59 protein-coding genes (1 of these 59 only partly in view) are annotated in these 57,252 nt (G+C 36.8%); 25 read left to right on the top strand and 34 right to left on the bottom strand.

What is annotated here, in order from left to right:
- The 7 genes from trpD to CYP51_RS06530 all read left to right on the top strand — a co-directional run.
- A protein-coding gene (trpD, locus tag CYP51_RS06560) for an anthranilate phosphoribosyltransferase (RefSeq protein WP_103624842.1) crosses the window boundary here: on the top strand, nucleotides 1-919 show its 3' portion. It extends 698 nt beyond the left edge of the window; the window shows 919 of its 1,617 coding nt (coding positions 699-1,617); its start codon lies beyond the left edge, outside the window; the stop codon is at nucleotides 917-919.
- Nucleotides 906-1,517: a phosphoribosylanthranilate isomerase gene (locus CYP51_RS06555; RefSeq protein ID WP_103624841.1), complete on the top strand. Its 612-nt coding sequence runs from the start codon at nucleotides 906-908 to the stop codon at nucleotides 1,515-1,517. Before trpD ends, CYP51_RS06555 begins: the two co-directional genes overlap by 14 nt.
- Entirely contained in the window at nucleotides 1,510-2,691 is a 1,182-nt protein-coding gene (gene trpB / locus CYP51_RS06550) for a tryptophan synthase subunit beta (protein WP_103624840.1), read from the top strand. Before CYP51_RS06555 ends, trpB begins: the two co-directional genes overlap by 8 nt.
- Nucleotides 2,684-3,433 (top strand): tryptophan synthase subunit alpha, encoded by a 750-nt coding sequence (gene trpA, locus CYP51_RS06545; protein ID WP_103624839.1) that lies wholly within the window; start codon nucleotides 2,684-2,686, stop codon nucleotides 3,431-3,433. The genes trpB and trpA overlap by 8 nt, the downstream gene beginning before the upstream one ends.
- A 78-nt stretch (nucleotides 3,434-3,511) precedes the next feature.
- Nucleotides 3,512-3,931 (top strand): chemotaxis protein CheX, encoded by a 420-nt coding sequence (locus CYP51_RS06540; protein WP_103624838.1) that lies wholly within the window; start codon nucleotides 3,512-3,514, stop codon nucleotides 3,929-3,931.
- Entirely contained in the window at nucleotides 3,928-4,245 is a 318-nt protein-coding gene (fliN, locus tag CYP51_RS06535) for a flagellar motor switch protein FliN (RefSeq protein WP_021091807.1), read from the top strand. The genes CYP51_RS06540 and fliN overlap by 4 nt, the downstream gene beginning before the upstream one ends.
- Nucleotides 4,242-5,120: an excinuclease ABC subunit A gene (locus tag CYP51_RS06530; protein ID WP_103624837.1), complete on the top strand. Its 879-nt coding sequence runs from the start codon at nucleotides 4,242-4,244 to the stop codon at nucleotides 5,118-5,120. Before fliN ends, CYP51_RS06530 begins: the two co-directional genes overlap by 4 nt.
- 60 nt (nucleotides 5,121-5,180) lie before the next feature.
- Here the strand turns inward: CYP51_RS06530 and CYP51_RS06525 are convergent, their stop codons facing one another.
- From CYP51_RS06525 to CYP51_RS06460, 14 genes are all read right to left on the bottom strand, one after another.
- Complete coding sequence (locus tag CYP51_RS06525; RefSeq protein WP_103624836.1) at nucleotides 5,181-6,629, bottom strand: Ppx/GppA phosphatase family protein; 1,449 nt, start codon at nucleotides 6,627-6,629, stop codon at nucleotides 5,181-5,183.
- Between the two features lie 2 nt (nucleotides 6,630-6,631).
- Nucleotides 6,632-7,849: a sensor histidine kinase gene (locus tag CYP51_RS06520; protein WP_180997744.1), complete on the bottom strand. Its 1,218-nt coding sequence runs from the start codon at nucleotides 7,847-7,849 to the stop codon at nucleotides 6,632-6,634.
- A gap of 38 nt (nucleotides 7,850-7,887) precedes the next feature.
- Complete coding sequence (gene hsrA, locus CYP51_RS06515) at nucleotides 7,888-8,559, bottom strand: homeostatic response regulator transcription factor HsrA (RefSeq protein WP_021091657.1); 672 nt, start codon at nucleotides 8,557-8,559, stop codon at nucleotides 7,888-7,890.
- A 76-nt stretch (nucleotides 8,560-8,635) separates the two neighbouring features.
- Nucleotides 8,636-8,962: a dihydroneopterin aldolase gene (locus CYP51_RS06510; protein WP_103624835.1), complete on the bottom strand. Its 327-nt coding sequence runs from the start codon at nucleotides 8,960-8,962 to the stop codon at nucleotides 8,636-8,638.
- Nucleotides 8,959-9,570, bottom strand: a complete 612-nt coding sequence (gene plsY / locus CYP51_RS06505) for a glycerol-3-phosphate 1-O-acyltransferase PlsY (protein ID WP_103624834.1) — start codon at nucleotides 9,568-9,570, stop codon at nucleotides 8,959-8,961. Before plsY ends, CYP51_RS06510 begins: the two co-directional genes overlap by 4 nt.
- Nucleotides 9,571-9,629: 59 nt before the next feature.
- Entirely contained in the window at nucleotides 9,630-11,918 is a 2,289-nt protein-coding gene (locus CYP51_RS06500; protein WP_103624833.1) for a helicase HerA domain-containing protein, read from the bottom strand.
- A gap of 8 nt (nucleotides 11,919-11,926) precedes the next feature.
- A complete protein-coding gene (locus tag CYP51_RS06495; protein ID WP_103624832.1) occupies nucleotides 11,927-13,009 on the bottom strand; it encodes a PilZ domain-containing protein in 1,083 nt (360 codons plus the stop codon).
- Nucleotides 13,010-13,132: 123 nt separating this feature from the next.
- Nucleotides 13,133-13,732, bottom strand: a complete 600-nt coding sequence (locus tag CYP51_RS06490) for a peroxiredoxin (protein WP_021091673.1) — start codon at nucleotides 13,730-13,732, stop codon at nucleotides 13,133-13,135.
- A gap of 235 nt (nucleotides 13,733-13,967) precedes the next feature.
- Nucleotides 13,968-14,975 (bottom strand): beta-ketoacyl-ACP synthase III, encoded by a 1,008-nt coding sequence (locus CYP51_RS06485; RefSeq protein WP_103624831.1) that lies wholly within the window; start codon nucleotides 14,973-14,975, stop codon nucleotides 13,968-13,970.
- 3 nt (nucleotides 14,976-14,978) lie between these two features.
- Nucleotides 14,979-15,968 (bottom strand): phosphate acyltransferase PlsX, encoded by a 990-nt coding sequence (gene plsX / locus CYP51_RS06480; protein ID WP_103583523.1) that lies wholly within the window; start codon nucleotides 15,966-15,968, stop codon nucleotides 14,979-14,981.
- Between the two features lie 3 nt (nucleotides 15,969-15,971).
- Complete coding sequence (gene rpmF / locus CYP51_RS06475; RefSeq protein WP_103624830.1) at nucleotides 15,972-16,118, bottom strand: 50S ribosomal protein L32; 147 nt, start codon at nucleotides 16,116-16,118, stop codon at nucleotides 15,972-15,974.
- 11 nt (nucleotides 16,119-16,129) lie between these two features.
- A complete protein-coding gene (locus tag CYP51_RS06470) occupies nucleotides 16,130-16,489 on the bottom strand; it encodes a hypothetical protein (protein WP_103624855.1) in 360 nt (119 codons plus the stop codon).
- A gap of 16 nt (nucleotides 16,490-16,505) precedes the next feature.
- Nucleotides 16,506-16,919 (bottom strand): nucleoside-diphosphate kinase, encoded by a 414-nt coding sequence (ndk, locus tag CYP51_RS06465; protein WP_103624829.1) that lies wholly within the window; start codon nucleotides 16,917-16,919, stop codon nucleotides 16,506-16,508.
- A gap of 109 nt (nucleotides 16,920-17,028) precedes the next feature.
- Nucleotides 17,029-17,313: an NADH-quinone oxidoreductase subunit I gene (locus CYP51_RS06460; RefSeq protein ID WP_103624828.1), complete on the bottom strand. Its 285-nt coding sequence runs from the start codon at nucleotides 17,311-17,313 to the stop codon at nucleotides 17,029-17,031.
- A 174-nt stretch (nucleotides 17,314-17,487) separates the two neighbouring features.
- On the opposite strand from CYP51_RS06460, the gene uvrA reads away from it, so the two are divergent.
- Nucleotides 17,488-20,316 carry an excinuclease ABC subunit UvrA gene (gene uvrA, locus CYP51_RS06455; protein ID WP_103624827.1) on the top strand — a complete coding sequence of 943 codons (2,829 nt, stop codon included), beginning with the start codon at nucleotides 17,488-17,490 and terminating at the stop codon, nucleotides 20,314-20,316.
- Nucleotides 20,317-20,374: 58 nt separating this feature from the next.
- On the opposite strand, the gene CYP51_RS06450 is transcribed toward uvrA, so the two are convergent.
- Nucleotides 20,375-21,547, bottom strand: a complete 1,173-nt coding sequence (locus tag CYP51_RS06450; protein WP_103624826.1) for an O-antigen ligase family protein — start codon at nucleotides 21,545-21,547, stop codon at nucleotides 20,375-20,377.
- An 86-nt stretch (nucleotides 21,548-21,633) separates the two neighbouring features.
- Here CYP51_RS06450 and CYP51_RS06445 point away from each other — a divergent pair, with 86 nt between their 5' ends.
- Genes CYP51_RS06445 through CYP51_RS06435 form a run of 3 tightly spaced genes read left to right on the top strand, consistent with a single transcriptional unit; the run spans nucleotide 21,634 to nucleotide 24,470 of the window.
- Nucleotides 21,634-22,662, top strand: coding sequence for a glycosyltransferase family 2 protein (locus CYP51_RS06445; protein WP_180997743.1), 1,029 nt, complete (start codon nucleotides 21,634-21,636; stop codon nucleotides 22,660-22,662).
- A gap of 3 nt (nucleotides 22,663-22,665) precedes the next feature.
- Entirely contained in the window at nucleotides 22,666-23,715 is a 1,050-nt protein-coding gene (locus CYP51_RS06440) for a glycosyltransferase family 4 protein (protein ID WP_103624824.1), read from the top strand.
- The gene (locus tag CYP51_RS06435) at nucleotides 23,712-24,470 is read left to right on the top strand and encodes a polysaccharide deacetylase family protein (protein ID WP_103624823.1); all 759 of its coding nucleotides are present in this window, start codon (nucleotides 23,712-23,714) and stop codon (nucleotides 24,468-24,470) included. The genes CYP51_RS06440 and CYP51_RS06435 overlap by 4 nt, the downstream gene beginning before the upstream one ends.
- Before the next feature lie 8 nt (nucleotides 24,471-24,478).
- On the opposite strand, the gene CYP51_RS06430 is transcribed toward CYP51_RS06435, so the two are convergent.
- From CYP51_RS06430 to waaC, 8 genes are read right to left on the bottom strand one after another with little or no spacing between them, the layout of a single operon-like run.
- Complete coding sequence (locus CYP51_RS06430; protein WP_103624822.1) at nucleotides 24,479-25,264, bottom strand: glycosyltransferase family 25 protein; 786 nt, start codon at nucleotides 25,262-25,264, stop codon at nucleotides 24,479-24,481.
- On the bottom strand, nucleotides 25,257-25,763 hold the full coding sequence (locus CYP51_RS06425; RefSeq protein WP_103624821.1) for a hypothetical protein: 507 nt from the start codon (nucleotides 25,761-25,763) through the stop codon (nucleotides 25,257-25,259). The genes CYP51_RS06430 and CYP51_RS06425 overlap by 8 nt, the downstream gene beginning before the upstream one ends.
- Nucleotides 25,763-26,560 (bottom strand): polysaccharide deacetylase family protein, encoded by a 798-nt coding sequence (locus CYP51_RS06420; protein WP_103624820.1) that lies wholly within the window; start codon nucleotides 26,558-26,560, stop codon nucleotides 25,763-25,765. The genes CYP51_RS06425 and CYP51_RS06420 overlap by 1 nt, the downstream gene beginning before the upstream one ends.
- Nucleotides 26,557-27,630, bottom strand: coding sequence for a glycosyltransferase family 4 protein (locus tag CYP51_RS06415; RefSeq protein WP_103624819.1), 1,074 nt, complete (start codon nucleotides 27,628-27,630; stop codon nucleotides 26,557-26,559). Before CYP51_RS06415 ends, CYP51_RS06420 begins: the two co-directional genes overlap by 4 nt.
- A gap of 4 nt (nucleotides 27,631-27,634) precedes the next feature.
- Nucleotides 27,635-28,696 (bottom strand): putative lipopolysaccharide heptosyltransferase III, encoded by a 1,062-nt coding sequence (rfaQ, locus tag CYP51_RS06410; RefSeq protein WP_103624818.1) that lies wholly within the window; start codon nucleotides 28,694-28,696, stop codon nucleotides 27,635-27,637.
- Complete coding sequence (locus CYP51_RS06405) at nucleotides 28,693-29,397, bottom strand: glycosyltransferase family 2 protein (RefSeq protein ID WP_103624817.1); 705 nt, start codon at nucleotides 29,395-29,397, stop codon at nucleotides 28,693-28,695. The genes rfaQ and CYP51_RS06405 overlap by 4 nt, the downstream gene beginning before the upstream one ends.
- Entirely contained in the window at nucleotides 29,391-30,284 is an 894-nt protein-coding gene (locus CYP51_RS06400; protein ID WP_103624816.1) for a lipid A biosynthesis lauroyl acyltransferase, read from the bottom strand. The genes CYP51_RS06405 and CYP51_RS06400 overlap by 7 nt, the downstream gene beginning before the upstream one ends.
- A complete protein-coding gene (gene waaC / locus CYP51_RS06395) occupies nucleotides 30,277-31,251 on the bottom strand; it encodes a lipopolysaccharide heptosyltransferase I (protein WP_103624815.1) in 975 nt (324 codons plus the stop codon). Before waaC ends, CYP51_RS06400 begins: the two co-directional genes overlap by 8 nt.
- A gap of 63 nt (nucleotides 31,252-31,314) precedes the next feature.
- On the opposite strand from waaC, the gene CYP51_RS06390 reads away from it, so the two are divergent.
- Entirely contained in the window at nucleotides 31,315-32,346 is a 1,032-nt protein-coding gene (locus CYP51_RS06390) for a 3'-5' exonuclease (protein ID WP_103624814.1), read from the top strand.
- Between the two features lie 71 nt (nucleotides 32,347-32,417).
- Here CYP51_RS06390 and CYP51_RS09915 read toward each other — a convergent pair whose 3' ends face one another.
- The 9 genes from CYP51_RS09915 to mraY all read right to left on the bottom strand — a co-directional run bounded on the left by CYP51_RS09915 (nucleotide 32,418) and on the right by mraY (nucleotide 42,749).
- A complete protein-coding gene (locus tag CYP51_RS09915; RefSeq protein WP_219809037.1) occupies nucleotides 32,418-32,960 on the bottom strand; it encodes a hypothetical protein in 543 nt (180 codons plus the stop codon).
- A 1-nt stretch (nucleotide 32,961) separates the two neighbouring features.
- Complete coding sequence (locus CYP51_RS06380) at nucleotides 32,962-33,531, bottom strand: hypothetical protein (RefSeq protein WP_103624813.1); 570 nt, start codon at nucleotides 33,529-33,531, stop codon at nucleotides 32,962-32,964.
- A gap of 1,076 nt (nucleotides 33,532-34,607) precedes the next feature.
- Complete coding sequence (locus tag CYP51_RS06375; protein ID WP_103624812.1) at nucleotides 34,608-34,967, bottom strand: hypothetical protein; 360 nt, start codon at nucleotides 34,965-34,967, stop codon at nucleotides 34,608-34,610.
- Between the two features lie 92 nt (nucleotides 34,968-35,059).
- Nucleotides 35,060-35,473: a hypothetical protein gene (locus tag CYP51_RS06370; RefSeq protein ID WP_103624811.1), complete on the bottom strand. Its 414-nt coding sequence runs from the start codon at nucleotides 35,471-35,473 to the stop codon at nucleotides 35,060-35,062.
- 2 nt (nucleotides 35,474-35,475) lie between these two features.
- Complete coding sequence (locus CYP51_RS06365) at nucleotides 35,476-35,952, bottom strand: hypothetical protein (RefSeq protein WP_103624810.1); 477 nt, start codon at nucleotides 35,950-35,952, stop codon at nucleotides 35,476-35,478.
- On the bottom strand, nucleotides 35,939-36,748 hold the full coding sequence (locus CYP51_RS06360; RefSeq protein WP_103624809.1) for a hypothetical protein: 810 nt from the start codon (nucleotides 36,746-36,748) through the stop codon (nucleotides 35,939-35,941). The genes CYP51_RS06365 and CYP51_RS06360 overlap by 14 nt, the downstream gene beginning before the upstream one ends.
- An 11-nt stretch (nucleotides 36,749-36,759) precedes the next feature.
- On the bottom strand, nucleotides 36,760-40,314 hold the full coding sequence (locus CYP51_RS06355; RefSeq protein ID WP_103624808.1) for a glycoside hydrolase family 19 protein: 3,555 nt from the start codon (nucleotides 40,312-40,314) through the stop codon (nucleotides 36,760-36,762).
- Nucleotides 40,315-40,458: 144 nt separating this feature from the next.
- Nucleotides 40,459-41,676, bottom strand: a complete 1,218-nt coding sequence (gene murD / locus CYP51_RS06350; RefSeq protein WP_103624807.1) for a UDP-N-acetylmuramoyl-L-alanine--D-glutamate ligase — start codon at nucleotides 41,674-41,676, stop codon at nucleotides 40,459-40,461.
- 8 nt (nucleotides 41,677-41,684) lie between these two features.
- Nucleotides 41,685-42,749, bottom strand: a complete 1,065-nt coding sequence (gene mraY / locus CYP51_RS06345; RefSeq protein WP_103624853.1) for a phospho-N-acetylmuramoyl-pentapeptide-transferase — start codon at nucleotides 42,747-42,749, stop codon at nucleotides 41,685-41,687.
- Nucleotides 42,750-42,828: 79 nt separating this feature from the next.
- On the opposite strand from mraY, the gene gpmI reads away from it, so the two are divergent.
- Genes gpmI through argS form a run of 6 tightly spaced genes read left to right on the top strand, consistent with a single transcriptional unit; the run spans nucleotide 42,829 to nucleotide 49,035 of the window.
- Entirely contained in the window at nucleotides 42,829-44,292 is a 1,464-nt protein-coding gene (gene gpmI, locus CYP51_RS06340; protein ID WP_103624806.1) for a 2,3-bisphosphoglycerate-independent phosphoglycerate mutase, read from the top strand.
- A gap of 4 nt (nucleotides 44,293-44,296) precedes the next feature.
- Nucleotides 44,297-45,058 carry a flagellar biosynthetic protein FliR gene (gene fliR / locus CYP51_RS06335; RefSeq protein ID WP_103624805.1) on the top strand — a complete coding sequence of 254 codons (762 nt, stop codon included), beginning with the start codon at nucleotides 44,297-44,299 and terminating at the stop codon, nucleotides 45,056-45,058.
- A gap of 57 nt (nucleotides 45,059-45,115) precedes the next feature.
- Nucleotides 45,116-46,558, top strand: coding sequence for a Highly acidic protein (locus CYP51_RS06330; RefSeq protein WP_103624804.1), 1,443 nt, complete (start codon nucleotides 45,116-45,118; stop codon nucleotides 46,556-46,558).
- Nucleotides 46,559-47,170, top strand: a complete 612-nt coding sequence (gene gmk / locus CYP51_RS06325) for a guanylate kinase (protein ID WP_103624803.1) — start codon at nucleotides 46,559-46,561, stop codon at nucleotides 47,168-47,170.
- Nucleotides 47,171-47,220: 50 nt separating this feature from the next.
- Nucleotides 47,221-47,442 carry a twin-arginine translocase TatA/TatE family subunit gene (gene tatA / locus CYP51_RS06320; RefSeq protein ID WP_103624802.1) on the top strand — a complete coding sequence of 74 codons (222 nt, stop codon included), beginning with the start codon at nucleotides 47,221-47,223 and terminating at the stop codon, nucleotides 47,440-47,442.
- 9 nt (nucleotides 47,443-47,451) lie between these two features.
- Nucleotides 47,452-49,035: an arginine--tRNA ligase gene (gene argS / locus CYP51_RS06315; RefSeq protein WP_103624801.1), complete on the top strand. Its 1,584-nt coding sequence runs from the start codon at nucleotides 47,452-47,454 to the stop codon at nucleotides 49,033-49,035.
- 91 nt (nucleotides 49,036-49,126) lie between these two features.
- Here the strand turns inward: argS and CYP51_RS06310 are convergent, their stop codons facing one another.
- Nucleotides 49,127-50,062 (bottom strand): sugar transferase, encoded by a 936-nt coding sequence (locus tag CYP51_RS06310; RefSeq protein WP_103624800.1) that lies wholly within the window; start codon nucleotides 50,060-50,062, stop codon nucleotides 49,127-49,129.
- A gap of 103 nt (nucleotides 50,063-50,165) precedes the next feature.
- Here CYP51_RS06310 and CYP51_RS06305 point away from each other — a divergent pair, with 103 nt between their 5' ends.
- Nucleotides 50,166-51,149, top strand: a complete 984-nt coding sequence (locus CYP51_RS06305) for a YeiH family protein (RefSeq protein WP_103579351.1) — start codon at nucleotides 50,166-50,168, stop codon at nucleotides 51,147-51,149.
- On the opposite strand, the gene nadD is transcribed toward CYP51_RS06305, so the two are convergent.
- The gene (nadD, locus tag CYP51_RS06300) at nucleotides 51,133-52,014 is read right to left on the bottom strand and encodes a nicotinate (nicotinamide) nucleotide adenylyltransferase (RefSeq protein WP_103579350.1); all 882 of its coding nucleotides are present in this window, start codon (nucleotides 52,012-52,014) and stop codon (nucleotides 51,133-51,135) included. The two genes, CYP51_RS06305 and nadD, sit on opposite strands and share 17 nt — an antisense overlap.
- 79 nt (nucleotides 52,015-52,093) lie before the next feature.
- On the opposite strand from nadD, the gene gap reads away from it, so the two are divergent.
- The 6 genes from gap (at nucleotide 52,094) to CYP51_RS10060 (ending at nucleotide 56,706) form a co-directional block, all read left to right on the top strand.
- Entirely contained in the window at nucleotides 52,094-53,092 is a 999-nt protein-coding gene (gap, locus tag CYP51_RS06295) for a type I glyceraldehyde-3-phosphate dehydrogenase (RefSeq protein ID WP_103624799.1), read from the top strand.
- Between the two features lie 16 nt (nucleotides 53,093-53,108).
- The gene (locus CYP51_RS06290) at nucleotides 53,109-54,311 is read left to right on the top strand and encodes a phosphoglycerate kinase (RefSeq protein ID WP_103624798.1); all 1,203 of its coding nucleotides are present in this window, start codon (nucleotides 53,109-53,111) and stop codon (nucleotides 54,309-54,311) included.
- On the top strand, nucleotides 54,308-54,988 hold the full coding sequence (locus CYP51_RS06285) for a triose-phosphate isomerase (protein ID WP_103624797.1): 681 nt from the start codon (nucleotides 54,308-54,310) through the stop codon (nucleotides 54,986-54,988). Before CYP51_RS06290 ends, CYP51_RS06285 begins: the two co-directional genes overlap by 4 nt.
- Before the next feature lie 425 nt (nucleotides 54,989-55,413).
- The gene (fabI, locus tag CYP51_RS06280) at nucleotides 55,414-56,232 is read left to right on the top strand and encodes an enoyl-ACP reductase FabI (RefSeq protein WP_103624796.1); all 819 of its coding nucleotides are present in this window, start codon (nucleotides 55,414-55,416) and stop codon (nucleotides 56,230-56,232) included.
- Between the two features lie 223 nt (nucleotides 56,233-56,455).
- Complete coding sequence (locus CYP51_RS10185) at nucleotides 56,456-56,506, top strand: hypothetical protein (protein ID WP_346209705.1); 51 nt, start codon at nucleotides 56,456-56,458, stop codon at nucleotides 56,504-56,506.
- Between the two features lie 86 nt (nucleotides 56,507-56,592).
- Entirely contained in the window at nucleotides 56,593-56,706 is a 114-nt protein-coding gene (locus tag CYP51_RS10060) for a DUF2625 family protein (protein WP_258032809.1), read from the top strand.
- The last annotated feature ends 546 nt before the right edge of the window (nucleotides 56,707-57,252 follow it).

Here is a 57,252-nt window from a genome sequence, read left to right as displayed (position 1 = left end):
GCAGCTTTCAGCCCTTTTGGTGCTAATTAGCGAAAAGAGCTTATACCCAAAAAGCCTCGCTGCACTTGCAAAAAATATTCTAAAATACTCGCAAACTTACCGCGATGATACGCCTATGATCGATCTTTGCGGCACTGGAGGCGACGGCTTTAAGACGATAAATATCTCAACCACGGTCGCTTTTATCCTTGCAAGTCTTGGTATAAAGGTCGCAAAACACGGCAATAAGGCAGTTTCAAGCAAGTCAGGTAGCTCTGATGTGCTTGAAATTTTAGGCGTAAAAAGTGAAAAATCACTGGCAAAACAGCGTGAAAATTTAGCAAATAAAAATTTAGCCTTTTTTCACGCGCCATTTTTCCACCCGCTAGTGGGCGAGGTGAGAGAAGTGCGCCAAAGACTTGGCATAAGAACCGTATTTAACGTGCTTGGACCGCTTTTAAATCCAAATTTAAACCTTACAAATCAGCTAGTTGGCGTCTATCATAAGCCTGTTCTTAAACTCTACGCCCAGACGCTTAAGATCCTTGGCAGAAAGCACGCTCTAGTCGTTCGCGGTGATGACGGACTAGATGAGATCACGCTTTGCAGTGAAACAAGCGTTGTGGAGCTAAAAAATGGCGAAATTTTTGAATACAGTATCACGCCAGAGCAGTTTGGCTTTAAAAGAGCGCTTCACAGCGATATCGAGGGTGGCACACCTGAAGAAAACGCCAAAACATTGATCCGTACGTTAAAAGGCGAGGAGCAGGGGGCGAAATTTGACATCGTGGTCTTTAACGCGATGTTTGCACTCTACGCGGCTGATGGCGCAAAGAGCCCAGAAGAGGCCAAAAAAATGGTTTTAGAGGCTATAAATTCTGGCAGGGCGTATAAATTTTATGAAGAGTTTATAAAGGCTGGGGCTAATGGCGCTAGTTAAAATTTGTGGCATCAAAACACTAGATGAGGCGAGTACAGTTTGCGCTTTGGATGTTGATTTTATCGGGTTAATATTTGCCAAAAGCAAAAGAAGGGTCGAGCTAAATTTAGCTAGGCAGATAGCAAAATTTGCTCATAGCAAGGGCAAAAAAGTAGTTGGCGTTTTTGCTTTGCAAAGTGAGTGCGAGATAATGGAAATTTGCCAGTTTACTAGTCTTGACGTAGCTCAGGTGCATGGAGTGGTGAGTGAAAATTTAGGTGCAAATTTAAAAGATATGGGGCTTGAGATCTGGCAGGTTTTTAGTGTGAAAGATAGCTTGCCAGAGGTTGATTTTAAGCATTTTGATATGGCGCTTTTTGACTGCAAGGGCGAAAATGCCGGCGGAAATGGCACTAGCTTTGAGTGGGAAATTTTAAAAGAGGTCAAAATTAAATTTGGCATGGCTGGGGGCATAGGCGAGTACAATATAAAAGAGGCGCTCAAATTTAAGCCATATCTAGTCGATATCAACTCCAAAGTCGAAGACGAAAACGGCATAAAAGATGCGCAAAAGATAGAGAGAATTTTAAAGATCATAGGTGAGATAGAAGATGAATAGTAAAGCATATTTTGGAAAATTTGGCGGGCAGTTTGTGCCTGAGACGGTGATGTTTGCCCTTGATGAGCTAGAAAATGCTTACGAGAGCATCGCAAAGACAAAAGAGTTTAAAGATGAGCTTGATGATCTGCTTAAAAACTATGTTGGCAGGCCTAGTCCGCTTTTTTTCGCAAAGCGTCTGAGCGAGCACTACGGACATGAAATTTACTTAAAAAGAGAGGATCTAAACCACACAGGTGCGCACAAGATAAATAATGCTCTTGCTCAAGCACTGCTTGCTAAAAAAATGGGTAAAAAGAAAATTTTAGCTGAGACTGGAGCTGGTCAGCACGGCGTGGCAACAGCGACTGCAGCAGCACTTTTGGGCTTAGAGTGTGATGTGTATATGGGTGCAACTGACGTGGCTAGACAGCAGTTAAATGCCTTTCGCATGCAGCTTCTTGGCGCAAAGGTGGTGAGCGTAGAAGATGGCTTAAAAACGCTAAAAGAAGCAACTACGGCGGCCATACAAGCGTGGGTAAATGAGATAGAGAGCGCATTTTACGTCATTGGCTCAGCCGTTGGCCCACACCCATATCCAAAGATCGTGCGTGACTTTCAAAGCGTCATCGGCACAGAGGCAAAAGCTCAGCTTGAAAATTATGGCAAAAAGGCCGACTACGTCATAGCCTGCGTTGGTGGCGGCAGTAATGCTATTGGCATTTTTAGTGCGTTTTTGGACGATGAGAGTGTAAATTTAGTAGGTATAGAAGCTGGCGGACTTGGCATAGAGACGCCTTATCACGCAGCTACGCTTAGCAAAGGCAAAACTGGCATCATCCACGGCATGAAAACGACCGTGTTGCAAGATGAGTATGGCATGATCTCGCCAGTTCACAGCATCTCAGCAGGCCTAGACTACCCAGGCATAGGCCCAGAGCACGCCCACTTAAATGACATCAAAAGGGTAAAATACGAAGCCGTAACCGACGATGAGTGCATAAATGCTTTGTATTTTCTAAGCAAGATGGAGGGCATCATCCCAGCCATCGAGAGTGCGCATGCGCTGGCGTATCTGGAGAAGCTTTGCCCAAAACTTGATAAAAAAAGCGTGATCGTCGTAAACGTCTCAGGCAGGGGCGATAAGGACATAAACACAGTTATCGGCTACGAAAAAGGAAAAATTTATGGATAAGGTAAAAAGCGCATTTAACGGCAAAAAGGCAAACATCGGCTACATCGTGGCTGGATATCCAAGCCTAGAAAAAACGAAGGAATTTTTAGAAAATTTAGATGAGAGCACGCTTGATCTAGTTGAGATCGGCATCCCTTACTCTGACCCGCTGGCTGACGGAAAACTCATCGCACAAGCTAGCTTTGAGACAGTGCAAAATGGCGTAAATACCGACGTTGTCTTTGATATGCTTGAAGGCTGCAAGACAAAAGTGACAAAGCCACTTGTTTTTCTAGTTTATTACAACATCATCTTTGCTTATGGCGTTGATAAATTTCTAAAAAGATCATGTGAAGCTGGAGTTAGCGGCTTTATCGTTCCGGATCTGCCTTGCGAGGAGTGCGAGGAATTTGCTCTAAAGTGCAAGGAGCTAAATTTAAGCCTGATACCACTTATCAGCGTCACATCTGGTAGTAGAGCGGATGGAATTTTAAAATTTGGCTCAGGATTTATCTACGCTCTTGGTGCGATCGGCGTTAGCGGTTCAAAAAGGGCTGATGAAGATAGGATAAAAAATTTGGTCCTAGAGCTTAAGAAAAAGAGCGATTTGCCAGTGGCTGTGGGCTTTGGTATAAAAAACAAAGATGATGTTAATGAAGTAAAAAAATATGCTGACGGAGCAATAATAGGTACGCAAATAGTTAAGTTTTGTGCCGATTTTAGCGGTGAAAAGCTAGTAAAAGAGATAGATAAACTCTTTTAAAATGCTTGATAAATTTATAGCTAATTTAGTAAAGCCAAAGTATAATTGAAAATGCATTTCAAGTCTTAAGGAAGAGATATGAGAAAAGTTATAGATGAAGCTACAAGCTATCTTTGCAAGGATACTTTAGGGCTAGATTTAGAGTTTGGCAAGAGTCTAGGCAAAGGATTTTACGGAGCTAGCATACCAGTCTATAAGGGCAAAAGCGAGTATCATTTTTACCTATTTTTTAAAAAAGATACTTTGAAAATTTTCATGAATGCCTTTTTTGGTCACGAAGATGTTGATGGTGGTGATCTAGACGATCTTTGTAAAGAGATAGCAAATCAGATTATTGGCAAAGCTAAAAATTTGCTAAACGAAAAAGAGCCAAATGCTTATAAGCTTGGAACGCCTGAATTTTTAGGTGAAGTTGAAGATTTTGACATAAAGCTAAAAGAAAAATTTATATATAAAATAAAAAATAGAACATTTCAAATAGGCTACGACATACAATGAACGACGAGAGCGCGATAGAGACGCTAGAGCAGCTAGGGCTTTTTAAGAGCTATGATGAGCTTATGGATATAAGCGTTGATTTTATAGCTGAGCTAGGAACTACCACGGTTAGCATAAATGAACTTTTGAAATTTGAAGCTGGCTCGGTTATAGACCTCGAAAAGCCAGCTGGTGAGAGTGTGGAGCTATATATAAATAATAGAATTTTTGGAAAAGGCGAAGTAATGGTTTATGAGAAAAATTTAGCCATCAGGATAAATGAAATTTTGGATTCAAAGTCAGTTATTCAGTACTTCAAAAAAGAACTTTTATGAAATTTATACTATTTTTCTTACTTTTTGCAACTCAAATTTTAGCTTCAAACCTATTAACTTACAATATCTATGAACGTGCCGATAGAGTCGATATTATGCTTAGCTTTGATGCACCTTATGAAGGAAATATCTTTCAAAAGCGCGAAAAGGACACAACATCTTTGATATTAAATTCGCTAAATTACGATCAAAGTGCTAGTAAAGACATAAACTCAAAGATTATTCAAGAGCTAGATATTGAGCCAAAGCAAAACTCACTTGTCTTAAATTTGCGCTCAAACGATGCTATTATCGTAAATGCTTCAAAGACGACTGATAGCTTTGGACTCCGTATTCGTGTAACTTTAAAAAATGCAAAACCTCAAATACAAAATATGCCTCAAGCTAGTGCAAAAATAGAGACCCCTAGTACTCCAAAGGCAGATGAAGAGCCTATGCTGAATATAGACTCAAGGTATTTTATAGTCTTAAGTGTGCTTATTGCGCTTCTTGTATTTTTATATGTATTTAAAAGATATATTACTTCAAAGGGTAGTGATTTTAGCGGGTTTAAAACACCTAGAAATCAGTCTCAAAATGATACAAAATCAATGAACTGGCTACTTAAAAATCAAAATAGTAACGTCAATATAATATATGAAAAGTATCTTGATCGCACGAATAAACTAATGCTATTAAGCTATGAGAATAGACGTTATTTAGTGATAGTTGGTAGCTCAAATGTAATGCTTGATAGCTTTGGTGAAGACAAGATACAAAATGAGCAGGATTTTGCTATATTTTTCGAAGAGAACAAGAAAAAACTAAGCTCATTTTTAGAAGAGCGAAAAAATAGTTTAAGTAACTATAAAGATAAGATGAGCGGAGAATTTTAATAGTTTTAGCTAAAATTCTCATCCAATTTAAATTTTATGCGTTAAAGCTAGTTTCAAAATTTATACAAATGAAATAGCAAAAATTTCAGGTTTTGTGATCTTTTTTATCTCTTCTTTTGCCATAGCAAATTCTTTTGCACCTTCTATTTTTAGCGTGTGCCCACTAAATTCGAAGTTTAAATTTAGCCTTTCACAGGTTAGATCAAGTGCCTTTGCTAGTGAGAGTATAAAACTCAGCCATCTTATACACTCGGCTTTTGGAAGTAAATTTTTATATCGCTCAAATTCATATATATTTTTCTTTCCGTTTGTGCCAATTACTACTGCAATCAATGCTTTTTGTTCATGCGAAAAGCCATAATTTAAGGCATTTAGGACTATATAGGCTGAGTTTTTATGATCGCCATAAAAGCCAATCTCTTGACCTACATTGTGAAGTTTTGCAGCAACTAAAAGCACTTCAAGATAGTTATCGCTTAGACCATGAAGCTTTTTTAATACCATAAATATATCTTTTGCATATCTTGTGACCGATTTATTGCATGATAATATAAAACGATCTTGCAAACTTTTGATACTTGGATTAAAATTTTGCGGAAATTTAAGGCTAGGGCGTAAAAAATCTTTTAAGAACACTCCCTCTCTTACGCCAACTCCACTTGTTATAATGTTTTTGGCATTTAGAGCTTTGGCAAGGGCTAAAAAGATATGTGCACCCTCTCTAATGGTGTCGTATCTGTCTTTTTTAATAGGAAATTTATTTAGCTCAAGCACGTTAACATTTGCAATGCTCTCGATGTAGGCTTGCTCGTCGCCAAGCTTGTAGCAAAAGCCATGCAGTGATGAGAGCGGATATAAATTTTTGCTCATTATGGCAGATGATATCGCTCTAAGAGAGCCTCCAATAGCGATTATATTTTGGCATTTAAATCGCTCATCTATCTGTTTTGTAACTTGCTCTAGAAATTTTGGCAATTTATTTAAGTTTTTTTTATCAAAAAAAAGCTCTTTTAACCTAACTGTGCCAATATCAAGCGAGAGCGTATCTATTATTTTGCCTTTGCTTATTCTGGCAAGTTCAGTTGATCCGCCACCGATATCGATAGTGACGCATTCATCGATATTATAGAGTAAATTTTTGGCTGCGATTGCACCAAAAGTAGCCTCTTCTTTGCCGTCAATGACTTTTAAATTTATGCCAAGTTTTTTTCTTAAAAGAGAGATCAGAACATTTGCGTTTGGAGCGTCCCTAAGCGCTGAAGTACCAACGCATAAGACTTTATTGCATTTGTAGCTTTTTATGATATTTGAAAATTCGCTAAAAGCCTTTAGTGCTTTTTCCATTGAGCTTTCGGATATTTCATTGTTTGAACCATATCCGCCTTCGCCTAGACGCACTTTTGTTTTATACTCAGCTAGTATAAAAAACGCTAAGCGTGACGTTCTCTCAAATATCGCCATTCGCATAGAATTTGAGCCAAGGTCGATTACTGCGGTTCTCTTTGCCATTTTTATCCTTTTATATTTAAAACTAGGCTTGCGACTGCACCGCTTCTATCGTTTCTATTTTTAATATCTACTTCGCCACCAAGAGCCTGCGCTGCACCTTTAGCTAGAAACAACCCAAGCCCAGCACCACCTTTGTCGCCGTATCTTTTAAATGGAGCAAATAAATCTTTGCTCTCATCTATGCCTATTCCTTCATCTATTACTTCGATGATAAATTTATTTTTTATAAGCTTAGAGCTAATCGTAATAGTGCTATTTTTTGGTGAAAATTTAATGGCATTTTGAACAAAATTTTGCACAATGTGGGTTAGTAAGCTAGTTTGTATTTTTAGATTTAAAATTTCTGGCTTTAAGTCCAGTTTTATATTTTTTTCATCATTTTTCGCAAGTATCTCATAGTTTTTCGTAAGTTTTTTTAAAAATCCTATAATATCGGTATTTACTGGCTCTTCAAACTGAGCTCCTTCTTGACGGCCGATCTCAAGCACAGAACTTATCATTGCGTTCATGCCGTTTATAGCTTCATTGTTTGATTTTAGAGCCTCGATATATTTTTCACTCTCGCGTGGCTTTAAAAGCGTAACTTCATTTTTTGTTTTCATTACAGCCAGCGGTGTTTTTAACTCATGTGCCACGCCTACAAAAAGTTCTTTTTGGTATAAGACAAATGTTTGGATTCGAGAGATTAACCTATTTATGCTCTGTCCAAGTGGTAAAAACTCATCTGGTAGACTTTTTATATCGATCTCATGAAGAAATTTTTCGTCTAAATTTGTAAGTTTGTGACTCAAAATTTTTATAGGTATTAAAAGCATCCTTGATAAAAATAGCGCATAAAAAAGTACCAAAAGTATCGCTGATACATTTACGATTATAATATCTATAAAAATTTCTTCTACTATATGGGCTTGAAGAGTAGTATCTTTTTCTAGGCTTAAATAACTGCTTTCATCGAGTTTTGTTATTAAAAAAGTTTTACTCTGATCCTTTGATTTTTGTGTTACGATATATGTTTCTTTATCTTGTGGCTCGTCTGTTTTTATCGTTGCTAGAGTTTTATTTGGATTTTCTATCGTAAATGTTTTTGAATTTAAAGGATTGAAATTCTGAGGATTTTTTTTATAAGCTTCTGCTTGATAGTTTAGCTCATTAACTACACTTTGAAAAACGGTAACCCTTATATAGTGATAAAGCATTACCGAAATAACTACAATTAGCATCATAGCACCAGATGCTAATTGTAGTATAAATCTATTCCTTAGGCTTTTTTGGGAAAACAAAATCTATATCCGCGTCTTCTAACAGTTTCAATTGTTGAAATATTTAGTGGTTTATCCATTTTTTGGCGGATTTGGTTGATAGCGACTTCAATAACGTTTGGAGTTACAAGCTCTGGCTCTTCCCAGATAGCATCAAGCAGTTGCTCTTTAGATACGATCTGATCTGAGTGTCTTGCAAGATGAGTTAAGACTTCAAAAGGTTTGCCCTTAAGCTCAATATCACGACCCAAATATGTGATTTTTTCCTCATCTGGATTGATGATAAGCTCATCAATTTTTATAATATTTGTACCACCAAAGCGTAGTCTAGCTTCAAGTCTAGCTACTAAGATATCAAAATCAAATGGCTTTTTGATATAGTCATCAGCACCAGCTCTAAGTGCTTTTATTTCGCTTTCTTTGTCATCTTTTGCAGAAAGAACTACAACTGAAGTGCGTGGAGATTTGTGTTTGATGATATTTATAAGATCTATGCCATCGCCATCTTGGAGCATCCAGTCAGTTAAAACTAAGTCGTAGTTTCTGATGCCGATATAGTACTCAGCATCTTTAAAATTTTCAGAGCTATCTGTCTGATAGCCAAACTCTTGTAGGCCCTCAGCAATCGTCTTGTTTAGCGTTACTTCATCTTCTACTATTAAAATACGCATTTTATTTCCTTAAACTAAAATTTATTGGCGATTGTATCATAAATTAAGCAACATTTCAAGATACTTTAATAAATTTTTAAAAAACAGTGCTGATTTTTGCTCCGACGACCGCATTTGGTAAAATTTCAGTTTTTAAAATTTCCATTTTAAGGCTAGTGAGTGAGCTAAATTTCTCTTTTAATGCTTTGCTGGTTTCTTCAAGCGACTCTTCAACGCTTTGGAACTGTCTTTCATTATAAAAATTTTTAACGAAGTCAATAATTAAAACATAATCAATAAAACTAGTTGAGCAAATTTCTAGATTCATTTGTACTTCTTGCTTAGCGACTCGCTCAAAATCAAGCATTCCGATGATCGTTTCAAATTTATAATCTTTAATGATCGTCGTCATCTCGCTTTTCATACGACTTTTTTCTCCTTGCCAGATATTAAACGAACGATATTTGGTATGTGTTTATAAACCACCAAAAATGTGATGATTAGTATCGGAGCGTGTGTGTAAATTTCATCTAACTCTGGGTGGATTATAAAGCTTGATGCAATCAGAGCTATCAACGCACAAAGTGAAGCAAGAGAGCTAATTTTTAAAAATTTTCCGACCACAAACCAAACGACAAGAGCGATAATGATCTCAACTGGTAAGAAAAATGCGATCACTCCAGCTCCAGTTGCCACGCCTTTGCCGCCTTGAAAGCCCAAAAATATAGAAAAACAATGTCCAGCCACGCTTAAAACCGCCATAGTCCAAAGCACACTTGGACTAGCTCCTAAAGATGAGGCAACAATAAGTGGCAAAACACCTTTTAAAACATCACAAACTATCGTTAAAATGGCTAGTTTCTTGGCTAATTTTGGATCTTTTTGTTTTAAAACTCTTAAAACATTTGTTGCGCCGATGCTCTTGCTACCTTCGTTTTTTATATCAACATGCCCAAAAATTTTTGCAAGAATAAGGCCAGACGGAATACTTCCAAGCAAATAACTAACGGCATAAAGTATTAAATTTTGCATATTTTACCTTTTAAATTTAAAGAGAAATGATAGTAAAAAAATACTAATTATTTTATAAATCATCTCCACAAAAGTACGACTTTTTCGTCATAGATATCGCTTTTCTTTGGTGAAATTTGTATTTCATTTATGGTGATATTTTTTATATCATTTGCTTCTTTTAGCTCGTCGCTTTCTTTTTCAAATCTCTCTTCAAGTTCGCTAATGGCTAAATTTATGTCATTTACACTTTGCTCGCTAAGCTTGACGTCACTTCGCTCTTTTAAGACTCTATTTGCGCTTCTTGCACTCGATGCGATTTTGCCCGCATTTTGACGAGATAAAAGCTTGTTGCCAAATATCGCTCCAAGTATGCTAGCGCCTATATTTATGGCAGCATCAAGCCCACTTGTGGTCATCTCTTTTTGCTCTTTATCAAGCTTTGCTAGAGCCTTGTTTAGCTTGTCTTGTAGGCTTTTTCGCTCTTTTTCAAATTTTGCTGTGAGTTTTGCGGTTTGTTCTTCTAAAATTTCATTGCACTTATCTTGAAGCCTAATATAAAACTGCTCCTTTGTTTCATTGTTTTTTGAATAAATTCCCAATGCTTCAAAGATGTTAAATTTGAAATTTCTATACAGATACTCTTTAAAATCTTTTTGGATATTGTCAAAATTTTTAGCTTTTAAGATGAAATTTGGCACAGCTGCAAAGCTTGCGTCACTTGGTTCATTTTTGCTTACATTAACATGCAAGCCTTCGCTAGCCTCATCCCAGTTTGGCTCATTGTCATTTTCGTTTAGTTCATAAAGATAGTTTACTTCATAAACGCTATCGATGCCTTTTTTAGTATCATAAATTCTTATCTTTGCGCTTGCAAATAAATTTGGTGTAAGGGTTTTTGAATTAGTATAAAGTTGCGTGATCTCATTTGAGATTATGGGCTTTATACTAAATTTCATCTCGCTTTTATCTACGCCTTGGCTGCTTAAATTTTCTTTTTTATCTTTCATCAAATTTGAAATTTGCTCGCGGCTAAGCGGGCCTTTTAGATAGCTTAATGCCCACCGTGTCGAAATAACGCTTAGCCCGTCTTCGTTTATATTTTTCACTAAAAAATTTCTCTTTGCTAAATTTGATATGAGATTTTCAAGCGAGGCTTTATCTAGGTTTGAGCCAGATATGCCGCTTAGGCCGTCGATCACGCGTGCTTTATCCTGCGCTGTTTGGAGGCGGCCTATGAACCAAGTGCCGATGTTGCTAAGACCTTTGTAGTCAAGATCGACTGGGTTTTGCGTACTTAAGACGCAGCCAAGACCAAATGCACGAGCTTGCTTTAAAAGTGTAAGCATAGGCGTTTTTGATGGAGGGTTTGCGTTTGGTGGGAAAAAGCCAAAAATTTCATCCATATATAGGATCGCTCTAAGTGAGCTAGTGCCCTCTGTTCCGCGCATCCACGCGATGATCTCGTTTAGTAAAAGGGTGACAAAAAACATCCTCTCGGCGTCATTTAGGTGTGAGATTGTAAAGATATTGCACTTTGCTTTGCCGTTTTCGTCAAATAGCATTTTTGAAATTTCTAGTCTAACGCCCTGCGTCCAGCCCTTAAAGCTTGGGCTTGCGATGAGCGCGTTTATCTTCATGGCAAGTTTTAGGCGCTCACTGCTTGGATAGAAGGTATCGACGTCAAAAACGCCTATCTTTTTAAAAGGCGGATTTGCGATGAAATTTATGAGTTCTTCGATGCTGACATCTTTTTGCTCTTTAAATTTAGTATCAAATATGGTTGAGATGAGAAGCTGTTCTTTTGAGTTCATGTCCTCAGAATTTATACCAATAAGAGATAATACCGAGGCTGCGAGTGAGTTTATATAGTTGCTAAAAATTTCTTCATCAGTGATATTTGGGCAGGCAAAGTCGCTAAGTAGCGCCACACCTATGCCAGCTGAGCTTTTTGGTGTGTAGATGTTAAAGCTAGCGCTCTCTTTTAAAATTTTTACTCGCTCAAGATCTTGAAAACTCGATTCTACGCCGTTTTTCCAAAGCTCGGCTTGAGCAGCGGCAAATTCCTCTACACTTTGACCTTTATTAGCCGCTTCTGCTTCATCTATGTAGGGTAAAAAATCCTCCGGCCTCATCTGCGGAAAGATGAGGGCTAAATTTGTGATATCGCCCTTTGGATCGATGATAATAGAAGGGATATTGTCTATGCAGGCTTCTTCTAAAAGCGTGATACCAAGGCCTGTTTTACCGCTACCTGTCATACCTATGATAGCTGCGTGGGTGGTTAGATCCTTATTTTTATAAAAAAATGGTTCTTTGTCTTTTAGTCCGATATAAAAAAGTTTTAAATTTTCTTGTATTGTTTTCACTAGCTACCTTATTCGTATAAATTTATACGTGAGCGAAGCTCGTCAAGCGTCTCTTTTATGCGCTTTTGCGTAAAATCTTTTATCGTTTCATCATCATCAATGAGCTTCATACAGTATCTTATGTAGCCTTTATATGCTAGCTCTGTAACAAGTCTTAGCTTTAAAGTCACGTTTTTTACTTTATCTGGCGCGATTGAGATATCAAAGGTCGCTTCTAGTTCTTCTCCATCTTGAAAATTTGTAGTTTGCGGGCTTAATACGCTTATGCCGCCTTCAGAAACATCATAAAGGCTACCTTCGATCTTGTCTTGTTTGCCCTTGATAATAGTTTTGGTAAAACGATTTGGCAAGATACGTTGGAATTTTCTTTTGTACGCATACATTGTTGTATTTAACGAGAAATTTGAAAAAGTAACACTTTTATCTGTTATATTATAATTTATGATATCTGCACACAAAGGCTTTGAGAAAAAGCTATTTGGCAAAATAAAACCTTTGCCGTCTTGCTTCATAGCTAAAATTTGCATCATATCCACGCGAAAAACGACACTATCTTCTTTAACTTCTAAAATTTCAGCCTCATATTTTATATTTAATCCATCATATAAATTTAAAAGCTCTGGCCTTGCCTTGGCTTTTTTCATGCGAGTGAATGTATTGATCGGATCTTCATAAAAAAATGTTCCGGTTTCGATCATATCTTTTACATTTGTTTCTTGCTGGTCTTTGGCATCGCATAAAATTTCTTTGATTCTTGAAACGGCATTTACGAAATACCCTACAAAGGTACTGTTGTCGCAAGAGTGACTAAAATTTAAAGTCAAATTTAAAAGTAGAAAATTGATTAATTCGTCTCTTGCGTTTGATTTTGGTATTAGATTATTCAAATCATCTTGTAGCTGCATAGCATTTGGCTTTTGAATAAGCAGTGTATCAAAGATATTTTCAAGACAAATTTTTACCTGATCGTGCGGCACGATAAATGTTAGCTGCCTACAAAATTTGATACCGTCATCGATAAATTTATCTCTTAATTTAAGTATGCTGTCTTCGCAATTTATTACAAGCTCTTGCCTGCCTTTAAAATCCATGTAGTCTCCGGAATGTTGTTGATTAAAGCCAAGGCTATGATATAAAAAGTTATATTAAAAAAGTATTTAAATTTATTTGGAGGAGAAATTTCTAGGTAAAGGATACCTAGAAATTTCTATTGATTATAGTTTGCCTTCGTTGTGTGAAAGGTAGTCAGCAACACCTTCAGTGCTTGGTTTCATGCCAGCATCACCTTTATTCCAACCAGCTGGGCAAACTTCGCCGTGCTCATTTGTAAATAGCATAGTATCAACCATTCTTATCATCTCATCGATATTTCTGCCAAGCGGAAGATCGTTGATAACTGCATGGCGAACAGTGCCATCTTTGTCTAGCAAAAATGAGCCACGAAGTGCTACACCAGCATCTTCTAGAAGTACGTCAAATCCGCGAGCGATTGATTTTGTCATATCAGCTACGATAGGGAAGCGAACTTTGCCAATACCGCCTTTGTTTACTGGAGTCTCTTTCCATGCAAAATGTGAAAATTGGTTGTCGCATGAAACTGCGATAACTTCGATACCACGTGACTTGAACTCGTCATATCTTTTATCAAATGCGATAATCTCGCTTGGGCAAACAAAAGTAAAGTCCATTGGATAGAAAAATACAACTGCGCCTTTCTCGCCAATATTTTTATAAAGATTAAAATCATTTACAATTTGATTGTTTCCTAAAACTGCTGCAGCTGTAAAATCAGGTGCTTTTTTTGTTACTAACATTTGTTCTCCTTAATAATAAATTTTATTGATTGCGAAATTATATCTATTCAAAATTAAATTTAGTTTAAACATATTTTAGAAAATTTTATTTAGTAAATTTAGTGTTATTGGAAAAATAGAAAATGGATTTTGTTAAAAGTTGTAAAAATTTGAATTTTTAAAAATTTATTGATAAGAGTATTTGAAAGAAGTCAGTAAAAGCGTTGCTAAAAATTTAGAAGATTACTTGCTGTAATTATTGTAAGCCGCTAAAATTTTTTCCGCCAAATTTTAGAATCGCTGATCCCCATGTAAAACCGCCACCAAATGCATCAAGAAGTAAAACAGAACCATTTTTGATGCGTCCGTCTTCATAGGCATCATTTATAGCCATCGGAATTGAAGCAGAGCTTGTATTGCCATATTTAGCAACAGTCAAGACACATTGCTCATCTTTAAAATTTAATCTATTTTTTACTGCATCTATTATTCTTATATTTGCTTGATGAGGTATAAAAAAATCAATATCTTCGCTTTGCATTTTATTTGCATGCAGAATTTCTATTACGCTTTTGCTAAGTGTTTGAACTGCTATTTTAAAAACTTCATTTCCACTCATATGGATGAAATTTAGTCTATTTTTTAGTGTTTCCTCGTTGGCTGGAAATACACTTCCGCATCCTGGAGTTATTAAAAGTTCAGCTTGCTTACCATCGCTTGCCGTATGAATATCAATGATCTCATTCTCATTACTGCTACTAATTACAGCCGCGCCTGCCCCATCACCAAAGAGTATACAAGTGCTTCTATCCGTATAGTCAACAATAGAGCTTAATTTTTCAGCTCCAATGATTAAAACATTCTTTTTGGCACCGCTAATAATGAGAGAATTTGCAAGTTCTAAAAGATAAATAAAACCGGTACAAGCCGCACTTATATCAAATGCTGTAACTCCATAGTTTAAACCCAAATTTGCAGCTATTTTGCAAGCAGTAGAAGGCATACAAAGATGATCTGGAGATATCGTAGCACAGATGATTGCATCGATTTGAGATTTATCAAGTCCTGAGCGTTTTATAGCTAATTCACCAGCCTTTGTGCCAAGGTCACTTGTTGTTTCGTTAGTTGCAATATGCCTTTGTTCGATACCTGTTCGCTTTACTATCCATTCATCACTCGTTTCAACCATTTTTTCAAAGTCAAAATTTGTCAGAATTTTTTCTGGAATATAAGAAGCGATAGAAATCAGTGAAGCTTTTGGCATATTTTACCTTGCAAAGTGCGAAAGTTCTTCTTCGATAACTTTATTTATATTTGAATTAGCAAATTTTATTGCTTGAAAAATTGCATTTTTTATAGCTTTTGAATTACTTTTGCCGTGACTTATGATAACACAACCATTTACACCAAGAAGTGGTGCACCACCATATTCGTCATAGCTAACCTGTTTTTTAAGTGTCTTAAAAACTTTTCTCATGAGTACAGAGCCAGCTATAGCAAGAGGTGATTTTTTAATTTGTTTTTTGATGATTTTGCCTATTGCATCTGCAACGCCTTCGCTAGTTTTTAAAAGAATATTTCCCATAAAACCATCACAAACCATTACATCAATACTGCCATCAAAAATTTGATTACCTTCTGCATTGCCAACAAAGCTATCAAGCCTAGAAACTAATTTAAATGCTTCTTTGCTAACTTCATTGCCTTTGCTCTCTTCTTCACCATTTGATAAAAGACCAACTTTTGGCTCTTTTCTACCTAAAATTTCTTTTGCATAGGCTTCACCCATTATGGCAAATTGAAACAAATGCTCACTTCTGCAATCAACATTTGCACCAACATCTAAAACCAAAGTCGCAGATTCTTTTGAATTTGGCATAAGTGTTGCAATTGCTGGGCGAGAAATATTTTTTAGTCTACCGATTCTTAGGGTAGCTAAACTCATAGTTGCACCACTATGACCAGCAGAAACTACAGCATCAACTTCCTTATTTTTTAAGAGTTCAATTGCTTTATAGATCGTACTATCTTTTCTTTTAAGCGCATCAGTTGCGCCATCTGCCATTGAGACAACTTCGCTAGCTTCTAAAAATTCGATATTTTTTAAATAAGATTGTGGAATGAGTGGTTTGATGACATTGCTATCGCCGACTAATACAGCTTTAAATTCTGTCTCTTTTAGTGCATCAATAACACCAGATATTATAGGATCTGCACCAAAATCACCACCCATAGCATCAATAGCAATGCGAATCATATTTTAATATTCACCTGTAGTTTTGTTTATGCGGTGAGGCATTTTCCAAGAACCATCTTTGTCTTTTATGGGCACTGGAAGTGTAACTTTATAATGTGTTCTACGTTTTGCTGCACGAGAATGACTCACTCTTCGCTTTGGTACTGCCATTTTACTCTCCTTTATAAATTTTTACATTTTTCACAATAGAAATAATCACTTTTAAAAGCTTCTAACTCGCTCTCAAAGACTTCTTTTAAATTAATATTGCCATCGAAAAATTCCATCGTATCGCTAAGCTCATTTTCGATATCTTTATAAATACCGTCACTTAAATTTAGCTCTACATCTTGATCGATAGGTAGCATAAATACTTCACCGCATCGATCGCAAACATAATTTACATTCCCCTTTATTTTACCTTGACATTTTACCAAAAAAGGGTCTTTTCTTTTTAAAATTCCAATAAAAACTAAATTATCATTTCCTACTAGCTCAAAGCTTATATCTTTGTTTGCTATTTTAGAAAAAGATATAATCAATTTTCTTGACCTAAAATTAGCAAATTTCTCTTGAAGCAAAGAAGAAATTTACTTCATTCACAGCATTTTCTAGGCTATCACTTCCGTGAACCGCATTTGCATCAATACTATCAGCAAAATCAGCTCTTATAGTGCCAGGAGCTGCTTCTTTTGGGTTAGTTGCACCCATTAGCTCGCGGTTTTTAGCAACTGCATTTTCGCCCTCTAAAACCATAACCACAACTGGCCCGCTTATCATAAATTCAACCAAATTATTAAAAAATGGTCTATCTTTATGAACAGCATAAAATGCTTTTGCATCACATTTGCTAAGTTGGATTTTCTTTACAGCTGCGATCCTTAAGCCGTTACTTTCAAATCTATCTATAATTTTTCCAACAACATTTTTCTTAACAGCATCAGGCTTAATAATAGAAAGTGTTCTTTGCATAAATTTTTCCTTAAATCTAGGTTATTTAAATTGAAGTTGGCAATTATATCAAATAAAGCTTAAAAATAAAATAGGCTCAATTTGAGCCTAAAAATTTATAAATATAAATTTATTGAATAACTGGAATAGAGCCATTGCGCGCATCAGTACCGATCTGATCGCGCGAAGGTTGTCCTGCTACAATAGCGTCCCATACGATACAACCATCAGTTGGACAGGCAGATGCACAGGCTGGCTCATCGTTGTAGCCTACGCACTCAACGCATTTGTTTGAATAAACATAGTATGTATCTGCTCCAGTTGGGTTGTCGCTATCATCAACGATAGCTGAAACTGGGCATTCATCAATACATGAACCACAGCTTATGCATATATCAGTTATTTTTACAGACATTTTTTCTCCTTAGATTAAAATTTGGCGTAGAATATCAAAAAAAGCTGAAAATGATATAAATAAGCCCTTAAATTTAACTACGATCTTAAATTTTAGAAAAACTACTTTATAAATCTTTTATCACTTTTAGACTAAATTTACAGATTAAAATTTTAAAAAGGTTGTATAAATTTAATGAACGATATTATTGAAATAACTGGCGCAAGGGAACATAACTTAAAAAATATAAATCTTAAAATTCCTAAAAATAAATTAGTAGTTTTTACCGGTCTTAGTGGCAGTGGTAAGAGTACGCTGGCCTTTGATACGCTTTATGCTGAGGGGCAAAGAAGATATATGGAGAGCCTTAGCAGCTATGCTAGGCAGTTTTTAGACCGCGTGGGTAAGCCTGATGTTGATAAGATAGAGGGTTTAACGCCGGCTATTGCGATCGATCAAAAGACGACTTCTAAAAACCCTCGCTCAACGGTTGGTACGATTACAGAAATTTATGACTATCTAAGGCTTTTATACGCAAGGGTCGGCGTTCAACACTGCCATAAATGCGGCAAACCTATCTCAAAAATGAGTGCGAGCGACATCATAAATGAAATTTCAAAGCTCCCACTTGGCGCAAAAGTGATCATCTATGCGCCGCTAGTTCGTGAGAAAAAGGGCACATGGGCGGATTTGATCGAAAATTTACGCCAAAAAGGCTTTGTAAGGGCACAGATAGATGGCGTAGTGGTGAGGCTTGATGAGGAGATAGAGCTAGCTAAAACGAAAAAACACACGATAAAGGTCATCGTTGATAGGATCGCCATCGATGAGCAAAATCACGAGCGCCTTGCAAGTGATGTGGAAAAGGCACTAAATGAGAGCTTTGGAGAGGTCGAGGTAGAGATCGCAAATGCCGATGAGCTGGGGCTTAAAGAGAGTTTTATACATTACAGCGAGCACATGGCTTGTTTTGATTGTAAAATTTCATTTACGCCGCTTGAGCCACTAAGCTTTAGTTTTAACTCGCCAAAGGGCGCTTGCGAGCACTGCGATGGACTTGGCATAAGATATAGCCTAGATATGAGTAAGATCATCGATGAGGAAAAGTCGATAGAAAACGGCGCGATCAAGCTACTTTATGGCTATAACATGAGCTATTACTATAAATTTTTACTTGCTTTTTGCGAGCAAAATGGCATCGATATCAAAAAGCCCTATTATGAGCTTAGCGAAGATGAAAAGAGGCTCGTTTTATATGGAAATGTCAAAGAAGTTGAGTTCTTTTGGAAGCGAAATAAACTGCTTAGAAAATTTGACGGTGTGGTTAAAATTTCACACGGGCTTTTGAAGGACTATAAGGACTTTGACGAGTATATGAGTGAGAAAATTTGTGACGCTTGCAACGGCCACAGGCTAAAGCCTCAAAGTTTAGCGGTCAAGGTCGCTGGCCTTGGACTTGGTGAAATTTTAGATATGAGCATAGAAAAATGCACCGCTTTTTTCTCGAATGAGAAAAATTTCGCCTATCTTAGCGACTATGACAAGGCGATCGCAAAGCCTATCTTAAAAGAGATCAACGAGAGGCTTTTCTTTTTATATGACGTGGGGCTGGGATATTTGTCACTTGGGCGTGATGCTAGGACGATCAGTGGTGGCGAGGCGCAGCGTATCAGGATCGCGAGTCAGATAGGAAGCGGGCTAAGTGGCGTCATGTATGTGCTTGATGAGCCAAGCATCGGTCTTCACGAGCGTGATACACTAAAACTCATAAAGACGCTTAGAAATTTACAAGCCAAAGGCAACTCTGTAATCGTCGTCGAGCATGATAAAAAGACGATAGAGGAGGCTGATTTTATCGTAGATATCGGCCCTGGAGCTGGTAAATTTGGCGGTAATGTGGTCTTTGCAGGCAGCTCAAAAGAGCTTTTAAGCTCAGATACTCAGACTGCACAATACATAAATGGTAAGAAAAAGATCAACTATCAAAAAAATAGAAAAGCTGAGAAGTGGCTTGAAATTTCAAATGTAAATATCAACAATATCTCAAATTTAACCGCTAAATTTCCGCTTAGAAATCTTGTGGGTATCACCGGCGTTTCAGGATCTGGCAAGAGTTCACTAGTGCTTCAGACCTTGCTTCCAGAGGCACAAGAGCAGCTAAATAGAGCTAAAAAAGTGAAAAAGATAGCTGGGGTAAATTTAAGCGGACTTGAGAATTTAGACAAGGTCATATATCTTGATCAAAGTCCAATCGGCCGCACTCCACGCTCAAATCCAGCGACATATACCGGCGTGATGGATGAGATAAGAAATTTATTTGCGCAGACTAAAGAGGCCAAGCTTAGAGGCTATAAAATAGGGCGCTTTAGCTTCAACGTCAAAGGTGGGCGCTGCGAGAAGTGCCAAGGCGAGGGCGAGATCACGATCGAGATGCATTTTTTACCTGATATAAACGTGGTTTGTGACGTTTGTAATGGCGCTAGATACAATGCTCAAACTTTGGAAATTTTATATAAAGGCAAAAATATCGCCGAGGTGCTAAATATGAGTATAGATGAGGCGGTTGAGTTTTTTAAGGCTGTGCCAAAGATCGCTTCAAAGCTCACCACGCTGCAAGACGTGGGGCTTGGTTATATCACGCTTGGACAAAATGCAGTCACACTAAGTGGCGGCGAGGCGCAGCGCGTAAAGCTAGCAAAAGAGCTTAGTAGAAGCGACACCGGAAATACGCTTTACATCCTTGATGAGCCAACGACTGGGCTTCATTTTGCCGATGTTGATAGGCTAGTAAAGGTGCTAAATCACTTAGTTGATCTTGGAAATTCAGTCTTTGTGATCGAGCATAATATGGATGTTATTAAAAACTGCGACTATATCGTTGATATTGGACCAGAAGGTGGCGCAAAAGGCGGTAAAGTGATAGCGTGCGGCAACGTAAAAGAAGTAGCCAAAAACTATAAAAAAACTGGCAGCTACACTGGAGAATTTCTCGCACAAGAGCTTAAGGAAATGAAGAAAAAATAAAAAATTTGCTTCAACCGTTTCTTTGTAAAATTTGAAACGGTTGAGGTGTGTTGGAGCGTTAGCTAATTTTTAAGGTCGATTTCTCATCTATCGCACTTGAAGCTAGTGCCCAAAATAGTAGCATTAAAAGTGCATTTTCATGGTGAAATGTTGTATTTGCAAGTGAGATTATATTATTAGCCATAAGCATTAAAAGCGCAAGAAAAACTATGCTATTTTGTCTAAAATTTTTAATAAATTTTATAAAGAGTGATAGTTGAAATACCAAATATGCAAGCAAGGCAACGATGCCCTTTTCTGTTAAAAATGTTAAAAAGGTATTGTGTGCGTGACCAACATGAACTTCAACATTGCCTGGAAAATATTTTGTTATATCAATAATCCTAAATTCACCAGAACCTATCCCAAATAAAGGACATTCTAACCATGTATAAAACGCGCTAGCAAAGATCGGATATCTAGTTTCTGATCCAGTGACCCCCTTTGTTAGTTGACTATAAAATCTTTGATCTTGAGTAATATTCGTTGATATATATATATAAGAAATAGCTATTATGCTAAACAAAATTATCAAGCCTAATAAAAATTTTATTTTTATCTGTTTATTTAAAATTTCAAAAAGCAAGTAAGTAAAAATAATGATTGGTAAAAGATACATTGTAGCTCTAGAGCCAGCTATCATTATTCCAAGGACGCAAATTCCAGCAACACTTATGCCTATATACTTTTCAAAAATTTCTTTGCTATTTATCGAAACTAATGCTATACAAAAAACTAGCAGCATAAAAATGGCGCTATGATTTACGTGTCCTATTGATTTAAGCTCAAAAAGTGCTAAAGGATCATTTGAAGTGAATTTTTCTACACAAGCAGGGATAAATGCAGCAATCAAACCAGCAAATAAGGCAAAAAATAAAATTTTAAAATTTATTTTTTCTATGCCAACACTTCTGGCTACAAAGAAAAATAGCATACACCTTAGCGGATCAAGCGCTCTTGATGCAGAAACTCCATTTACCAAGCAGCTTATAAAAGTAGCCAAAACAAAGATAAATAGTGAGATATTTATGAGATCAAATTTAAATTGCTTTTTTTCTTTGACGCAAATATAAATTCCAGCCAAGACAAAAAGTGTAAGTGAAATTTGCTTTAAGCCCTCAGTTACTGGCAGTGTAAATAAGACAATAACTAAAAAGAGATTGTAGAGCTTAGACACAATATCGTTTTTCATGCAGATCCTTTAAATTTTAAATGGGCATTTTATCATTGCTGAACTAAAAATAATATACAATTAAACAAAAATTAAAAGGAAGTATCGTGCCTGATGTGAAAATAAGCTTTGTAGTGCCTGTTTTTAACAAAAAAGAGCACATTAGGGATTGTTTAAATTCGCTTATATCTCAAGACATGGATGATATTGAGATTATAGTTATTAATGATGGAAGTACTGATAATACGCTAGAAATATTAGAAGAATATGAAGATAAAATAATATTAAAAACAAAGAGTAATGCTGGTGTTAGTGCTGCTAGAAATGACGGTATATTATTAGCTAGTGGTAAATATACTATCTGCGTAGATGCTGATGACTATGTAGAAAAGGATTATGCTTCATGTGTTTATGATATCGCAGAAAAATTTGATGCCGACATAGTGATAACAGATATGTGTAAGGTCTATGGTCATAAAAAGCTCCTTTTTAAGGATTTTGAGACAAAAGAGGATGGCGCAATCGATAAAAATGAGTATCTAAAAAGGCTTTTAGCCTCAAGGCACAACAAAGTCTTGCATAATGCGGCAAACAAGGCGATTAGGACTAAAATTTTAAAAGAAAATTTATTTCCAGTTGGGATCACGCAAGCTGAAGATTTTCACACTGTAGTAAGGAATGTTATCGCTTCAAAAACTCTTGTAAAGCTAAACAAGGCATTTTATTACTATAAGATAGGAGACAACAACACTGCTGGCTTTGAAAAATTAAAAGCTGTGATGGATCATAAATTTGTTTATGACGACATAATCTCAATTTTAAAAAACAAAAATTTAGCTCTTGAAATGGTGTCAGATCTAGAGCTTAGAAAGATAAAAAGCGTCTATATGCCAGCTATTTCGGCAAGACCAAATCTTAAAAATAGTAGCTATGTAAAGGCACTTGATCTTTTTTATGAAGATATTGATAGCATCATAAACTCATCTGGTTTTTCAAAGCTTAGACTAAAGCAGAGAATTTTGCTTAAAGTGCTAAAAAATGTAAAATCGTACGAAAATGTATCAAAAATTTTAAAAATCTTTAATACAATAAATGGCTTTTTGTCAAATAAAAAAATGAAAGAATTTAAAGAGTAGAAGATGATAAATATACTTGAGCTTGAAAGCTCTCTTGGATTTGGCGGACAGGAACACCGCACTCAGCGTGTAATAAATGGACTAGATAAGAGCAAATTTAAGGTTTTTTATGGGCTAAATCCTGGCTCAAAAAGCTTTGAGAAGCAAATAGAGTGTGAATTTGTTGAGTTTAATCTCAAAAAGTCTTTTAATATCTTTGAAATTTTAAAAATTTGCAAATTTGTAAAGCAAAATAATATAAAAATCATCTCGACTCACTCAGGCAAAGACGGCACAATAGGCGCTATAGTGGGTAAAATTTGTGGCGTTAGTGTGGTTCGTACTAGGCATTTGCAGCTACCTATAACATCGCCTTTGCCTTATAATCTAAGTACAAAAGTAGTCGGTGTGTGTGACTCGGTATGTGCAGATCTTATAAAAAGAGGCGTCAAAAAAGAGAAGGTGCTAAAAATTTACACTGGCATTGATACGCAAAAATACACACCAGAATTTAAGATAAACATGAAAAAAGAATTTGGCCTAAGTGACGATGTAGTGGGTGTTTGTATCGTTGCAGTGCTAAGGGCTGCTAAAAACCACAAGCTCTTAATCGATGCATTTAGTGAACTAAATTTAGAAAATTCAGCTCTTTTTATCGTAGGTGACGGTCCTCAAAATGAGAACCTAAAAGAGTATATAAAAGATAAAAAAAATATCTTTATGCTCGGCAATAGAACCGATGTGAGCGATTTTTTGGGCTCACTTGATATTTGTGTGTTACCTTCAGATATGGAGGCCATCGGTGGAGCGCTACTTGAGGCATCTTCGTGTAAGCTGGCTACCATCGGAAGCGACGTGGGAGGTCTTGGCGAGGCAGTAAGCGACGGAAAGAGTGGATTTTTATTTCAAAATGGCGATAAAGAGGGGCTTAAAAAGGTGCTTGAAAGGCTTATTTTGGATGAAAATTTAAGAAAACAGATGGGTGAGTTTGGCAGAGAGTATGTAAAAGAGGTTTTTAGTATCGAAAAAATGATAGAGAACACTCAAAATTTATATATGGAACTTGCAAAATGAGCGTAACAGTTTTAATGTATCATCATGTGCTTAAAAAAAGTGGGTTTATTGCAAGTAGTGTAGATGAGTTTAGAGATCAGATGAAATTTTTGGCTCAAAATGGCTACAAGTCGCTAAGTTCGGCCGAGTTTGTGGCATATAAAAAAGGTGAGCTTAGCGTGCCTAAAAAGAGTGTCTTTATCACATTTGATGATGGCTGGAAGGATAATTTTGTTTACGCATATCCTATTATCAAGGAATTTAATCTTAAAGCGACTATTTTTTTAGTTGCTGGCTGGATAGAGCAGGCGAGTAGAAAAAGTGGCGAGTTTATAGAGCTAGATCATAACGAATACAAAAATGCTGCACCAACTAGACCTGAAGATGTATTTTTAAACTACGAGGAAATAGCAAAGATGAAAGAGTGCTTTGACTTTCACTCGCATACTTATACGCATTTTGATGATTATTTTGGTATTTGTGAAATGAAAGAAAATTTTACAAAGTGCAAAGAATTTATGTATAAAAATTTTGGCTTTGATGACAAGCTACTTTGCTGGCCAAGAGGTAAATTTAATGATGAGCTAAAAAATGTGGCAAAAAGCGTTGGCTATGAGGTTTTTTTTACAACAAAGCGTGGGATAAATAAATCTGATGGTGTGCTTGATGATATAAGGCGAATAGCGGTAAAAAAAGATGCAAACTGGCTAAAAAAGACACTATTTATCTATCAAAATGACCTTTTGGGCTCACTATATTCAACACTAAAATCTTAAGAGAAATTTTACTTTGTAAAAATTCTCTCATTTTTAGCTATATGTTTTTCATAAAATCTTGAAATTTTGTATGAGAAATTTTTATTAGATTTTTTAAAAAGATAATTTATCTTCTCTTTTTGCTTTCTTTGGATTTCTAGGCTAGAGCTATTTAGCTCCTCTGGATGAGAAAAGATGTTGCTAAAGTACATTTTTAGATCAGTGTTTTTTAGGATCGCTTCCCATTTATCGGCTCCGTAAAGGCCATCTTTGTAAAAATCAAGCAGAGCTTTTGCACTCTTTCTTGTTAGAATGTAAGCAGCCGTTCTATATATACTAGCGTATGAGTATGGTGAGATAAGATATAAATTTTCTTTTATTTTTTTACCAAAAGCACGAAATCTACTATTTAATCCATCTTGCACACCGCATATCAAAATGCTATCACTACTTATATCTTTGCATAGCAAAAAGGCTTCATTTATTAGTTCGTCATTTCCAATAACATCATCCTCTAATATTAAAGTAAATTCCGCATCGCCTTGTAAAAAATCCTCATAAGCTTTTATGTGTGACATTGTACATGCTAGCTCACCTGGTGTCGCAATTAATGGCGGTATCTTAAATTTATAATCTTCATCACAAGATTTTAACAAGCAATCTATCATGGCGCTGTAATACTCATTGACGCTAAAATTTTTAGCATCAACTGCATCTATTATTTTAAATTCATCATATCTTTTAAATTGTCTTTGTAAATTTTGCCTTCGCTCTTCATCTCTTTTTAATGATATTACATAGATGGGATTATTCATTTTTTGCTCCAACTTTTAAGTCAAATTCTAACTTGACTTTATATGTAAGGCCTGCTAGATCAAGCTCTTTTTTATTTATATGTTTTTGTGTGTTGATTAAATCGTCACTAGAATTTCTTTTATAAATTCCAGCGATTCGAGCTTCTTCATCAGCGTTTAAAATACAAAGTATATCGCATTTGCTTATGCGTAAAAGTGGATTTGCGCTTACGTATATTACGACTTTTACAAATGGCATGATAAATTTAAAAAATGGTTTTAACTCATCTTGATGATCGCTTTTGATTTTTATCTTTGGACGAGCTATAAATAAATTTAGGCTCATTACATCATCATCGATTACAGCGATTTGATAAGGTTTAAAGTTTTTAAATCCATTTTTTCTAATTTGTTTTGCAAGTGTGCTTTTGCCACTACCGTGAAGCCCAGTAAGAGCGATTAAGGCTCGTTTTTTATCTTTTAAAATTTCTTTACAAGTCTCATTTAATGCTTCAAGCATTATTTATAGCCTCTATTTCTAAAATTTGAATATAAATTTCCTAGCACCGGTGTAGAATAGATAAAAAGCTTCTTTTTAACTCTAAAAATGTAATCACTCTCGCTCTTTGCATTGTTTGATATATCGATACGTCTTATCTTAAATTTATCATCTCCTGCGCAAAATCCGCCATCTATGACACTAAAAGCAAAGTCATAATACTCTCTCACAACTTTTAGTGAAAGCTCGTTAAAGTGTCCTTTTGGAAAGCAAAAGCCAAATTCTTGTTTTTCGGGAAATAGCTCTTTTATCTTGGCTAGCGAGCTAGAAAATTCCTCTCTTAATTTTTCTTCATCGTTACTTTTGCAAGAAAAGTGGCTCGCTGTATGGCTATCAAACTCAAAAAGGCCACTCTCTTGCATCTGCCTGATCTCGTCTAAATTTAAAAAATACTCCGCATCTTTTTCGTAGTCTATTTCTTTATGTTTTTTAAATGCAAAGTCGTAATCTTGTCTTTTAAAATTTTTGATCTTATCTGTTATCAAAAAGCACACAGCTGGAATTTTTAGCTCTTTTAGGATAGGAAATGCAAATTTATAGTTATCAAAATATCCATCATCAAAAGTTAGTAAAATGCTCTTTCTTGAGGCTTTTGCTCGGCCACTAGCTATATCTTTAAACTGGCTGTAGTTTATAAATTTATAGCCCTCATCTAACGCCATAAGAAGTGCTTTTTTAAATAGCTCTGGTTTAATGGCAAAGTCGTTTTCATTGTTATTACAGTGGTGCATCGTTAGCACGCAAACTGGGTAGTTCATTTTTGCTCCAGTAAATTTTTAATAGCTTCTTTTAGCGCCTTGTGGCTAAAGTTTTCATCCACAAATTTAAAGGCGTTTTGTGAGTAAATTTTGGCTTTTTTAGGCTCATTTATCAGCTCCAAAATGCACTCTTTTAGCGAAATTGCATCTAAATTTTTAGCACAAAGTCCACGCTCTTTGTCTTTAACTAGCACGTTCATCGGGGCGTTATCATAGACTACGATAGGCACTTTTGAGCTCATTGCTTCAAGCAATACAGTACCAAGCCCCTCAGAGTGCGAAGCAAATACGTAGATGTCAAAGCTTTTTATAACATTTGCCACGTCATTTCTAAATCCAGTAAATATGATCTTATCTTTTTCATCAAACATAGAGGCGATCTGCTCTTTTGTGCCGTCGCTAATGTTGCCAGAAAATACAATAGTCGCATCCTTTGACTTTAAAATTTCTTTTGCGGCACTTGCAAAGTCAAAGACTCCTTTTTTGCGGTAAAGTGAGGTAAAAGTGCCGATGACTAGCTCATCTTGAGATATATTAAACTCATCTCTAAACGTACTTTTTGTAGCATCTATCGCCTCCACATCGACTGTGCTTGGCATAAAAACTAGTTTATCTTCGCTAACGCCTATGCTCAGAAGATACTCTTTGACGCTATCTGAGATGTATAAAATTTTATCAAAAAGTTTTTTGTGCATGAGTTTTGAAAGAAAGCCTTTTATAGGAAAAAGATTATGCCTTTCCTTGTAAAATTTAACACCCTTACTTCGGTAAAATAGTCCAGTAACGGCTCCAACCCAGCTATCAGTCGAGCCATGCGTGATTACGATATCTATCTTGTTTGAGCTTATCGCTTCGCAAAGTGCTGGTACGCTTTTATGAAAATTTTTCTTATTCATCTCTTGTGCTATAACACTAAAGCCTTCTTTTTTTGCAATACTTTCTATATGAGAGTTTGGGTTACAAAAAAGTATGACATTGTGACCCATCTCGCGCATAAAACGTATCTCATTTAGCGTCTTATTTTGCTCGCCACCCCAGTTAAAAAGTGTCTGCGTGTGAAGAATATTCATCTACCTATCCTAAAATTTCTTTTATTTTGGCTTTTATTTTTGGCATTTCGTCGCTAAAATCCATCAATGTCTTTTCTATGCCATGCTTTGCTATGCCCTCTTTATCGCAAGGCACAAAGTCCCAGTCTTTTTGATAGACGATGTGTTTGCCCATGCTTTGTATGCCATTTTGCGCTGTGTAGCCATTTTCCATAAGTGAGTTATCCCAAGGCCCCCACTCAAAAGCATTGCTTGGACCAAAAAAGGCTATGACTGGCACGTCATTTGCCGCAGCGATGTGCATTATAGCAGTATCAACACCGATAAAAAGGCTTGAGTGCTTTGATAGGGCGATCGTTTGTTTCAAATTTAGCTTGCCACCTAAATTTATAGGCTCGCTCTCACAAATTTTTAGTACGCTTGCTAGCTTTTCTAGCTCATTTTCTTTATTGTCGCTTGTTAGTACGACCTTTACACCAAGCTCATTTTCGCAGTAGTCGATGAGCTCTGCCATACTCTCATCATTTGCGCATTTAAACATCCAGCGGCTTGTAAGATGCATATGTACAAAGCGTTTTGGTAAATTTAGATGCTCCACACTCTCGTCCGAAAATACACTCACCTTTTTGCTAACCGGTTCAAATCCCAAAGCCCTTAAAGCGTTTAGATTATGATCGATCGTATGTGAAAAATTTTCATAGTATTTTGCTTTGATGTTTAGAAGTTTATTTATTGATTGATTTTTGCCAAGAAAGCCTACTATTTTTTTGGTCTTTGCATATTTTGAGATGATGATGCCGCGGTCTCCCGTGGTTGTTTGCACGGCCATATCGTATTTTTCTTTTTTGATGGCTTTTATAAATTTTATTTCAGTAATTAGCTTTTTAAAAAAGCCAGAATTTGCACTTTGTCTATCGTAAATGTGAATTTTATTTATGTGAGGATTTCCCTCGATCATCGCTTCTGTACCTTTGTTTAGAGCAAAGTCGATGGTTGCATCTGGGTAGTAGTGGTGCAAATTTTCAATGAGCGGCGTAGTCAAAAGCACATCGCCGATATTTCTAAATTTAATTACTAATATTTTCATTTTATATATTTCCAAAATGTGTACTGAGCGTAAAGTCTGGCTATAACGTAGCCAGTAAAGCCCTCTTTAAAGCCACCCTTTAGCACGTAAAGCTTAAAGAATGTCCACACTGGGCTTGTTAGAGCTTTAAATAAATTCTTTTTTGCTCCCATGCTTGAGTAGCGATTTTGTTTAGCTATAAACTGCTCGATGCTCTCATATGCGTAGTGCAAGAAGTGATTTTTAAGTACTCCAAGCCTTTGTGAGCCGTCATTTAAAATGACCTTTTCATGCACGGCTCTACCATCAAATTTTGCAAAATTTTTGTTAAAAAGTCTTATTGTGTAGTCTGGATAGAGTCCCATATTTTTGATCGCTTTGCCAAAGAAGAAATTTAGCCTAGCTACGTTGTAAGCCATAAATTTTGGCTCTTTTAGCGTACTGATGATCTCATCTTGAAGCTCATTTGTGATCACCTCGTCGCTATCAAGCACAAAGACCCACTCATTTTTAGCTAGATCCACGCCCTTTTGCTTTTGCGTGCCAAATCCCAGCCAAGTTTGCTCGTGAAATTTCACGTTGCTAAAGCCATCACAAATTTGCCTTGTGCTGTCTCGTGAGCCGCTATCAACCACGATGACCTCATCAGCAAAATTTGTACTTTCTAGCACTTCTTGTAGATATTTTTGGCTGTTGAAAGTTAAGATGACGACACTTAGCATTTATACTCATTTTCGTAAAATCTCTTAAACCTTTGGTGAAACCAAAAGTACTCCTCAGGCATTGCTCTAACCATCTCTTCGCACGTGCTACACTGCATTTGCGTTACTTTTTGAACCGCCTCTTCTTTGTCAAATTTATTTATATCAATGGCTGGTGAAAAGCAAATTTCACTTATATTTTCATATTTTTGATAGATAAATGCATTAATTATTAGTGCGTTTGTTTTTTGAGCTAGCACGCTCGCAGCTGGCGTGTGAAGCACATCTTTACCAAAAAATTTCACCTTTATGCCATCTTTTGGAGCGGTATTTTGATCGACTAAAATTCCCACTATTCGCCTAGCTTTTAGAGCTTTTAAGATATCTTTTGCGCCGCCATCTTTGTCAATGAGCTCCACGTCAAACTGCGTTCTGTTGGCTCTTAAAATTTTATCCATGACGCTACTATCAAGCTTTCTGCCAAGCACTGAGACTGCACCAAAACGAGCAGCCATCGCTAAGCTAAAAAGCTCCCATTGTCCAAAATGCGCGGTCGTCACGATAATCGGACGATCAAGCTTAAGTGCTTCAAGCAGATTATGCTCATTTTTAAAGCTAACTTTTTCAAGCACTTTTTGCTTTGTCGTGTTTTGATTGAGGATGAAATTTATACCAAGGTATTTTGCGAAGTTGTAGTAGCATTTTTTAGCGATCTTAAGCTTCTCTTCCTTGGTTTTTGACTCGCCAAATGCAAGAGTTAAATTTGTCATAACGACGTGAAGTCGCTTTTTATTAAGCTTCATATACGAAAAAGCTAAAAATTTAGCGAGCAAATCTCTAAGTGAGCTAGGCAGTAAAAATATAAAAAATTTTAAAGTATAAAAGCCAGCCAGATAGAGCCTATCCATTTAGTAGCCTTTTTGCAAAATTTGCAACCGTTTCTGGAAAAATCTCTCTTATGCAAAAGTCGTTTTTATCGATACTTCTGGCGTCTATTTGCTTGCCCATATCTATAACTAAATTTTTATCCGTGATGTAAGCATTTCTGTGGCTTGGACGATTACCAAAAAGTGTGATAGAAGGCCTATTCATCGCCCAAGCAAGGTGTGTTAGGCCACTATCATTGCCAATTACTAAATCACAGCTTGTAATGAAGCTTATCATCTCTTTTATGCTAAGTTTTTCAAGTAGCTTTGCTGAGGTGCCTGAGATGATCGCCTCAGCTCTTACTTTCTCGCTCTCACTTCCGTAGCAAAGGCAAATTTCACATCCATCAAGTAGCCTAATCACGTCTTTAAATTTGTTATAAATTTTGCTCTCTTCGCTTGCAAAGGCAGCAATTAAAACACGTTTTTTGCCACTTTCGTTTTTATAAATTTCACTTACTTCAAAGCAAGGTGCTTTTTCTAAAATTTCACTTACTTCAAAGCTAAAATTTAGAGCGAAAGCCACAAGTGCCAAATTTCTAATGATTATATTTTCATTGTAATCAATTTTAAATTTATGCCTATAAAGCCTAGCTGCGATCTTTTCTTTGACACTTTCTCTACTAAATCCATAAGTTTGCTTGCCTATTATTTTTGCGACGACGGCTGATTTAAAAAGCCCTTGCAGATCGATCACTTTGTCAAATTTACCAAGCGTTTTTAGTATCTTGTAGCTTTGTTTAAAGCTTTGTTTAAGCGGTAAAACGACTAGCTCGTCGATAAGCGGATGATCTTTTAAAAGGCTTGCAAAACGAGCATCAACTAGCCACGTGATATGGGCATTTGGGTAGTGCTTTTTGATAAACTGAAGCACAATAGCTGCGTGCACGATATCCCCAAGAGCGGAGAGTTTGACGATGGCTATTTTTAGTTGATTTTTGTTTTGCATTGATCACTTTAGATATAAATTTTTGGTATGATTTTAAAAAAAAATGCTTAAAAAAGGGCTAAAATGGCGAAAAGTTACATCTGTGTCTTTGACTGCGAAACGATACCTGATGCAAATTTGATAAGAAAAATTTATGGCATTGATGGGAGCGATGAAGATGTGAGCGTGCAAGCGATGGCGCTGCAAAAAGAGGCCAGTGGGAGTGAGTTTTTGCCTGTGATGTTTCATAGAGTCGTGGCTATCTCTGCTGTTATGGCTGATGAGTATGGCAAATTTTTAAAAGTTAGCACGATGGAGGGCAAAGACGAGTGTGAGATCATCGCTAAATTTTTAAAATTTATAAATGACTACAATCCTAGGCTTGTTAGCTTTAATGGTCGTGGCTTTGACCTACCGATGCTAATGGTGCGTGCGATGCGCTACAACCTAAACGCGGCGGCGTATTACGAGAGCGAAAACAAAGAGCTAAATAAAAATAAATGGGAAAACTATAGAGCCAGATATTCGCCTAAATTTCATCTTGATTTGCTTGATTTTATAAGCGATTTTGGAAGTGTAAGAGGGCTAAAACTAGATACTCTTTGTACTAGCCTAAATTTACCTGGCAAGTACGATGTGCACGGTGATCAAGTGCTTGAACTATACTATGCAGGCGAGCTTGATAAGATCAACGAATACTGCGAAAGTGACGTGCTTAATACCTACTGGCTCTTTTTAAAATTTGAACTTTTACAGGCAAATATCTTGCAAGATGACTATATAAATCACCTAAACGTGATGAGTGAATTTTTAGCCAAAAACTGCGCTCATAGAGGATACACTGAGGTCTTTTGCACTGCGATAAGCGACGAGCTAGCTAGACTTAATGGCAAGCTTGATTACGAGATCAAGGTTCAAAAAGAAGACGATGAAGAATTTGATGATTTTAGCGATCTTGACGGCACAAAAGATACGCCAGAGCAGCTAAATGAGCGTTTGGCAAGACAAGGGCTTGATGGGCTTTTAAAAAAAGCGAGTGAGGTTGTGTCAGCTACAAAAAAAGATAAGAGTTTTGCCGAAGAGAAACTACCTGAAATAAATTTGGACGAGGAGTAGAAATTCTACGCTTTTAAGCCGCAAAATATCTTTTTCTACTCTATGGAATTAATATCCTGATCCGCGGAATATCACGGGTACTCAAATCCAAATTCATACTCTTTTAAAACTCCATTAGAAAAGATGAATTTCTCGTAGTAGAGTGGCATATCAAATTCTTGCAAGAGTTTGCTTTCATTTTGCTCAGTGATGTAGGTGACAATAGAAATGGCATTTTCTTCTTGCAGATCGTTTGGCTTACCTAGCTTCTTTAAAATTTGCTCTTGTTTGTCACCAAGTTTGATACCAGAATTTGTAGTGAAATCTTTTATTTTGCTGGAATTTATATAATCTTTAGTCAAATTTTTATCAAAAAATTTAACATTTATCATTTGGACCTCACCGCTACCACCGCAACAAAAATCGAGCGTCATTATCTGTGTTCTTGATAAATTTATGAAGCTTGCCTTTTCGCCGTCTAAGAAATATTTGATTTTTTTAGATGTTAAATTACTTGAAGGTAAAATTTTACCTACTTTGATTTTGTCTATGCTTGTTGTATGCGGCAAATTTTCACTGGCTGTTAAATTTAGAAAACCTAAAATTAGAGATAGTATTAAAAAATGTCGTATCATATTATTCCTTTACTGTAATTTTTTTTGGAGGCTTAGAGTTATTTGGATTATTTTTTATGTTAATAGTAGCATGAATGCTCTTTTCGTGTTTTAATAAATTTTTCATAATTTCTTCAAACTCCAAAAGCTCTTTTTGGGTGTCAGTAACTCCAATACAACCAAGTGTTCCTTTGCTGTTGCCATCGGGATGAATTCTTAGAAGCGATCTTTCAGTTTTAAATTGTGGATTTAGGTTAAAACTAAAACCTACTCCATGAATATTCATACCAGGATTATAATCTTTGTCTTTTCTTCTGTCTCTATATGTATCAACTGTATATTCTCCATTTTGTGGAGCACCGCTTCCAAATCCACCAGCTACCATTGTAATGGACAGTATAATGTCATCATTTTCTTTTAAATATAAAAGTCCATTTCCCATTTTACTATTTTCCATTATTCCTTCGATTAATATGTCGTATATCTTATTATTGACATCAACCCCAACCCCCTCATCCCCATCTTCCCACATGCCACTATCTACTCTAGTTAAACTCTTTGATTCATTAAAAGAGTTAATAAATTTATCCATATTCTCTTTATTTAATAAATTTATACCAAGCTTATCATCTTTATCTGCATTAGACTGATTATTAGAGCTCTCTTTTTTTGCATAAATTTGATAGCTCTTATTTGTCTTCTCATCACTTTTTAACTCTTTGCTTAGCTTATCATCTTCATAGATACTTATCTCATTTGTTGAGATATTTTTATTTATATATAAGTAATTATCATTTTTTATTAAAGCATCGTCTTTATCATCACTAAGCTTTAATTTAGCATCAAATGCCTTCTCTTTTATAGCATGCTCAAACTCATATATAACTAGCTTATCATCTTTAAATTTAATATATAAAGGTATCTTTATAGCTATCCTTATATGATTTTTGCCATATCTTGTATAAAACTTAAATTTATCCTTATCACCTTCAAGATATGCAAAAAATACTATAGTATGACCACCCTGTTTTAGCTTATCTAGATCATCTTTTTGTATAACATCTGAAATTTTAAATGTTATCTCTTTGCCTTTTTGATCTTTGAGAGCTACTACATCTTTTGGATTTGATTTGGATAACTCATCATACTCTTTACTTTTTATGACCTTATATCCCCAAAGTATCTCTTTATATCTCTTACTACCTTTTTCTTGTTTATATATAGCCTTTAAGCTTATTGGCTCATTTGTCTTAAATGGATACTCACTATCAGAGATTACATTTGTTATATGATCTGTTATATCTCTTAACGAGACCTTATTGCTATAGCAAAAGTTAGAACTACTCTTATCTTGATATCCTAAAGATATTACAGCTGTATCAGAGTGAGCATGAATATCTTTAGTGCTATAAACTTTACTTAGATCACTTGAATAAAGTATAAATTTAGTATCTCCTTTATTCTCTTTATCTATTGGGATATTAAATGTAGCTGTATATGAGTTTTTGATACCTGAGTCTTCATTTTTTATTAAAGATACACTCTCATATATACTTTTATCAAAGCAGTGATGAAGATATATCTTATCTATATCTTCACTTGCCTTACCATCTTCGTTTTCAATGATGAGATTATTTATAGTTATAATCTCTATATTTTTATAGACTATTATTGATATTCATTTTTCAATTTCTTGTAAAATTTATCAAAGCTAGCAGGTAGCCCACTATCTATCTCTTTAAGTTTGGATAGGAATTCTTCTTGTTCTATCTGTTGTAAATCATCGCTTTTAAAAATAGTTTTTTCTTGCTTAAAAATGTTCAAATACATTTTCCCACCAGACATTATGTCGCCATAAATTTCATATATATAGTTTGAATTTTTAAATTTATTCCCCATCAAGCGCTCATTTACATTATTTTTTATTGGTGTTGGTTTTGATAAAATTTCTAAACTTTTGGTATTTCTTTTATTTACCCAAAAATAACCACCATTTGCACAGTATATGTCACCCTCGCATTCGAACATAGCAATAGCTATTAAAATTTTTTCATTTTCATAGCAATATCCTATTTCTTCGGCTTTAAAAAAAAGTAATTACAAAATCACGCACGCTAGCCCTATTTATCAAATTTTAAATATTTACTATCGCAATCTTTAAAATGATTATACTCGTTTATAGAGTTTCCGTAGTTTTGTATGACTATGCTATCATTTTCATACATCCCGTCAATCTTTTTAAATTTTATATAAAATCCACCTTCGCCATTGCTTTTTATGCTTGATATATAGCCTTGTGATTTTGTCTGATTATTATCAACTATCTTGTAAAAATACTTTGTCTTATTAGTATTTTTCGTTATTTCTATTGAAATATTACAAGGCTCATTCTTGTAAAACCCAGTTAAATTTATGTCTTTTGTGTAGGCATTGTGTGTCATAAACACTAGCACCATAAAATAAAAAACAACTATCTTGTTTGTCATATCTACCCACTCTTTTTTAACCGCATTATATCTATTTAACAAAGGCAAAACTATATCTTTTTGATCTTTCCATTCTCAAATTTATATTTTCTTTCATCTGATAGTTTTCCACTGCTTTTAAAATTTGGATCGCCATTGTTGGTTAGTGCATTTTTGTGTGGTTTGTCTATTATCAAGATGCCTTCATTAGTGACTTCGAAAAATGGCACACTCGCGCACCAATCTATCTCACCTTGAAATTTAATATTATTGTCCTCTTTCTTTTCAAAAATTCTCAAAGGCCCGTGTCCATTGCAAGCAGCATAGTTTTGTATGTCTTGAAATATCCACACTTCACTTCGATTCAATTTGGTATAAAATATTAAATTTGGTTCAAGCTCATGCTCACACTCTCTGCTATAAATCTTTTCATCGTTTATACTTATGGAGCATTTGTTGTCCTTGCTGTACGTTTCTATACTTAAATTTTGGGCATTAGAAAATATAGCTAAAAGTAGCAATAAGTATAAAAATCTAGTTTTTATCATCATTTTTTCTATTCTCAGGCAAAATCAAATGACCATTTTTGTCTATTAGGGAGTATTGGACTAATACTATATAAATTAGGTCATGGATACGATAATTGTCATAATCGCCAGTATAGTCATCATATTTTCTTAAAAACTCAGCATAAGACTTTTTATCTGTTTTTTTTATGTCTTTTAGATCTCTAAAAGAGTAAAGTATTGGTACATATTTTAAAGTATCTTCAAAGACCTCTTTAAATTTCTTATAGTCTTCGCCGTAAATTCTTTTAAATAGCTCTTTATTATTTTTATAAAGAAGTAAAGCTAGTTTTGCAGTGGAGTTTCTATAGTAAGATCTAGTGCAATGAATAGAATTGCCGACGCTATAATTATATTTAACCCGTACTTGAAAATATTTTGAATACCCATCTATGCACTCTTTTTGAGTTTTAGCTATCCTCTCTCTTGCTATCTTTAGAGCTTTTTCTTTTAAATTCGGAGCTTCTTTTACAATTAGATTATAAAGATCAGCAAAATAGTTATCTCTAAAAGCAAGAAATTTGGACTGACAAACAAAGTCTTCTAAAGAGTACTCTTTAAATTTATATTTGCCCTTAGCATCAGAACACTTAAAACTAGGAGATGTATTAGTACTGTAATCGTTTGAAAAATAGTCATCACCGGTAAAAAATTCGTCTTCGATCTGTTCAAAATTCTCGATCGCTTTATTGGTAGCTTGGCTAGGCATTAAAGCTTCAAAAGCATATAAATTTAAGTTTATTAGTAAATTTATTAATAAAATAGTTTTAAATTTCATACTTCAGCCCTTTATTTAAATTTCTTAAATATATTTGCTTCTCTTATACGTTTATAAGAGTTTATTCTTTTTGTTCTACTTTCTTTATTTGCACCGCCATTTACTAAATCTGTTACTCTATTTACTATTTCTTCATTGTCTAATTCTGGCTTGCTTTTATCGGCTCTATCGTAAATGTTCTTTTTTTGAGCCCAGAAAAATGCAGCTGACACAAAAGCATAGGTTTTATTTTCAGCTACCAGTTCTGGATTATCCACAAAGCTTACTTCATCTCCTACTAATTTAACTTTGTGTGCGAATTTATTAAATTCGGTATATATTTCTCTACCAGTTATTTGTATTATCCCTCTACCTCTATATTTCCAGCCGTCGCCTTCTTCGGTATTGCCAAGTCGCAAGTCTTTAGGTCTATTTTCATCAGCATATCCTCGATTGGCTATAGCTTCTTGATCGGCTTTTTGAATTATTTTTCCTTTTGTATCTTTTATTCTTCCTACATCTTTACTTCTATCATAATTATTTTTAAAATAACCAATATTGGATCTCACAAGACCTTCCACACTATAATCTAAACTCTCTGTCAGTTTTGGGAAGCTACTTTCCACCTCTACTGCACATTGCCCAAAAAAATGCTCCAATCTATTTCTAGTATTAAGCTTATATTTTACATACATTTGAATTCCATCTCCATCATCTCTTCTATTTAGTTCATCTACCATTTCTTGCAGGATATATTCTTGATTTGTTTTTATATTAGTAAATACTTGTTTTAGCATATCTAGTGTAAATGGATAATCTTTAATCTCTATTAAAACATTTATCCCCTCATCCCCATCTTCCCACATGCCACTATCTACTCTAGTTAAACTCTTTGATTCATTAAAAGAGTTAATAAATTTATCCATATTCTCTTTATTTAATAAATTTATACCAAGCTTATCATCTTTATCTGCATTAGACTGATTATTAGAGCTCTCTTTTTTTGCATAAATTTGATAGCTCTTATTTGTCTTCTCATCACTTTTTAACTCTTTGCTTAGCTTATCATCTTCATAGATACTTATCTCATTTGTTGAGATATTTTTATTTATATATAAGTAATTATCATTTTTTATTAAAGCATCGTCTTTATCATCACTAAGCTTTAATTTAGCATCAAATGCCTTCTCTTTTATAGCATGCTCAAACTCATATATAACTAGCTTATCATCTTTAAATTTAATATATAAAGGTATCTTTATAGCTATCCTTATATGATTTTTGCCATATCTTGTATAAAACTTAAATTTATCCTTATCACCTTCAAGATATGCAAAAAATACTATAGTATGACCACCCTGTTTTAGCTTATCTAGATCATCTTTTTGTATAACATCTGAAATTTTAAATGTTATCTCTTTGCCTTTTTGATCTTTGAGAGCTACTACATCTTTTGGATTTGATTTGGATAACTCATCATACTCTTTACTTTTTATGACCTTATATCCCCAAAGTATCTCTTTATATCTCTTACTACCTTTTTCTTGTTTATATATAGCCTTTAAGCTTATTGGCTCATTTGTCTTAAATGGATACTCACTATCAGAGATTACATTTGTTATATGATCTGTTATATCTCTTAACGAGACCTTATTGCTATAGCAAAAGTTAGAACTACTCTTATCTTGATATCCTAAAGATATTACAGCTGTATCAGAGTGAGCATGAATATCTTTAGTGCTATAAACTTTACTTAGATCACTTGAATAAAGTATAAATTTAGTATCTCCTTTATTCTCTTTATCTATTGGGATATTAAATGTAGCTGTATATGAGTTTTTGATACCTGAGTCTTCATTTTTTATTAAAGATACACTCTCATATATACTTTTATCAAAGCAGTGATGAAGATATATCTTATCTATATCTTCACTTGCCTTACCATCTTCGTTTTCAATGATGAGATTATTTATTGTAAGAGTAAGACCTGAACTTGATGCTGATGTAGGTACTATATTGTTGCCATGAGCTAGACGAAGCTTTATATCAAACATAGCTGAGTCTTTATCATCTCTTAGGGTAAAGTTATTCTCTTTGGCGAAATTTAATAAAGAGAAATTTAGGTGTTTGTTGTTAGATGAGGGGTCTTCAAAGTACTTCATACTTATAACGCTATCTTCTAGCTTATACTCTATATCATCGCTATTTTGCTTTATGCTAGTAAAGGTAGCACCATTTATCTTATCTTCTTCATTTTTGTTTTCTTGATAGAGTATTACCGTATCTTTGCTCTTTACATTTTTAAATTTTATCTCTTCATTTTTACTATCTTCGTAAGAGTCAAATTTAAAGTCAGTAAGTATTAGCTCGCATAAATTTACCTTGCCATAGTTTGGTCTACTAGAATTTAGCTCTTTTGGGTTTAGCTCACTGCAATCAAATGGAGTTTGATAAGCTAGCACAATGGTAAATTCGCTCTTTTTAGGTTGAAAGACTCTAATAGGAGTTGTCATCTTTCTTGGGCATAGCAAGAGTATATTTTCTTGTTTGTAAAATTCCTCCTCTCTTTGCCTTAGGAGCTTATTTATTCTTGAAGTATTTGAAGCATTTGAGCTGATTAAATTTACGCAGTATATGTTTTCAAGGCTAAAGGTCTTTGTACTTTGAGTGCTTAATAAAGAATTTATCTTTGTAACAAATGGCTGAAATAAAGCCTCACATTTTAATGCATCTGATGCGTTTAAATTTGATCCATTTTCTTGAAGCTTCATAAATTCTAAATGAGTGACGTTTTGGATGATTTCTTTATTGTTTTGATTTTTTAATTTATATTTTGCTTTGGATATATTTAAATGACTAAAAACATCTATGCACTCGGCAAAATTAACATTTTGTTCATCACTTTCATAAAGCCCAAACTGATTTGAAATTTTTTCTCGCAAAAGAGATATTTTATTGCTTACTTCATCACTAAAGCTCTCATATGCTAGCCAAAACCAGGCCTTAAAACGATTTTTGCTTTTGATATGGCTTGCTAGGGATGGATCAATATTACTTTTCTTGCTGATATAAAGAAGTGCTAAAAGCGCGACATGCTCTCTTGAAATTTGGCTATTTTTATCTGAAGTGAGCGAAACGGCTTGTAAATTTTTAAGTGGCGAGTTGTTTAATTTTTGATTTATCTCTTGGATTAGCGGCGTAAGCTTTCGCTCCAAGATTGCATTTAGCTGATCTTCTGAGCTGAATTCAAACTCAGGCAAAGTATCGGTACTTCCAGACTTTGCATAAGCCTCTTTTGCGGCGTCATTTATCTTTTTAAAAAGTTCATCTGTATCTATCTTTTCTATGGTAGTCTTACTCGTGGTGTTAGCAATAGCTCGCTTGATATCTTTTATGACTTTGTCTTTGTTGTTTTTATAAATTTGAGCACAAATAAGTTCTATATCATCTCTTAGGCTAAAGCCATATCCAATAAGTAGTTTGTTGTTAGATATAAATGGTCTGCTTATGTCATTGTCATATGAAAATTTTATAATATCTATTAAATTTCTTTTAAAATTTACATCATTTCTGGGCGTTAGAGGCATTAAACTTCCTTGGAAATTTTTGCTAAATATTAGCACAAACTTAAAAAGTATTCAACAATAAAACTTTATAGTAAAAATTTATGTCAAAAATATAAATTTGAATGTTTTTATTTTTGACAAGGCTACTCAAAAGGGCTTGTAAATTTAAAGCGCCTTTATGAACTCTTTAAATTTATCGCCTCGCTCGGCATAGCTCTTAAACTGATCAAGGCTCGCAGCTGCCGGGCTTAGAAGCGCTATCTCGCTGGTCTTTAGCTCTTTATTTATCTCATTGACAGCATTTTGCAAAAAGTCGCATTTTAAGGCTGGTATGCCAAATTTAGTCGCTAATTTCATAAGTTTGTCACTGTTTGAGCCGATGGCGTAAATTTTAACCTTGAGGTTTTTTAAATTTAAAAAGAGCTCATCCATGCTAACACCCTTGTCGTCTCCGCCAAGGATTAGGTGCATGAAGTGATCTTTGTAGCGTTTGACGGCTTGTATGCTCGCGTCGATGTTGGTAGCTTTTGTGTCATTGACCCAGGTTCTGCCCTTTTTATCAGTAAATTCTTCGAGCTTATTTGCTTCAATAACAAATGTGTTTAAAAGTGCGATGTCACAGCGGTCAAATAAAATTTTCTCCACCGCAAGTGCCAGTAGCGCGTCTAGCAAAAACGGCGTTTTAAAGGCTATATCATCTAAATTTACGCCGCAAAAACGAGCCAAATCGCTCTCATCTTTATAGGCGATAACTTTGGCTTTTGTAGGCGTGCTAGCGTAAATTTCAGGCACTATCGCCACGCTACTTTCACTCATGCTAGCAAGTGGCTTTAGCTTCGCCTTTTCGTACTCGCTCATGTCGCCATGCCAGCTTAGATGATCAGGAGTGATGGGTAAAAGCACATAGATGCCGGGTGTGGCGTGGTTTGTATAGTGAAGCGTAAATGAGCTAGTCTCAAGTATCCAAATTTTAGCGTTTGGGTCTAAATTTGCCAGCGCGATGCCGACATTTCCGCCCATCACTGAGCCCTTGCTCTCTAGCAAATGCTGCATCATCTTTGTGGTCGTCGTCTTGCCATTTGTGCCACTGATCCAGATGTTAAATGGCAGATAATTTTTATAAATTTCATAAAAATAGTCATATTCGCTAACTAAATTCCTAGATTTTTTGATAAGCTCGTGATGAGGTGGGATGCCAGGGCTTGGTATCTCTAGGCCGCTTTTTGCTGGGTCAAATTCGCTAACTGGCAAAAGAGTGTTTCCAAACTCGTCCTTAGAAATTTCGCTAAATTTATCATCATAGATATCCCAAAGACCATCGGTTGTGAAATTCTTTGCAATCGCCTTTGTCGTGCCACCATAGCCAAATAGTGATTTTCTCATGACTTTCCTTATCTGATCTTTAGCGCGGTTAGTGCGATCAAATTTGCTAAAAGTGCGATGATCCAAAAGCGCACGATGATCTTATTTTCAGCCCAGCCCTTGATCTCAAAGTGGTGATGTATAGGCGCCATGAGAAAAATTCTGCGTTTAAAAATTTTAAAGCTGCCCACCTGCAAGATGACGCTAAGCGTCTCTACGACAAAGATGAGACCGATGATGATGAGCAAAATTTCGTTTTTAGTCGCAACGCCCATAAAACCGATATATGCACCAACACTTAGGCTGCCGCTATCGCCCATAAAAACTTCAGCTGGGTGGCAGTTAAACCACAAAAATCCCATGAGTGAGCCAATGAGTGCTGAGGCTACGACGACGCTCTCGCCAACGCCAGCGATCTTTGGCAAAAGCAGGTATGAGCTAAAGACGGCGTGACCGCAGATGTAGGCAAAAACGCCAAGTGTCAGAAGCGAAAATATAGATGGCACAGTAGCTAGCCCATCAAGCCCGTCTGTTAAATTTACTGAATTTGAAGCAGCGACTATGACCAGTGTCCAAAAGAGAATGGCAAAAATTTTTAAATCTAAAATAGGTTGCTTAAAAAAAGGTAGATAAAACTCGGTGCTAAGCTCGTGACTTGCATATAAAAAAACAGAAATTACAAAGGCTATTAAAAACTGAAAAAATAGCTTTGCTTTTGGACTTAGGCCGGCGTGATTTTTTGCTCCTAAAATTTTACTGTAATCGTCCTTGTAGCCAAGCAGCGTAAAGCAAACTAGGCAAAAGAGAGATGTTAAGACAAATGCGTTATCAAGCCTTGCGCAAATTATCGTGGAAAGTACGGCTGTGAAGACAAAGACAAGTCCGCCCATGGTCGGTGTTTTGGCCTTTTTTTGGTGAGTTTGCGGGGCAAGCTCATAGATAGGCTGGGCAGCGTTTTTTGCCTTTGCCCAAGCGATAAATTTAGGCATCAGATAAGCTGTCAAGATAAAAGCTATGAAAAACGCGATGCCAGCACGAACGGTGATATACTGAAAGATATTAAAATTTAAAATTTCATAGATATAGTAAAACATAAGGGCCTTTATTTTAAAAAAAAGCAATTTTAGTATAATGGCCTTAAAAATTATCTAAATTTAAGGATAAAATTTAAAAATGGCTCAAAAAACTATACTTATAATAACTGATGGCATTGGATCAAATAAAAATGGCAAATTTAACGCATTTGAGGCGGCCAAAAAGCCAAATTACGAGAAATTTTTTAAAGAAATTCCAAACTCACTCATAAAAACTTCTGGAAACGCTGTGGGACTACCTGAAGGGCAGATGGGAAATAGCGAAGTAGGGCACATGTGCATAGGAAGTGGGCGAGTTTTGTATCAAAATTTGGTCAAAATTTCACGCGGCTTTAAAGATGGCTCGGTAGCAGAAAATGAAGCGCTAAAGGCTCTTTTTAAAAAGTGCAAAAAGATCCACGTCATAGGGCTTTATAGTGACGGCGGCGTGCACTCTCACATGGAACATTTTGATGGCATGTGCGAGCTTGCTAGTAAAAATGGCTGTGAAGTTTTTGCCCACGCTATCACCGATGGACGCGACGTTAGCCCAAACAGCGGTCTAAATTTCATAAAAAACTTGGAGGCTAAATTTAAGGTAGCGACGGTTTGCGGGAGATTTTACGCGATGGATAGAGATAAACGCTGGGAGCGCGTAAAAGAGGCCTATGATAGCTTGGTGGAGGGAGCAAATTTAAGCAGCTTGTCGCCAAGCGAGTATCTACAAAAAAGCTACGATATGGGCGTGACAGACGAGTTTGTAAAGCCAGCAAGTTTTAATGGCTTTAGTGGCATGGGCGAAGATGACGGCGTGATTGTGATAAATTTTAGAAATGACAGGGCAAGAGAGATTTGCCAGGCTTTGGGCGAGGAGAAATTTAGCGAGTTTGAGCGCCCTTTTGCTATCAAAAATCTAATCACCATGACCGAATACGACGCAAATTTTAAATTTGAAGTGCTATTTAAAAATGAAAAGATAAAAAACACCCTAAGCGAGGTCATAGCAGCAGCTGGGCTAAGGCAGCTTCATACGGCTGAGACTGAAAAATACGCCCACGTCACATTTTTCTTTAATGGCGGCGTCGAGGAGCTAGCTAGCAACGAAACGAGGGTACTCATCCCTAGCCCAAAAGTAAAAACCTACGACGAAAAGCCAGAAATGAGCGCTGCTGAGGTTTGCAAAGCCGTGCTAAAGGGCATGGATGACGAGCAAGACTTCATCGTGGTAAATTTCGCAAATGGCGATATGGTGGGGCATACTGGCAACTATGAGGCTGCTATAAAAGCAGTTGAAGCAGTGGATGCTGCCCTTGGAGAAATTTACGCCAAAGCAAAAGAGAAAAACTACGCTATGATCATCACGAGCGATCACGGAAACTGCGAAGAGATGCGCGATAGCAGCGGCGAGCTACTGACAAACCACACGACTTATGATGTCTTTTGTTTTGTGATGGCTGATGGCGTAAAAAAAGTAAAAAACGGCGGTCTAAATAATATCGCTCCTAGTGTTTTAAAGATCATGGGGCTTGAAATTCCAGCTGAGATGGACGAGGCGTTAATATAAAATAATGGAGCTAGTCGAGTTTTTCGGAGCAGATAAAGTCATAACCTTTATGCTCCTTTTTGTACGTCTTAGTGGGCTTATTGTATTTTTTCCGTTTTATTCTCACAATCAAATCCCAATGGTCGTAAAAACTTTACTAGTTTTTGCTCTTTGTATTGTACTTTTTCCATTATCTCACGCTCATGAGCACGCTATAAATTTTTTGTTTATGGAAATTTTGAGTGAGGTCATACTTGGTCTTTGTGCTGGCCTTTTGCTAAATATCGTTTTTGCCATACTTCAAATGGCAGGCGAGCAAATCTCGATGATTATGGGCTTTTCGATGGCTTCGGTGCTTGATCCGCAAACTGGTACAAATTCACCAGTGATCGCAAATATTCTAAATTTCATCGCGCTTCTTGCATTTTTGATGCTTGATGGGCATCATTTGATATTACAGTTTTATTCCACTTCACTTTCAGCTATACCGCTTGGAGATTTTTATCCAAGAAGTGGTGTGATGAGCTATGCCCTAAAGCTTTTTGGCAATCTTTTTATGTTTGGATTTGTTCTGGCTTTCCCTATTATCGCGCTCTCTATACTTTCAGATGCTATTTTTGGCATGCTTATGAAAACTATGCCACAATTTAACTTATTAGTCGTTGGTTATCCTATTAAGGTAAGTATCGGCTTTTCGGTTTTGATAGCTATTTTAGCTGGCATTATAAAAATCATAACTGATATGATGGTGCAGATTTTAAACGATATGCCAGCACTATTTTTTTAAGTAAATAGCAATGAAATTTATCATAAAATACAGCCTCAAGCTCTTCAAGGAGGGATCATGAAAGTTGCACTTGTAAACAAAAACCCCGCAGTTTCTCGCCTTATAACGTTAAGTTTAAATAAGCTAGGCATAGAATATAGCGAATTTGACGATGTTAATAGTGTTGGAGATCAATTTGATTATATTATCATCGATAGTGATATGGATAGCAGCGATGTTAATTTAAATCAAAAGATAATGTATCTAGCACCTAGAGGCGGTGAAAAGCCTGATTTTGCTGATGTTATGCTTGAAAAGCCCTTTTTACCAACAGAATTTATTAGTTTATTTGAACAAAATAAAGATACTGACAATGATAAAGAACTTAAGCTTGGACTAGATGAGCCTGCAAATTTTAATGACTTTGACGAAAGCAATAAAAACTTTGATGATTTAGAAAATTTTGAGCTTCCAGAAATTGACATGGGTCTTGAAAATTTAGCAAAAGAAGATGATAAGGCAGATAAATTTGATAATGAGGCTTTAGATGATGAGTTTTTAAAAGAGGAGCTAAGTGAGCTAGAGACCGAGGATTTAAAGGATAAAGATATCAGTTTTGATGAAACAGACACTGAACTCATAGATGATGATATGATAAATGACATAGCTAGCAAATATATGGCTGATTCAGAAGATATAGACAAATCCTTAGAACAAAACAATGAGCCACCCGTGATAAAAGAAGAGCATAGTGATAACTTTGATGAGCTTAGTTCACTTGTAGATGAGATAGATGATATGGACGAGAGTGACTTGGCGGATGAAGAGGCGAAAAACGAGCTTGATAAAATGGTCGAGCAAAATTCTCAAAATTTAGAAACTGCCAAGCTTAATGAAGAATTTGTAGATGATATAAGCCAAAGTAAAAAAGAGCTCAGCGAGATCGAGTCTTTGGATAAAGAGCTAAACGAAGAACCCAGCGAAGATAGCGAAAATTTTGATGAACCAGAGACTGATTTTGGTAGTGATGAAAATTTTGAGCCTAAAAGCAGCGAGGCAAATTTGATAGATGAAGCTAGTCAAAATTTAGAGGAAGATATAGATGAAGAATCTACTCAGGAAGCAGAGGAAATTTCTTTGGGCGAAGATATAGACCTTGAAAAAGAGCCAGCTAAAGAAGATCATGAAGAAAATTCTGAAGAAGTCCTTGCTCAAGAAGATCTAGGCATGGTAGATGAGATATTTGAGGAAGAAAATTTTAAAGAAGAGACGTTGGGTAGCCCAAATTTTGATGTAGCGTCTATTGAGGAAATAGATGAAAATACGATGCAAGCAGCATTTGGATTAAATATTGCTCCACAAACTAGCTCATGCGATGAAACAAAAATCGATACTGACTATAAAGAAGAGCTAACCAAAAAGATCACAAAACACGTCCATGAGTCGTTAAATGAAAGCTCGCTAAGAGATGTGCTAAAAGATATGAACATAAAGATAAATATAAGTTTTGAGGAAAAGTAGTTGCAAGGACAAATTTTAGTAGTTTCTGGGCCTAGTGGAAGTGGGAAAAGTACGCTTTTGGGTCGTCTTTTAAAGGAAGAGAAGGATCTTTATTTTTCTATTTCAAGTACGACAAGGGCAAAAAGAGAAGGCGAAGTCGATGGAGTGGATTACTATTTTATAAAAGAAGATGAATTTAAAAGCGGCATAGAAAAGGGTGAATTTTTAGAATGGGCACAGGTGCATAAAAACTATTATGGCACGAGTCTAAAGCCTGTTTTAGCAGCACTTGAGGCTGGAAAGATAGTGATATTTGATATCGATGTGCAAGGCTTTCATATCGCACTTGAAAAATTTAAAAGCTACATAACTTCGGTTTTTATAACAACTGCAAATAAAAAAGAGCTTAAAAAACGCTTGAAAAACCGCGGAACTGATAGTGAGGAAACGATAGAAAATCGCCTAATGAACGCAGTTGGTGAGATGGAGCACATCTTAGAATATGATTATTTTTTGGTAAATGATGACATTGAAAAGAGTTATAAAGGCCTAAAATCAATTCTTAGAGCGATGAGGTTAAAAAGCACGAAAATAGACTTAAGACGCGTTATTGATGAGTGGATAGATTGCTAGAAATTCAGGAATTTATGATAACATTTTGAAAAATTTATTGAGGAGAAAAAATGGGTTCTTTTAGTATTGGTCATTGGCTAGTTGTTTTAGCGATTATTGTTTTACTTTTTGGAGCAAAGAAGATCCCAGAACTTGCAAAAGGACTAGGCAAAGGCATAAAGACTTTTAAGGCTGAGATGGAGGATACAACTCCTGACAAAAGCGAAAAAGTCGAGCATAAAGAAGAGAGTGCTGCTAGTCAAAAAATAGAAGAAACAACTAAAAACGCATAGGTTTTAGAGTTGAAAAATAAAATAAAAGCTGAAATTTCAAAGGTTTTAGAACGTGAATTTGTGCTTGAAAAGCCAAAGGATAAAAATTTAGCCCACTATGCTACGCCACTTTTTAGCCTAGCAAAGGAGCTAAGAAAGTCTCCAGCTACGATAGCTAGCGAGTTTGCCGATAAATTTAGTGATAGCAAAATAGTTGAAGCTAGTGCAGTAAATGGCTACTTAAATTTCAAGCTAAAAAGCGAGTTTTTAGATGAAATTTCAAAGCAAATTTTACTAGATAGCGAAAATTTTGCAAAAGAAGATGCAAAAAAAGATAACTATTTAATAGAATACATCAGTGCAAATCCAACTGGACCACTTCACATCGGACATGTTAGAGGCGCAGTTTACGGCGATACTTTGGCTAGGCTTGGTAAAAGACTTGGCTACGCTATCTCAACAGAATACTATATAAACGACGCTGGTAATCAAATCGACCTACTTGGCACTTCGATATCACTTGCGGCAAAAGAGCAGCTTTTTAACGAAAGCGTTGTCTATCCAGAGAAATACTACCGAGGCGATTATATTTTAGATATTGCTAAGCTTGCAAATGAGAAATTTGGTAAGGAAATTTTTTATGATGAAAGTAGAAACCTCGAGCTTGCCGAGTTTGGCAAGGATATCGTGCTTGAGATCATTAAAAAAGATTTAGCGGACGTTGGGATATTTATAGAGAGCTGGGCTAGCGAGAAAGCTCTTTATGATGGCTTAGAGCCAACTATAAACAAGCTAAAACGTTCAAATCAAATGTATGAAAAAGAGGGCGCTACTTATATCGCTTCAACCACGCTTGGCGATGACAACGATAGGGTTGTGGTTAGAAATGATGGTAGACCGACATATCTAGCTGGCGACATTATCTATCATAACGCCAAATTTGAGAAAAATTTCGACCACTACATAAACATTTGGGGTGCAGACCACCATGGATATATCGCAAGGCTAAAGGCTGCGATAAATTTCCTTGGATACGATGAAAACAAGCTTGAAGTGATACTTATGCAGATGGTTAGTCTACTAAAAGATGGCAAGCCGTATAAGATGAGCAAGCGCGCTGGCAATGCCGTGCTGATGAGCGATATCGTAAGTGAGATCGGTGCTGAGGCGCTTAGATTTATCTTTATAAGCAAGGCAAATACGAGTAGTTTGGAATTTGACGTAGATGAGCTTAAAAAAGAGGACAGCTCAAATCCTATTTTTTATATAAACTACGCTCATGCTAGGATAAATCAAGTCTTCGCAAAGGCTGGGAAAATTATTCAAGATGTAATCAATGCTGACTTTGAATGCCTAGATGAAAATGCTAGAAATTTACTTTTTGAGGCGCTAATCTTACCCGAAATTTTAGAGGATGCTTTTATCTCAAGACAGCTTCAAAAGATCTCAGACTATTTGAAGTCACTAGCTGCTAGCTTTCATAAATTTTATAATGAAAACCGCGTGGTCGGAAACAAAAACGAAGATAGCTTGTTAAAAGTATTTGCAGTCGTTGCTGTCTCAATAAAAACAGCATTTAATATAATGGGAATCACAGCTAAAGATAAGATGTAGAATTTGCTTTTATTTTGGCTAAAAGCAACAAAATTCAATTCGAAAAAAGATTTATTTAAAAATATCTCAAACTCATAATGCTCTTGAGAATTTAAACACCTTTTTTCTCAAATACAATCGCAATAGTTTTTACTATGATCTTTATTTCCAACCAAAGCGACCAGTGTTTGATATAGTAAAGATCATACATTAGCTTTTGTTTGGCGTCGTGTGTATTTGAGCCATAAGGGTAGTTTACCTGTGCCCAGCCGGTAATCCCTGGACGAACGATGTGGCGTTCATTGTAGTAAGGGATCTCTTTTTCAAAGAAATTTATCCAGTGCCTTCGCTCAGGCCTTGGACCTATTAGATGCATCTGCCCTCGAAGCACATTTAGGCATTGTGGTACCTCGTCGATGCGAGTTTTACGCATAAATTCGCCAAATTCAAAGACTCTCTCATCGTTTTTGCTAGCAAATTTAGCCCCGTCTTTTTCAGCGTCAACTACCATCGAGCGAAATTTAATACATTCAAATTCTTTGTTCCCAAGCCCAACCCTGTTTTGCAAAAAGTAAAGGCTGCCAGGGGATTGCTCGTCTATCTTTTTCTTTACATAAAATTTAAGCACAAAAAGTATCACAAGAAGCAGCGAGCAGCTTGCATAGTCGATCACACGTTTTAAGGCGTATTCAAAGGCATTATAAGGCTTGATATCGTTTAAAAAGTTTAAATTTTCGCCATTTTCTAGGATGTAGCACTTTTGCAAGTAAATTTCTAAAAAGCTCTCCACATTTAGAAATTTGATCTTTTTATACTTTGTTTTAAACTGCAAAAGCGTGAGAAATCTAACTAATTTACTATCGACTGGTTTTGCGGTATTTAGTACGATCAGTCTTTGATCGCTTGATTTTATGAGATTTTCTAGTGCGCTTCGCAAGGTTTTTGCGTCGCTATTTTCATGGGATAAAAAATTTACTTGACCAAATTTCTTCCTAAGCTTCTCTAGCTCGAGTTTGGTGAAAGCATATTTTTCACCAAGGATGATCATAGGCCTATCCCTTTATCTTTATTTTAAATTTGCATTATAAAATTCGTCTAATTATACCCAAACGTGCTAATTGCATTTTTAAAAAAAGAGTTAAGGTTAAAATATGTATCATAAATTTCTCGCTGTGCTTGTTTTAGCGCTGATTTGCGGCGTTTCTTTTGCGCTCTCAAACACACTTTTGGCTAAATTTCACACCAGCCCGCTTATCATCTCTATCATTTTAGGCGCCATTTTTGCAAATCTTTTTACAAAACAAACTCAAATTTTAAAAAGTAGTGGCGTCGTAGCGATCGCTGGGAAGCAAATTTTAAGGCTAGGCATCATACTTTTTGGCTTCAATATAAACCTTAGCGAGATCGCAAGTGTTGGCACCATTGGCGTGATATACGCAGCATTTATGGTCTTTGCGACCTTTTGCTTTGCACTTTTTGTAGCCAAAGCCTTGGGACTTAGCAAGGATAGTGCCGTGCTCATTGGCTCAGGGGCTAGTATATGCGGTGCAGCTGCTGTTATGGCTACTCAAAATGAGATAAAAGCAGACGCAAACAAGCTTGCTATCGCCATTTGCACGGTGGTGCTCTTTGGGACGATTGGTATGTTTATCTATCCATTTATCGCTAAATTTCTAGCTCTAACGCCACACCAAACTGGCTTTTTTATCGGTGGCTCACTTCACGAGGTAGCCCACGTGGTGGCAGCCTCAGCAGCATTTGATAGCGCAGCAAGTAGCACCGCCGTCATCATAAAAATGCTTCGCGTCATCATGCTTGTGCCATTTTTGTTTTTGCTAAATTTCTTAAATTTAAGCCAAAATAGTGGCGGCTCAAAGCTAAAGAGCATACCATGGTTTGCGTTATTTTTCTTAGTGGCGATCTGCGTTAGATCTTTGCCATTTTTCCCTGAAAATTTGGTTCAAATTTTAAAGCTAGCCGCCAGCATTTGCCTTTGCGTTGCGATGTGTGCTTTGGGGTTTGGGATAGATAGAAGCATTTTTAAAGCGACGGGCAAAAAGCCATTTTTGCTAGCATTTTTTATATTTTTATGGCTTATTTGCTCATCGCTTGTCTTTGTTAAGACTCTTTGCTAGTTTTTAGTTTTTGCAAAAATTCTTCGATGTTGTATTTTGCTCTGTAAGTTGGGCTTAAAAGATGTATCAAAATGTCGCCAAGGTCCATCACGATCCAATCAGGCGAGCTCTCAGTGCCTATAAATTTCTCCCCAAGAGGCTTAAGCTCCTCTTTTAGATCCTCAGCCAGTGAGTAAGCGTGTCTCTCGCCAAGCGTAGTAGCGATAACTACGGCCTTTACGAAATAATCATCCCCGCTCATATCAAACACTTGTATCTCTTCAGCCTTTTTTGCGTCTAAAACCTTAACTATACTTTCGGTGCGCTCTTGCATCGATCTCTCTTGCATCTTTAATCCTTGGTAAAAATTTATAATCTCATCTTTTATCTCGCTAGGCAGCTCATCAAGCCCCTTTTGATGCCTGATCTGCGATGAGCTAACATCCACGTGCACGTCCATTTTTTGTAAATTTTGTGGAATTTCTATGTGATTGCGCTTAGCGATCACAAACTGCACTAAATTTTTTAGCTCCTCGTAGCCGTGCCACTTATCAAGCGTGGCTAGGTGGTCCGCGCCTATTATGAGATAAAATTTCTCTATCTTGAATTTCTTATACAAATACTTAACCGTCTCTATGGTAGGCACTGGGCGAGCTAAATTTATCTCATAGTCTGAGATCTCGACCTTCTCTAGGCCGCCCCAAATTTCTCTTATCCACTTTAGGCGAAGCTCTGGCGGAGCTGAAAATTCGCTCTTAAAGGGACTTATAAAAGTTGGCATGATGATGAGCTTGTCGATATCAAGGCCGCTTAGTGCCATTTTTACAATGCTATCGTGTCCTAAATGAACCGGATCAAAGCTCCCGCCAAAAAGTGCTAACTTCATCTATTAAAGTGCCTTGTTTATATTTGTTTTAAAATTCTTTTTTGTAGAATTAGGCGTAATTATATCAAAAGGAGCTAAGATGTCAGTTAAAGTAGCAATAAACGGCTTTGGGCGTATCGGTAGGTGTGCTGCTCGTATTATTTTAGAGCGTGATGATGTTGAGCTTGTCGCTATTAACGACACCGCAACAAGGGATATGACGAGGTATTTGCTCAAATACGACAGCGTGCATGGCGAATTTAAGCAAGACGTTAAGGTGATAAGCGACGATTTTATAGAAGTAAATGGCAAAAAGATAAGAGTTTTTTCTACAAGAGATCTAAACGAGCTTAGCTACGCAGACTACGGCGTAGACGTGGTTTTAGAGTGCACTGGCAAGTTTTTAACCACTGAAAAATGTGAGCCATATCTTGCTCGCGGCGTCAAAAAAGTCGTCATGAGCGCTCCAGCAAAAGACGATACAGTGACATTTGTAGTTGGCGTAAATGACGATAAATACGCAGGCGAGGCGATCGTCTCAAACGCAAGCTGCACCACAAATGGCCTAGCTCCAGTAGCAAAGGTGCTAAACGATAAATTTGGCATCGTAAAAGGGCTAATGACTACGATCCACGCATATACAAATGGTCAGAGCCTAGTTGATGTAAAGGCTAAAGATTTCCGCCGCTCACGCGCTGCAGCGCTAAATATCGGACCTACGACCACCGGAGCTGCAAAAGCGATCGCTAAAGTGCTTCCAGAGCTAAGCGGTAAGCTGCACGGTCAAGCAGTGCGCGTACCAGTGGCAAACGTCTCTATGGTCGATCTAACGGCGGTTTTAAAAAGACCAGCTAGTAAAGATGAGATAAACGAGGCATTTAGGGCGGCTGCGGAGTCAAATTTAAAGGGAATTTTATTCGTCGATGACGACTACAGAGTTAGTAGCGACTTTTGCACAAGCACCTTTAGCAGCATCGTAGCGAGCGACACTACGCAGGTTATCGCTGATGATATGGTGAAGGTCTTTGCGTGGTACGACAACGAGTGGGGCTACTCAACAAGGCTTGTTGATCTTGCTAAGATCGTGGCTACAAAGTAAATTTAAAGGGTGAAAAATGAGTGATATTTTATCGATCAACGACCTTGAGCTTAATGGTGCAAAAGTCTTTATAAGGTGCGATTTTAACGTGCCTATGGACGAGTTTTTAAACATCACTGATGACCGCAGGATCCGCTCAGCGATACCAACTATCCGCTACTGCCTAGATAATGGCTGCAGCGTGGTTTTGGCTAGTCACCTTGGTCGTCCAAAAAACGGCTTTGAAGAGAAATTTTCACTTCAAGGCGTGGCTAAGAGGCTATCAAGACTGCTTGATAGAGAGGTGATATTTGCTGAAGATGTGATCGGAAATGACGCTAAAACAAAGGCTGCGGCTCTAAAGCCAGGCGAAATTTTGATGATAGAAAATTTACGCTTTGAAAAGGGCGAAACCAAAAATGACGAGGCACTAGCCGCTGAGCTCGCTAAATACGGCGAATTTTACATAAACGATGCATTCGGCGTCTGCCATAGGGCTCACAGCTCGGTCGAGGCGATCACTAAATTTTACGATGAGAAGCATAAGGCGGCGGGATTTTTGCTGCAAAAGGAGATAAATTTCGCCCAAAATCTCATCAAACACCCTGCGCGCCCGTTCGTCGCGGTCGTTGGCGGTAGTAAGGTAAGCGGTAAGCTGCAAGCTCTGCACAACCTGCTTCCGCGCGTGGATAAGCTGATAATCGGCGGCGGCATGGCGTTCACGTTTTTAAAATCGCTCGGCGAAAATATCGGAAATTCGCTGCTTGAAGAGGATCTCATCGAGGACGCGCGCGAAATTTTACGCAAGGGCAGGGAACTTGGCGTTAAAATTTACCTGCCGGTAGACGTCGTCGCGGCTCAGACTTTTTCAGCCGAAAGCGCCGTGAAATTCGTCCCCACCCAAGAAATACCTAGTGGCTGGATGGGACTAGATATCGGACCTGCGTCGATTAGACTCTTTAAAGAGGTCATCGCCGACGCGCAAACCATCTGGTGGAACGGGCCGATGGGCGTTTTTGAGATGGATAAATTTAGCAAAGGCAGCATCAAAATGAGCCACGCTATCATCGACACACACGCGACTACGGTCGTTGGCGGTGGCGATACGGCCGACGTCGTCGAGCGCGCGGGAGATGCTGACGAGATGACCTTTATCTCGACTGGAGGCGGCGCTAGTCTGGAGCTTATCGAGGGCAAGGAGCTACCCGGCATAAAACCGCTTAGAAAGGCTACAGAGTGAGGTTTTTAGCAAATTTAAAGTGCAATCACACGAGAGCGAGCTTCGCTAAATACGCTGAAATTTTAGACGCAAATTTAAGCGCAAACGACGACGTTACAGTATTTCCGCCGTTTAGTGCGCTTGATGGTGCGGCTCATAAATTTAAACTCGGCGCGCAAAATTTCTACCCGTGCGAAAGCGGCGCTCACACCGGCGAGATCGGCAAGGCGATGCTGGACGAGTTTGGCGTAAAAAGCGTGCTGATCGGGCACTCCGAACGGCGCGAGCTTGGCGAGAGTGAGGAGCTTTTGCGCGCGAAATTCGACTTCGCCGCAGAGGCGGGCTGGCAGATCGTCTACTGCATCGGCGAAAATTTGAGCGTGAACGAAGTGGGGCGCACGAAGGAGTTTTTGGCGGAACAGCTAAAAAATATCGACCTTGGCTACGAGCGGCTGCTGATCGCCTACGAGCCAATTTGGGCGATAGGCACGGGCAAGAGCGCTAGCGTGGAGCAGATCGAAGGAGTTTTAAATTTCATCCGCGAGCAGACGAGCGCGCCGCTGCTTTACGGAGGCAGCGTAAATGCCGCAAATATCGGCGGGATAGCGGGTATCGCAAACTGCGATGGAGTATTAGTGGGGACGGCGAGCTGGGACGCCTCTGGTTTCTTGGAACTTATTAGCGCGTCATCTCGCTGACGTCTTTAAATGATTTTGTAAATTTCGCCCTACGACAGGCTAAATGCCTAGTCTTGGGACGAAATTTACTGCGAAACATTTAAATCCGCCTAGCGATATTTCCGCTTGTCGATTTATATTCAAAAATTAAATTTGGATTGCAAAATTGTAAGTCGCCTAGTCTAGCTTCGCGATACTGCCGCTGTCAAATTTAGTTTCAAATTTGGCGTTTTCGCGAGATTTCGCGAATTTTAATTTATAGAATTTTAAGTCAAATTGCGAAGGATTTTTCGCTTAGTTAAGGTAGGATTTAAAAAATAAGCAGAGTAAGCATATAGTTTGTGAGTATTGCTTTTAAATTTTTAACGAAAGATAAATAACTCTGCTTGTAGCTGTAAGCTTGTGAAGCAGAAAAAGTTAAGTAGCTTTAATAAAAAGGAGAACAAATGATACTAAAAGGTAAAAAAGGTCTAATCGTCGGCGTCGCTAACGCCAAGTCAATAGCTTACGGCATCGCAAAAGCTTGTCACGATCAAGGTGCGCAAATGGCGTTTACATACCTAAATGACGCTCTTAAAAAACGTGTAGAGCCGATCGCAGAGGAGTTTGGGAGTAAATTCGTCTATGAGCTTGACGTAAACAATCCTGCTCATCTTGACGGTCTTGCGGATCGCATCAAAGCAGACCTTGGTGAGATCGATTTTGTTGTGCACGCAGTGGCCTATGCGCCCAAAGAAGCACTTGAAGGCGAGTTCGTAAACACGACTAAAGAAGCCTTTGACATTGCGATGGGAACTAGCGTGTATTCGCTACTAAGCCTTACTCGCGCGGTTTTGCCAGTGCTAAAAGAGGGCGGTTCGGTGCTTACTCTTACATACCTTGGTGGACCAAAATTTGTGCCACACTACAACGTAATGGGCGTTGCCAAAGCGGCACTTGAAAGCTCAGTTCGCTACCTAGCACACGACCTTGGCGCTAAAAACATCCGCGTAAATGCGATCAGTGCAGGTCCTATCAAGACTCTTGCTGCAAGCGGAATAGGCGATTTTAGGATGATCTTGCGCTATAACGAAGTAAATAGTCCGCTAAAACGCAACGTCACGACTGAAGACGTCGGTAACAGTGCTATGTATCTGCTTAGCGACCTAGCTAGCGGTGTAACAGGTGAAGTTCACTACGTAGACTGCGGCTACAACATCATGGGCATGGGCGACGTAGCCACCGACGCCGAGGGCAACACAATCCTAGCTTGGGACGCAAAATAATCTACCTATATAAATTTGGCGGGGTGACTCGCCAAATTCTTCTTTAAAATTTCACTAAATTTACCGCAAGGGCATACAAAATGAGCTTTAGATGAGCTTATAGACGCAATAGGCCAGGCTGGGCACTGATCAAGGAGTGGCTAAAAGAGGCTAATTAAATTTTGTCTCTTGATGAAAGCATGGTGTAAAGCGAGCTTGACTTCAGATAACTACTTGCTCACCGATGGGAGCACTTGTTTATGGGTGTGGTGGCATCGTGATAGACGGAGGTTAGCTACGTCTACTTGGTTCAGGATATGAGCAGGTGAAGTGTGGAATTTATAGTTTTAACCTTGGCAAAAGCTTTAGCAAGGTAGACAGATGTCTAGCTATTTGCTCGTAGCAAACGATATTTTGGGTAAAATTTTCACACTAAATGGCGTCGACTTTGGTGGCAAAAAAAAGGGGCAACGTCTTTTACTGTGTGCCAGATAGTGGCAAATGGGAGGATACGTAGCTTGGCTACTCGTAGTTTTTATACTGGGCGCTTTGCGGCGAAATATCGAAATTTTATGAGCTTTACCACTAGGATGACTGGTGTGAGGATGTAAAAAATTTTAGCCTTGATAGGATGATATTTGTGCTACCGCCGATACTTTGGCAAGACACCAACATAAGTCTAAGACTAAAAGATATGAAAAAAGATAGTATTTGCATGAATGAATATTTCAATTTTGCCTTCAAGAGCGTCTAATAAATTTGCATAATACTTCTATTAGATTCAAGAGTTTTGTTCTATCTTATTTAAAATTTATAAAATTTTCTCATAATCTACTTAAGAGTGTTTATAAAAACAATTCTGAGCGCTAAAAAGCAAAATTTATTTTATGTTTCTTAAGCCTTTCTTGATAAAAATTATCTACAAAATTTAATAATTTTTATACTTATAATAATTTTCTATTAAAAATTAATCTTATTTACTATCTTGATAAAATTATATAATTTTATCCTTTTTCTCGATATTTAATTAATTTATTAGAT

The sequence above is a fragment of the Campylobacter concisus genome, assembly GCF_002912895.1.
Lineage (GTDB): Bacteria > Campylobacterota > Campylobacteria > Campylobacterales > Campylobacteraceae > Campylobacter_A > Campylobacter_A concisus_G.
Note: the sequence above shows the minus strand (reverse complement) of the source record. Positions and strands in the feature narration are given on the sequence as shown.

What these genes read in the sequence shown, in the direction of transcription:
- CYP51_RS06555 (WP_103624841.1), top strand. Translation starts at nt 906, where the DNA reads ATGGCGCTAGTTAAAATTTGTGGCATCAAAACACTAGATGAGGCGAGT.
- trpB (WP_103624840.1), top strand. Translation starts at nt 1,510, where the DNA reads ATGAATAGTAAAGCATATTTTGGAAAATTTGGCGGGCAGTTTGTGCCT.
- trpA (WP_103624839.1), top strand. Translation starts at nt 2,684, where the DNA reads ATGGATAAGGTAAAAAGCGCATTTAACGGCAAAAAGGCAAACATCGGC.
- CYP51_RS06540 (WP_103624838.1), top strand. Translation starts at nt 3,512, where the DNA reads ATGAGAAAAGTTATAGATGAAGCTACAAGCTATCTTTGCAAGGATACT.
- fliN (WP_021091807.1), top strand. Translation starts at nt 3,928, where the DNA reads ATGAACGACGAGAGCGCGATAGAGACGCTAGAGCAGCTAGGGCTTTTT.
- CYP51_RS06530 (WP_103624837.1), top strand. Translation starts at nt 4,242, where the DNA reads ATGAAATTTATACTATTTTTCTTACTTTTTGCAACTCAAATTTTAGCT.
- CYP51_RS06525 (WP_103624836.1), bottom strand. Translation starts at nt 6,629, where the DNA reads ATGGCAAAGAGAACCGCAGTAATCGACCTTGGCTCAAATTCTATGCGA.
- CYP51_RS06520 (WP_180997744.1), bottom strand. Translation starts at nt 7,849, where the DNA reads ATGCTAATTGTAGTTATTTCGGTAATGCTTTATCACTATATAAGGGTT.
- hsrA (WP_021091657.1), bottom strand. Translation starts at nt 8,559, where the DNA reads ATGCGTATTTTAATAGTAGAAGATGAAGTAACGCTAAACAAGACGATT.
- CYP51_RS06510 (WP_103624835.1), bottom strand. Translation starts at nt 8,962, where the DNA reads ATGAAAAGCGAGATGACGACGATCATTAAAGATTATAAATTTGAAACG.
- plsY (WP_103624834.1), bottom strand. Translation starts at nt 9,570, where the DNA reads ATGCAAAATTTAATACTTTATGCCGTTAGTTATTTGCTTGGAAGTATT.
- CYP51_RS06495 (WP_103624832.1), bottom strand. Translation starts at nt 13,009, where the DNA reads ATGGATTTTAAAGGCAGGCAAGAGCTTGTAATAAATTGCGAAGACAGC.
- CYP51_RS06490 (WP_021091673.1), bottom strand. Translation starts at nt 13,732, where the DNA reads ATGTTAGTAACAAAAAAAGCACCTGATTTTACAGCTGCAGCAGTTTTA.
- CYP51_RS06485 (WP_103624831.1), bottom strand. Translation starts at nt 14,975, where the DNA reads ATGCCAAAAGCTTCACTGATTTCTATCGCTTCTTATATTCCAGAAAAA.
- plsX (WP_103583523.1), bottom strand. Translation starts at nt 15,968, where the DNA reads ATGATTCGCATTGCTATTGATGCTATGGGTGGTGATTTTGGTGCAGAT.
- rpmF (WP_103624830.1), bottom strand. Translation starts at nt 16,118, where the DNA reads ATGGCAGTACCAAAGCGAAGAGTGAGTCATTCTCGTGCAGCAAAACGT.
- ndk (WP_103624829.1), bottom strand. Translation starts at nt 16,919, where the DNA reads ATGCAAAGAACACTTTCTATTATTAAGCCTGATGCTGTTAAGAAAAAT.
- CYP51_RS06460 (WP_103624828.1), bottom strand. Translation starts at nt 17,313, where the DNA reads ATGTCTGTAAAAATAACTGATATATGCATAAGCTGTGGTTCATGTATT.
- uvrA (WP_103624827.1), top strand. Translation starts at nt 17,488, where the DNA reads ATGAACGATATTATTGAAATAACTGGCGCAAGGGAACATAACTTAAAA.
- CYP51_RS06450 (WP_103624826.1), bottom strand. Translation starts at nt 21,547, where the DNA reads ATGAAAAACGATATTGTGTCTAAGCTCTACAATCTCTTTTTAGTTATT.
- CYP51_RS06440 (WP_103624824.1), top strand. Translation starts at nt 22,666, where the DNA reads ATGATAAATATACTTGAGCTTGAAAGCTCTCTTGGATTTGGCGGACAG.
- CYP51_RS06435 (WP_103624823.1), top strand. Translation starts at nt 23,712, where the DNA reads ATGAGCGTAACAGTTTTAATGTATCATCATGTGCTTAAAAAAAGTGGG.
- CYP51_RS06430 (WP_103624822.1), bottom strand. Translation starts at nt 25,264, where the DNA reads ATGAATAATCCCATCTATGTAATATCATTAAAAAGAGATGAAGAGCGA.
- CYP51_RS06425 (WP_103624821.1), bottom strand. Translation starts at nt 25,763, where the DNA reads ATGCTTGAAGCATTAAATGAGACTTGTAAAGAAATTTTAAAAGATAAA.
- CYP51_RS06420 (WP_103624820.1), bottom strand. Translation starts at nt 26,560, where the DNA reads ATGAACTACCCAGTTTGCGTGCTAACGATGCACCACTGTAATAACAAT.
- CYP51_RS06415 (WP_103624819.1), bottom strand. Translation starts at nt 27,630, where the DNA reads ATGAATATTCTTCACACGCAGACACTTTTTAACTGGGGTGGCGAGCAA.
- rfaQ (WP_103624818.1), bottom strand. Translation starts at nt 28,696, where the DNA reads ATGAAAATATTAGTAATTAAATTTAGAAATATCGGCGATGTGCTTTTG.
- CYP51_RS06405 (WP_103624817.1), bottom strand. Translation starts at nt 29,397, where the DNA reads ATGCTAAGTGTCGTCATCTTAACTTTCAACAGCCAAAAATATCTACAA.
- CYP51_RS06400 (WP_103624816.1), bottom strand. Translation starts at nt 30,284, where the DNA reads ATGGATAGGCTCTATCTGGCTGGCTTTTATACTTTAAAATTTTTTATA.
- waaC (WP_103624815.1), bottom strand. Translation starts at nt 31,251, where the DNA reads ATGCAAAACAAAAATCAACTAAAAATAGCCATCGTCAAACTCTCCGCT.
- CYP51_RS06390 (WP_103624814.1), top strand. Translation starts at nt 31,315, where the DNA reads ATGGCGAAAAGTTACATCTGTGTCTTTGACTGCGAAACGATACCTGAT.
- CYP51_RS09915 (WP_219809037.1), bottom strand. Translation starts at nt 32,960, where the DNA reads ATGATACGACATTTTTTAATACTATCTCTAATTTTAGGTTTTCTAAAT.
- CYP51_RS06380 (WP_103624813.1), bottom strand. Translation starts at nt 33,531, where the DNA reads ATGGATAAATTTATTAACTCTTTTAATGAATCAAAGAGTTTAACTAGA.
- CYP51_RS06375 (WP_103624812.1), bottom strand. Translation starts at nt 34,967, where the DNA reads ATGTTCGAATGCGAGGGTGACATATACTGTGCAAATGGTGGTTATTTT.
- CYP51_RS06365 (WP_103624810.1), bottom strand. Translation starts at nt 35,952, where the DNA reads ATGATAAAAACTAGATTTTTATACTTATTGCTACTTTTAGCTATATTT.
- CYP51_RS06360 (WP_103624809.1), bottom strand. Translation starts at nt 36,748, where the DNA reads ATGAAATTTAAAACTATTTTATTAATAAATTTACTAATAAACTTAAAT.
- CYP51_RS06355 (WP_103624808.1), bottom strand. Translation starts at nt 40,314, where the DNA reads ATGCCTCTAACGCCCAGAAATGATGTAAATTTTAAAAGAAATTTAATA.
- murD (WP_103624807.1), bottom strand. Translation starts at nt 41,676, where the DNA reads ATGAGAAAATCACTATTTGGCTATGGTGGCACGACAAAGGCGATTGCA.
- mraY (WP_103624853.1), bottom strand. Translation starts at nt 42,749, where the DNA reads ATGTTTTACTATATCTATGAAATTTTAAATTTTAATATCTTTCAGTAT.
- gpmI (WP_103624806.1), top strand. Translation starts at nt 42,829, where the DNA reads ATGGCTCAAAAAACTATACTTATAATAACTGATGGCATTGGATCAAAT.
- fliR (WP_103624805.1), top strand. Translation starts at nt 44,297, where the DNA reads ATGGAGCTAGTCGAGTTTTTCGGAGCAGATAAAGTCATAACCTTTATG.
- CYP51_RS06330 (WP_103624804.1), top strand. Translation starts at nt 45,116, where the DNA reads ATGAAAGTTGCACTTGTAAACAAAAACCCCGCAGTTTCTCGCCTTATA.
- tatA (WP_103624802.1), top strand. Translation starts at nt 47,221, where the DNA reads ATGGGTTCTTTTAGTATTGGTCATTGGCTAGTTGTTTTAGCGATTATT.
- CYP51_RS06310 (WP_103624800.1), bottom strand. Translation starts at nt 50,062, where the DNA reads ATGATCATCCTTGGTGAAAAATATGCTTTCACCAAACTCGAGCTAGAG.
- CYP51_RS06305 (WP_103579351.1), top strand. Translation starts at nt 50,166, where the DNA reads ATGTATCATAAATTTCTCGCTGTGCTTGTTTTAGCGCTGATTTGCGGC.
- nadD (WP_103579350.1), bottom strand. Translation starts at nt 52,014, where the DNA reads ATGAAGTTAGCACTTTTTGGCGGGAGCTTTGATCCGGTTCATTTAGGA.
- gap (WP_103624799.1), top strand. Translation starts at nt 52,094, where the DNA reads ATGTCAGTTAAAGTAGCAATAAACGGCTTTGGGCGTATCGGTAGGTGT.
- CYP51_RS06290 (WP_103624798.1), top strand. Translation starts at nt 53,109, where the DNA reads ATGAGTGATATTTTATCGATCAACGACCTTGAGCTTAATGGTGCAAAA.
- fabI (WP_103624796.1), top strand. Translation starts at nt 55,414, where the DNA reads ATGATACTAAAAGGTAAAAAAGGTCTAATCGTCGGCGTCGCTAACGCC.
- CYP51_RS10060 (WP_258032809.1), top strand. Translation starts at nt 56,593, where the DNA reads ATGTCTAGCTATTTGCTCGTAGCAAACGATATTTTGGGTAAAATTTTC.